We start from the raw sequence: 54708 nt of genomic DNA on the forward strand, positions 1-54708 counted from the left end.
AGAGCCGGGGCGCTCTACGACGCCTTCGACTCGGTGCCGCACGCCTTCGGCCTCGCGGCCACCTCCAGGCTCTACCGCTCGGTCTCGGGCGACCGCGCCTATGACGCCTTCGGCACCTGGCAGCGCGGGTGGGCCCTCGGCGCCAACCCGTGGGGCGTGTCGTTCGTGCAGGGCGTCGGCGACAACTCGATCTCCTGCCCGCACTACCAGATCTCCAATCTGACGGGCCGTCCCGCGACCGGCGCGGTGGTCAACGGGCCGAACGCCGCCTCGCTGTTCGACGACGGCCTCGGCGACCACTTCGAGGAGATGGCCAAGTGCCCGGCCGACGGCGTGGACCGCTACCAGGAGTTCACCGGCAGGGGCAGCAGGTTCGTCGACGACGTGCGCTCGTGGCAGGCCTCCGAGCCCGCCGACGACTTCGCCGCGATCGCGCTCTACGCGCTCACGCTGATGGCCAGGGACTGACGATCCCCCGGTCCGGCGGCTCCCCCGAGGCGCCGGACCGGCTCGTTCCCCGGGAGAGGCTCAGGGCTTCCTGGCGAGCCCGCCGTACTGGTGGACCTCGCGGTCGGTGTACTCGGTGGCCGCGTCCGGGTGCCATCGCGGCAGCGAGACCACGCCCGGCTCGACCGGCTCCATCCCCTCGAACAGCGCCTCCAGCCGCTCGGGGGTGCGCAACCTGATCTCGGTCGCGCCGCTGGCGTTCCACTTGGCCGCGGCGTCGTCCATCGACGGGCTGTGGACGCTGTGCGAGACGACCAGGTAGCTACCTGACGGCATGGCGTCCAGCAGCGTCGTCAGCGCGCCGCGGACCTGCTCGTCGTCGGGCACGAACTCCAGCACGCCGAGCACCATCAACGCGATCGGCCGGGAGAAGTCGAGCGTCTTGGCCGCCCCCAGCAGGATCGTCTCGGGCTCGCGCAGGTCGGCGTCGAGGTAGTCGGTCGCGCCCTCAGGGGTGCTGTAGAGCAGGGCGCGGGCGTGGGCGAGCACGATCGGGTCGTTGTCGACGTAGACGATGCGCGAGTCGGGCGCGGCCCGCTGCGCCACCTGGTGGGTGTTGTCGGCGGTGGGCACGCCGGTGCCGACGTCCAGGAACTGCCTGACACCCGCGTCGACCAGATGCCGTACGGCGCGGCCCAGGAACTGCCTGTCCGCCCTGGCCACGATGACCAGGTCGGGCATGACCTGGAGGATCTCGTCGCCGACGGCCCTGTCGGCCTCGTAGTTGTCCTTGCCGCCCAGCCAGTAGTCCCACACCCTTGCCGGATGCGGCACGTTGGAGTCGATCCTGTCGAGCCTGTCCCGTGCGCTGTCGGTCACCGATCACCTACAGCGTGGAGGCCCCGTCCTTCGGGGTGGGGAAACGCGGCACGGTCGGGCACTGTGTTCTCCTGATTGTGTCGGTGGCGGTCGGTAGGTTGATCGGCGTGTCCCGCTACCGCCCTGCGCGGGGAGGCTCCGGGTTGCCGGTGCCGGTGAACCGCGAACCTCAACGCGACCTCCTCCTGGTGGGGTAGTTGCTGTTGGAATCCCCCGCCTTCAGGCGGGGGAGGATGTCAATGGATGGTCCCCCTGCTTGGTCCAGTCTGGTCATGATCAATCTAATCGATGACTCCTGGCACTCCCCCGCGAACACCGAAATATCATCTCGCCCGACATCGGCGGAGGGAGTGAGCCCGCGAGCTTCGGGCAGGCGGTGGCGGGACAGACCTAGCCTGAAGGTGTGCTGCGACGGACAATCAACGCGATGAACATAGAGTCACCCGAAAAACTGGTCGAACTGCTCGACCAGCACGCGTATCTCGCCGACGAGGGCCTGGCGACGGCCGCCTTCCTGGCGCTGCGCATGGGGCGTCCGCTGTTCCTCGAGGGCGAGGCGGGCGTCGGCAAGACCGAGCTGGCCAAGACGATGGCCGAACTCCTCAGGGCCCCGCTGATCCGTCTGCAGTGCTACGAGGGGCTCGACGCCGCCCAGGCCCTCTACGACTGGGACTTCGCCCGCCAGCTCCTGCACCTGAAGGCGGCCGAGGCCGCGGGGATCACCGACGCGAGCAGGCTCGAGGGCGAGATCTACGACCGCCGCTTCCTCATCGCGCGTCCCCTGCTGAGGGCCATCGAGACCCAGCCCGCCGTCCTGCTGGTCGACGAGATCGACAGGGCGGACGACGAGTTCGAGGCGTTCCTGCTGGAGGTGCTGTCGGACTTCACGATCTCCATCCCCGAACTCGGCACGATCAGGGCCGAGAGCCCTCCGGTGGTGGTCGTCACCTCCAACCGCACCCGCGAGGTGCACGACGCGCTCAAGCGCCGCTGCCTCTACCACTGGCTGGAGCACCCCAGCTTCGAGAGGGAGGTGGCCATCCTGCTGCGCAGGCTGCCGGCGTGCACCGAGGCGCTGGCCCGCCAGGTGGCCCGTACGGCCGAGCGGCTGCGCGGCCAGGACCTGGTCAAGCCGCCCGGCATCGCCGAGACGCTCGACTGGACCGAGGCGCTGCTCACGCTCGGCGCCCGAGACCTCGACCCCGGACTGGCCGCGGCGACGCTTGGCGCGGCGCTGAAGTACAGGGAGGACGTGGAGAGTGTGCTCAAGAGCGGGGTGCTGACCCGTGCGTGACGTGGCCGCCACCATGACGGGCTTCGCCAGAACCCTGCGAGCCGCAGGGGTCGCCGCCGACCACGAGCGCACCGAGAACCTGATCAAGGCGCTCGACCAGCTCGACGTGACCCGGCGCGACGACGTCTACTGGGCGGGCCGTCTCACGCTGTGCGCCACGCCCGACGACCTGCCCAGGTACGACAGGTGCTTCGCCGCCTACTTCGGCGGGCACAGGGCGACGCGGGGCCGTACCGCCACGAGGACGGTCATCAGGCACCTGGCGGGAGGCGAAGGGGAGGCCGGTGAGGGCGAGGAGTCGGTGGCGGCGACGGCCAGCCCGATCGAGGTGCTGCGCCACAGGGACGTGGCGGGGCTGACGGAGGCCGAGCGCGCCGAGGTGCACCGGCTGCTGGCCCTCCTGCGCGATCACAGGGAGCGGCGGCGCTCGCGCAGGCTGGTGGCCGCGCACAGGGGCAGGCTCGACCAGCGCAGGACCATCCGCGACGCGCTGAGGAAGGGCGAGGTGGCGCGGCTGCGCTACCGGCGCCACACCACCAGGCCGCGCAGGGTGGTGCTGCTGGTCGATGTGAGCGGCTCGATGGCGCCCTACGCCGAGACGCTGCTGCGGTTCGCGCACGCGCTGGTCAGGACCGAGCCGCGGGCGACGCAGGTCTACTCGGTCGGCACCAGGCTGACGCCGATCACCGTCGAGCTGCGACACCGCGATCCAGGCACCGCGCTGGCGGAGGTGTCGAAGGCGATCCCCGACTGGAGCGGCGGCACCAGGCTGGGTGAGGAGCTGCGGGAGCTGCTCGGGCGGAGGAGCGTGCGCGGCGCCATCGTGGTCATCGCCTCCGACGGCTGGGAGCGCGGAGATCCCGGGCTGCTCGGCGAGCAGATGGCCAGGCTGGCCCGCCAGGCGCACCGGGTGATCTGGGCCAACCCGCACAAGGGGCACGTGGACTACCAGCCGCTCACAGGGGGGATGCGCGCGGCGCTGCCGTACATCGACGACCTGGTGGCCGGGCACAGCCTGGCCGCCTTCCAGGATCTCTCCGAGAGGCTTTCCCATGCGCGACGTCCTGCCTGAGATCATGCGGTGGTGGGAGTCCGGGCTGCGGTTCGGGCTGGCCACGGTGGTGAGCACCTTCTCCAGCGCGCCCAGGCCGCCGGGGGCGGCCATGGCGGTGCGCGGCGACGAGGTGGTGGGCAGCGTCTCCGGCGGCTGCGTCGAGGGAGCGGTGTTCGAGCTGGCGAGCGAGATCGAGACCCCCGTGCTCCAGCGGTACGGCGTGAGCGACGACGACGCCTTCGCGGTGGGTCTGACCTGCGGCGGCATCATCGACATCCTGGTCGAGCCGGTCTCCATCGAGACCTATCCCGAGCTGGGCGAGATCTTCGCCTCGGTCGCGGCGCACGAACCCGTGGCCGTCGCGACGATCGTCGCGGGACCCGGCGCCATCGGCGCGCGCAGGGTGATCTGGCCGGGCAGGGCCGTCGGCTCGCTCGGCGTCGATCGACTCGACGAGGCCGTCGACGACGACGTGCGCGGCATGCTCGCCCAAGGCGTGACCGGCGTCAGGCACTACGGCGGGCACGGCGAGCGCCGTCTGGACGACCTGTCGGTGTTCGTGCAGTCGTTCGCGCCGCCGCCGCGCATGCTGGTCTTCGGCGCCATCGACTTCGCCGCCGCCGTCGCGCGCATGGGCAAGTTCCTCGGCTACCACGTCACCGTCTGCGACGCCAGGCCGGTCTTCGCCACGGCCAAGCGCTTTCCCGACGCCGACGAGGTCGTGGTCAAGTGGCCGCACGACTACCTGGCCGCCACCCACGTGGACGAGCGGACGGTGATCTGCGTGCTCACCCACGACCCGAAGTTCGACGTGCCGTTGCTGGAGGTGGCGCTGCGCACCAAGGCGGCCTACGTGGGGGCGATGGGCTCGCGCCGTACCCACGACGACCGGCTCGCCCGGCTGCGTGAGGCGGGTATGAACGAGGAGGAGCTGAGCAGGCTGCGCTCCCCCATCGGCCTGGACCTCGGCTCGCGCACGCCGGAGGAGACCGCCGTGTCGGTGATGGCGGAGTTGATCCAGCTGCGCTGGGGTGGGAGCGGGCGGCCGCTCAGCGAGACCGGCGGCCGGATCCATGGGGAGGTTTGATGACTCAGGTGGTGGGCCTGCTGCTGGCCGCTGGGCAGGGGGCGCGGCTCGGCACGCCGAAGGCGCTGGTCGAGTACGAGGGTGAGCGGCTGGTCGACCGAGGTGTACGGCTGCTGCACGAGGGCGGCTGCCATCCGGTGATCGTCGTGCTGGGCGCGGCGACCGTGCAGGTTCGCGGCGCGGTGGTGGTGCGCAACCCCGACTGGTGCAGCGGCATGGGCTCCTCGCTCAGGGTCGGGCTGGACGCGCTGCCCTCGGACGCCTCCGGCGTGGTGATCGCGCTCGTGGACCAGCCGTTCGTGGAGCCCGCGGCGGTGCGGGCGCTGATCGACAGCGGGGCGCGGGTCGCGGTCGCCACGTACGGCGGGCGGCGGCGCAACCCGGTGCTGGTCTCGGTGGAGCACGTGGCGCGGGTGGCGGAGCTGGCGGTGGGGGACGTGGGGGCTCGGGCGTTCATGCGGGCCCACCCCGAGCTGGTGACGGAGGTCGAGGTGCCGGGCGACCCGCGCGACATCGACACCCCCGAGGACCTGGCCGCCCTGACGTCGCGAACCGACTGATCCCGGGGGCGGGCCTTCGGTGCCGCCTGGGTCCTCCGCGAAACGTCCGCGCGGGTCAGAAGCGGAAGGAGGCGGTCGCGGCGCGGTGGTCGCTACCCGTCGCGGGGGCCACGCCCGCGCGGGTCGCCGTCATCCCCTTGTAGAGGATGTGATCGGGCCTGGTGATCGGGAAGTTCGACGGCCAGGTGAACCCGAACCCCTCCCCCGCCTCCTCCTGCGCGTTCAGCAGCGGCGGCGCCAGGTTGGCGAGCCCCCTGTCGTCCGTCGCGGTGTTGAGGTCGCCGAGCAGCAGGATCCGCTCGCTCTTGTCGGCCTCGATCAGCTTGCGCGCCTCCGCCAGCGTCCTGTCGCGCGTCGCGGTGTGCCCTGGACGGGCCGAGGCCAGGTGCATCACGTAGACGGTGACGTCGCCCGCGGGCGTCTTCGCCACCGTCCTGAGCGCGCGCTCCCATCCGAGCCCGACGTCGAAGAAGTCGGGCTCCGACAGCGGGAACCTGCTCCACAGCCCGATCGTGCTGACGTTGCGGTGGTACCGGAAGATCTTGTTGAGCGCCTTGGCCGCCGGCCCGCCGGGCGTCAGCTCCTGCGCGGCGATCATGTCGAGGTCGTCGGCGATGGCGCGCGCCGCCGTGCCGGAGGAGTTGTTGCGCACGCCCACGTTGACCGTCGCGACGGAAAGGTCACTGTCGCCTCCTGGCGAGGAGCGCAGCACGGCGGAGCCGAACATCACCGCCCACACCAGTGCTGGCAGCAGCACCGCGACCGCGGCGCCCGCCGAGCGGGCCATCAGCGCCAGAAGCAGCAACAGTGGTACGGCGAGCCCCAACCATGGGAGCAAACTCTCCAATATTGGGGCAAATCCCCCAAGTGCCGGAATGAGGCGGTGACCCGCCAACATCGCCGCGATCAGAATCGCCCCCGCGATCACCGCACGCTTCAGCACACCGCTCCTCTCGCCCCCCGAGTTGACCAGGGTAGGCGCTCGCCGGGCGACACGCGAAGCGCTAACCTAAAGCCGAACATAGTTCGGTTACTAGGGAGTTCGGCATGCGGATCGGGATGGCGCTCAACTACTCAGGTGGCTTCAAGGAGACGGTCGCCGAGCTGGCCGACTACGAGAAGGCCGGGCTCGACATCGTCTTCGTGGCCGAGGCGTACTCCTTCGACGCCGTGAGCCAGATGGGCTACATCGCCGCCAAGACCGAGCGGCTGGAGATCGCCTCCGGCATCCTGCCGATCTACTCGCGTACGCCGACCCTGCTGGCGATGACCGCGGCCGGCATGGACTACGTCTCCGACGGCCGCTTCACCCTGGGTCTCGGCGCCTCGGGTCCGCAGGTGATCGAGGGCTTCCATGGCGTGCCGTACACCGCTCCGCTGGGCCGTACCCGGGAGGTCATCGAGATCTGCCGCAAGGTGTGGGAGCGCGAGCGGCTCACCTACGAGGGCAAGCACTACACGCTGCCGCTGCCCGCCGACAAGGGCACCGGGCTCGGCAAGCCGCTCAAGCTGATCAACCACCCGGTGCGCTCGCGGATCCCGATCGTCGTGGCCGCGATCGGCCCGAAGAACGTCGAGCTGACCGCCGAGATCGCCGAGGGCTGGGAGCCGATCTTCTACATGCCGGAGAAGGCGGCCGACGTGTGGGGGCCGTCGCTGGCCGCCGGCCGGGCCAAGCGCGACGCCTCGCTGGGCGAGCTGGACGTCATCGCGCAGGCCGCGCTCTACATCGGCGACGACGGCGACGGCCTGCTGGAGCTCGGCAGGTCGATGGCGGCGCTGTACATCGGCGGCATGGGCGCCAAGGGCAAGAACTTCTACAACGAGCTGGCCCGCCGCTACGGCTACGAGAAGGAGGCCGAGCAGATCCAGGAGCTCTACCTGGCGGGCAACAAGAAGGAGGCCGAGGCGCTGGTCCCGCAGGAGCTGCTGGAGCGGATGTCGCTCATCGGTTCCGAGGGCTTCGTCCGCGACCGCGTGCAGGCCATGAGGGAGTCGGGCGTCACCACGTTGAACGTCACTCCGATGGGCCGTACCCACGAGGAGCGCATCGCGCTGCTGGAGAAGGTCAAGGAGCTGGCGGCCTAGCCTCGGCCACCGCGTTGAACCACCACTGCTCGGGCCTTCCCCTGTCGCAGGCCGCCACGCGCAGCCGGGCGTGGCGGGCGAGGAGGTCGTCCTGGTGCAGGCACCCGGCGGCGGTGCCGATGCGGCCGTTCTGGGCGAGGGTCCAGCGCTGCGCCCCGCTTCCGTCACAGGTCTCCATCGTGGGAACCCGCCCCGCCGACAGGCAGCGGCCGTTCAGGTCGCTGCGGAGCGTGGCGCCCCTCACGTGCCAGCCCTGCGCCTGGGTGCCGTCGCAGGCCTGGGTCCGTACGGCGCCGCCCGGCCGGACGTCCAGGCAGCGCGCGGTGGCGGCGTCGTCGTTGGGCGCGTCGGTGGCTCCCATCCACGACACGATCGTGCCGGGGGCCGGTGAAGGGAGCTCCCGCCGGTACTGCCTGGCGACCCAGTCGCGGTCTCCGGCCGCCAGCGTGGCGGGCGCGGGCGGGCAGGCGGCCGGCTCGCAGTCCACGTGCCTGACGTACTCAGCGAAGATCGCGCTCTTGCGCGCCCGCTCGTCGGGGGTGAGATTGGCGGGCAGCGCCGTGATGCCGTACCCCCGGTAGAAGACGATCACGGGCCGCAGGCCCGGCGTGGCGGCCATGGCGCGGCGGGCGGCCAGCACCGTGTAGCGCGCCGTCACCGCGTGGTCGCTGTGATCCACCGGCTCGGTGAGGCTGAAGCCGAGGCGGGTGCTCTGGTGGTCCAGTGTGCGGATGGTGTCGGGCCTGAAGCGCTCGATCAGCCTCCGCAGGGTCGCGACCAGCGCCTGCTCGTCGTAGTCGGCCGTGCCGTCCACCGTGGAGATCCGGCCGATGCCGCCGCGGAACAGCTTGAGCAGGCTCTGCCTCCCCTGGGCCGCGCTTCCCCCTCCCCTGGGGAAGCCGTCGGGCAGGCCGAGGAACAGCAGCTGGAGCTCACCGCGCCCGGCCGGAGGGTGGGCAAGGGAGAAGCCGCGGACCCCTCCGGCGTCGGACCGTTTCCAGGTGTCGGGCGCTCCCGCCATGAGGGCGTAGGCCGCGCGGACACCGTTCTCCCTGCTGCGCACGTAGTCGTCCGTGCGGCCCGCGTCGCCCGCCGTCAGGTAGACCACCCGCAGGCAGGCTCCCGCGCCGTAGTCGCCGGCGAGGGCGGGGTTGATGAACAGCAGGTCGTCGTCCTGGTGTGCGACCGAGACCAAGGTGGTCCGCGCGCACACCGCCGCCCGGACGGGGGCCACGACCAATGCCGCCAGCAGGATCCAGCAGCTCAACAGCGCGGTCACGGCTCTCTTCACGACGCGGCCCCTCCTCCGGCGCGGTGGCCACACGTCACACCGCGGGCACTCTCGGTGACCGTCGGATTGTCCCCCGAACGGCCCGCTCACCGGCGACTTTCCGGTGTGTGGGCGAGTCGTCGCGGGCCGGCGCCGGCAAGGAACGTCAAGCCCTCACCAAGGCGGCGTCACACCTTCACCCGCTGCCGTGCCGCCGCCACCACGGACGGGCACGATGGGCATCGCCGTACCCCTTGATCGGCTCGCAGCAGCTCAGTCGTGATGGAGAACCGATGAAGATCGTCTTTCTGATCCAGAATCTGTACGGCATCGGCGGAACGATCCGGTCGACCGTCAACCTCACCGCGGCACTGGCCGAGCGGCACCAAGTGGAGATCACCAGCCTGTTGCGGACCGCGGACGAGCCCTCCTTCGCCGTCGACCCCCGCGTCGCCGTGCGCGATCTCGTGGACCTGCGCCCCGGCTCCCCGTACTTCGACGGCAAGGACCCGCGCCACTCACAGCCGTCGGTCGACTACGCCAGGGGCGAGATCAAGGGCTACCTCCGGTGCTCCCGCCTGACCGACGAGCGCATGGCGTCCTACCTGACCGCCTGCGACGCCGACGTGGTGGTCGCGACCCGCCCGGGGCTGATCGTCTACCTGGCCAGGTACGGCACGCGGCGCTACCTCAAGGTCGGTCAGGAACACCTGATCCACGATGGGCAGAGCCCCGCGACGCTGTCCGAACTGCGCGAGCACGGCCCCGCGCTCGACATCCTGGTGACCATGTCGGACGGCGACGCGGCCGTGTACCGGGCCAAGATGCCCTTCACCCGGACGACGGTGGTGTCGATCCCCAACGGCGTCCCCGAGCCGACGGTCGAGCCGTCCACGCTCGACACGCAGACGATCGTCGCCGCGGGGCGGCTGACGGCCGTCAAGCGGTACGAGCTGCTGATCGAGGCCTTCGCCAAGGTGGCCGTCCAGCGGCCCGGGTGGAGCCTGCGCCTGTACGGCAGGGGCAAGGAGGCGGCCGGCCTCCAGGACTTGATCAACGATCTCGGGCTCAACGGCCGCGCCCTCCTCATGGGCGCGCACTCGCCCATCGAGACCGAGTGGGCCAAGGGCTCGATCGCGGCGGTGTCGTCGAAGCTGGAGTCGTTCGGCATGACCATCGTGGAGGCCATGCGGTGCGGCGTCCCCGTCGTCAGCGTCGACTGTCCTTTCGGTCCTCGCGAGATCATCGACGACGGCGTCGACGGGCTGCTGGTACGGGAGGCGACGCCGTCGGCGATGGCGGACGGCCTGCTGCGGTTGATCGACGACGAGCCGCTGCGCCGCTCGATGGGCGCGGCGGCGCTGCGCAACGCGAGCCGGTTCGACCCGTCGGAGATCGCGCTGCGCTACGAGCGACTGTTCGCCGACCACCTGAGATCACGCCGCCGCGGCCCGCTCGCCTTCCTGCGCAGGCCGGCCTCCCCGGGCAAGGCGGCTTCCACGGGCAGGGCAGCATCCTCGAGCAGGACGGTTTCCCCGGACCGACTGGGTTTTCTCGAGCGGCTGGGGGCGAGGACGCGCTCCGGCGTGCGGGCGCTGTTGCCGTGGAAGGCGGCGGTGCGGCCGCGCGTGGCGAGGGGGCCGATCACCGCGCACTGCCTCGTGCGCGCCGACGGCGGCCTGACGATCCGGCTCGACCGCGGTCCATGGGCCGCGGGCAAGACCGCCGCGGGATGGTCGGTGAAGCTGCGGCGGCACGGCACGGACACCGCGATCGAAGTGCCGTTCACCCCGTCAGGCGAGGCCTCTCTCGAACGGGGACGGCACCATCTCGTCGAGGGCCGCTGGGACGTGTACGTGGCCAGGCCGGGCCAGCGGCTGCGGCGACTCGCCTCGGGGATGTGCGACACCCGCGCCCTGGTGAACGCCTTTCCCTACCTCGAGCAGCCCCTCGAGACGTGGACGCCCTACGTCACCGAGCAGGGCGACCTGTCGATCGCCGTCCACGTCCGCACGTCGCATGCCGAGGTCACCGACCTGGTGTCCACCCCCACCAGGCTCACCGTCCACGGGCTGCTGGTGAACCTGCCCTACGGTCCGCTGACCCTGTTCGCCCAGCGGCGCGGCACGACGTCCGAGCCCGAGAAGGCGGCCGCAGATCAGGTGATCCTGCCCGCCCAGGCCCACCTCGACGGGCGTTTCAGCTGCGCGGTGCCGTACGACCGGCTGGTGTCGGCGCGCGCGCGGGAACACGAGGTGTGGGACCTGTATCTGTGCCCGGGGGGAGACGACGCTCCCATCAGACTGGGCCGGTTCTGCGACGACATCGCCGACCGGAAGGCAGTCGACCGCTACCCCCGGCACTCCGTTGGCGACTCCCTCGCCTACGCCTCGTACACGTCCTCCAACGAACTGTCCATCCACATCACGACCGTCGAGGCCACCTGAGCGCCACCCCCCATCCACAGGACCCCGACACCCCTCGCCCCCGAAGCCCGGGGACCTCCGGCACCCCGAGACCCCTGCCCGTCGGCACCTCGGTCCGGGACACCCACACGCCGAACCCGGCATCCCGAGACTCCCGCGCCCGGCCGCCCGCCTGGAAATCCGAGCAGCCCCGCGCCCCCGGACCCCCGCACCTCCAGGACCCGCGCCCGAGGACCCGTGCCCGAGGACGCCCTCAGCTCATTGCCCCGGGCCTCCGGAACCACGGATTCCGATGATCGGCGAGGTGCCATGGAAGTCTTGCTTGTGAGGTAGATCACTCTTACAGTCGGAATACTGTCCTATTCACTCCTGTTTACCGATTCTGTGAGGTTTTCCGTCCTGTCTGTGTGGCTCGTTGAGCGGCTGCACATCGATCTCTGTCGTCTGACCGGCTCCCTCTGTCGCTGATCGCGCTCTGACGAGCGCTCGATCGCACGACCCCTCACCCACCCCCCTTCGCATGCCCCTCTTCGGCATGCCGTCTTTCGGAGCCTTTCTCATCGTGAAGAGATTCTCTTTCTCCCTGCAGTTGCTGCTGGGCCTGGCCGTGGGCGTGGCCCTCGGCTTCGCCGCCCGCGTCTGGGACGTGGCCTGGCTCGCCAACACCCTCACCGAAGTCGGAAAGATCTTCGTCCAGCTGCTCAAGCTGGCAGTGCCGCCGCTGGTGTTCACCGCTGTGGTGGTCAGCGTCGCCAACCTCCGCAACGTCAACGGCGCGGCCAGGCTGGCGGGCAAGACGCTGTTCTGGTTCCTGGCCACCGGGCTGATCGCCGTCATCATCGGCATCGGACTCGGCCTGATCATCAACCCCGGCCAGGGCGTCACCCTGAGCACGGCGGGTGCGAAGGCGCCCGAGAGCGTCGGCACCTGGGTCGACTTCCTCACCGGCATCATCCCGACAAACATCGTCACGGCGTTCACCGAGCTCAACGTCCTCCAGATCGTCTTCCTGGGGATCGTCCTCGGCGCGGCGGCCATGGCGATCGGCGAGAAGGCCGAGCCGTTCCTCACCTTCAGCCGCTCGATCCTCGAACTGGTCCAGAAGGCGCTGTGGTGGGTCATCCGCCTGGCCCCCATCGGGACCGCCGGCCTGATCGGCAAGTCGGTCGCCACGTACGGCTGGGACCTGCTCGCGCCGCTGGCCAAGTTCAGCCTCGGCGTCTACATCGGGTGCTTCATCGTCCTGCTGGCCGTCTACCCGACGCTGCTCGCGGTGGTCGGCAAGGTCAACCCGATCACGTTCTTCCGTAACGCGTGGCCCGCGATCGAGCTGGCCTTCGTCTCCCGTTCCTCGGTCGGCACGCTGCCGCTGACGCAGAAGGTCACGATCGAGCGTCTGGGCGTCGACCGCGACTACGCCTCCTTCGCCGTGCCGTTCGGCGCGACGACCAAGATGGACGGCTGCGCCTCGATCTACCCGGCGCTGGCGGCGATCTTCGTGGCACAGGTCTTCAACGTCCCGCTGGGGATCGGCGAGTACCTGCTGATCGCGTTCGTCTCCGTGGTCGGCTCGGCCGCGACGGCCGGTCTGACCGGCGCGACCGTCATGCTCACGCTGACGCTGAGCACGCTGGGCCTGCCGCTCGAGGGCGTCGGCCTGCTGCTCGCCATCGACCCGATCCTGGACATGATCCGCACCGCGACCAACGTCGCGGGACAGATCGTGGTGCCGGTCCTGGTCGCCCGCGGCGAGGGCCGGATCGACGAGGCGGTGCTCCACGCTCCTCCGCAGCCGCTCGACGAGGCTCCGGTGAGCGCGCCGCGCATCTCGGGCGAGCCCGCGATCGCATAACGTCCTCCTCCGAATGAGAAGACGGGGCGGCCCGCGCAGGGGCCGCCCCGTCTTCTCGTGTTCCAGGAGTGTTCCAAGCGTGGTCCACCCAGGCCAAACTGGCCGAATTCCGGTACATTCACACAACCCCTATCTGTGAAATCCGGAGTACGCGTATGGCCCACCTGCTGGACACCTTGGACGACGAGGTCCCCATCACCTATGGGCAGTTCATGCTCCGTGGCGTGAGCGGGCTCCAGGGCGTCGACACCCGGGTCCACCTGGCCGAGCTCGACCGTCAGGTCTACCTGTACGCCAGCGCCGAGCACAGTCGCGTCAGGGTGGAGGTGTGGGACGGCCCGCCGCCGCCGTGGGAGGGGCACGGCAAGCTCGTGGCCGACGCCCGGTGCGTGGCGGAGACCGGGGTCGTGGCCGTCACGCCGTACATGTCCGCGGCGTCGGGGCGCAGCGTGCTGATCGGCCCCGCCTTCTTCGAGTACGGCCTGCACCTGTACGCCCACAACTCCGAGCGGCTGCTGCGCTTCTGGCCGATCAGGGACGTGTTCGACCCGGCCCTGCACCTGCGCCCCGACGGCGTGGACGACGACGCGAAACCGGTGGAGATCGTGGAGGCGCGGTCGTCGCTGGGCGACTGGGTCTCGACCAGGGTGCTCGGCTCGTCCGAGCCGCCCGCGCCGCCCGCCCCGCCGGCGGTGGAGGAGGACTGGCCGCTCGACCACGAGCACGAGGTCAGGCTGGCCCAGCTGCTCGGCGACCTTCGGCCGCGGTTGATGACGCGCCCGCCGACCTGGCTGCTCGACACCGACGAGGGCAACCGCAGCCGCTATCTCAACGAGCTGCGCAGCTCGGTGGCCGCCGCCAGGCGCCTGAACCCTGACGGGCTGCCCACGTTCCAGCTCTCGTTCGGCGAGCTGGTGGAGCGGCCGCATCCGGGGCTGAGCTACCGGCTGTGGCAGTGGCGCCCGATCGCCCCGCCCGCCGATCCGGCGACGCTCGCCGGGACGGAGGCCCGCGACCGCGAGGCTGCCGCCGTAGAGGGAACCGCCCGAGAGGCGACCGCCGGAGAGGCGCCAGGTCGGGAGGCCACCGGCCGGGAGCACGCCGCGACCGTCGGCACGGAGATCTCCGGCACCGGCCGCCCCGACTCTGCGACCTTCGAGACGGGGCACACCACGACCGAGCACACCGAAACGGTGCCGGACGGGATCGACCGCGCCTGGGCCGAGCGCAACGGGACCGCCACCACCGCGACCACGACACGCGGGATCACGACATCCCAGATCACGGCAGCCGAGATCGCGACGCCCCAGTCCGAGCCCGCCGCGACCAGACCTCCTGAGACGCTCACCGCCGAGCGCGAGGTGCGGGCACTGGACGTGCTGCGCAGGCGCCGGCTGGTGACCGGCATCGTGACCGTGCTGCGTGAGGAGAACGGCGTCGTCGAGGTCCGCGACGCCGTCCCCGCCGAGGTCGCCAGGGTCCTGGCCGCGGAGAAGGCCTGGGCTCTGGACTGACCGCCCTGCCTACTCGCTGGCCTCGCCCTTGGCCCTGATGAGCGACTCCAGCTCGGCGGTGGCGCGGCGGGCTCGGGCCTTCTCGCTGCCCTGGATGCCCATCGCGCCCACCGTCATCCCGTCGGAGAAGTCGATCTTCGGCCACGGATCGCCTTCGAGCAGCGTGACGTCGAGCACCTCGGGCCAGGTGTAGCGGTGGGTGCGCAACACGTTGACGACCGTGATGCCCTCGTCGTCCGCCTCGACCCTGACCCTGCCGAGCCGGTGCAGCACCCAGGCGACCGCGCACCCGAAGGCGACGATCATGATCTTGTCGGGAAGCTGGAACGGCTCGGAGATGAGCAGCGCCATCACGATCGCGCCGACGACGATGAGAGCCGCGAAGCCGTAGGCCACATATCTCCCCTTGACCGGCCGCCAGGTGAGGGGCAGGGGCGGAGGATTGACTGGCTCAGGCATCTCGGCTCTCGCTGGGTCGGAAGCGTTCAATTCGACCAAGGAAAACTATCGCAGCCCACGCAGCAGCAGCGCCGTCTCCAGCGCCGCCACCGTGGACTCGTAGCCCTTGTCCTCGACGCTGTCCGGCAGCCCGCTCCTGGCCACCGCCTGGTCGAGTGTGTCGCAGGTGAGCACGCCGTTGCCGACGGGCGTCTCCTCGTCGAGCGAGATCCTGGTGAGCCCCGCGGTGACCGAGTCGCAGACGTAGTCGAAGTGGGCGGTCTCACCGCGGATCACCGCGCCGAGCGCCACCACCGCGTCGTGCCTCCTGGCCATGGCCTGGGCCACGACGGGGATCTCCAGCGACCCCGCGACGCGTACCACCGTGGCGTTCGCGCCGCTGTCCTGGGCCGCCTGTACGGCCCGCGCGACCAGCTGGTCCGTGATCTTCCCGTGCCAGCTGGCCGCCACGATGCCGACGCTCAGCCCCTCCGCGTCGACCGACGTCGCGGCCGGCCTGCCCTCTCCGCTCACAGCTCGTGCCCCAATCGCTCGCGCTTGGCCCTCAGGTAGCCCTCGTTGTAGGGATTCGCCGCCACCGGCATCGGCTCGCGGCCCAGCACCTTGATGCCGTAGCCGTCCATGCCGCGCAGCTTGGCCGGGTTGTTGGTGAGCAGCCTGACCGACTTGACGCCGAGGTCTGCCAGCATCTGCCCGGCGTTGGAGAACTCCCTCGCGTCGATGGGCAGGCCGAGCTCCAGGTTGGCGTCGACGGTGTCGCTGCCGTTGTCCTGCAGGCTGTAGGCCTTGAGCTTGGCCAGCAGGCCGATGCCCCTGCCCTCGTGGCCGCGCAGGTAGACGACCACGCCGCGGCCCTCCTTCGAGATGGCCGCCATCGCGTGGTCGAGCTGCACGCCGCAGTCGCAGCGCAGCGAGCCGAACACGTCGCCGGTCAGGCACTCGGAGTGAGCGCGCACCAGGATGTTCTCGCCGTCGCCCAGCTCGCCGAGCACCAGGGCGACGTGCTCGCCGCCGTCGAGGGCGCTGGCGTAGCCGTACGCGCGCCACATGCCGTACGCGTTGGGCAGCCTGGTCTCGGCGACCCTCGTGACCATGCTCTCGGTGCGCCGCCGATGGTCGACGAGCTGCTCGATGGAGATGAGCGCGAGGTCGTGCCGGTCGGCGAAGACCCGCAGCTCGGGCAGCCTGGCCATGGTGCCGTCGTCGTTGACGATCTCGGCCAGCACGCCTGCGGCGCTGAGCCCCGCCATGCGGGCCAGGTCGACGGCGGCCTCCGTGTGGCCCCTCCTGGCCAGGACGCCGCCCTCGTGGTAGCGCAGCGGGAAGATGTGGCCCGGCCGTACCAGCTCCTGGGGCTCGGTGGCGGAGTCGGCCAGCGTGCGGATGGTCTTGGCCCGGTCGGCGGCCGAGATGCCGGTGGTGACGCCGTCGCGGGCGTCGACGCTGATGGTGTAGGCGGTCCGCATCCGCTCCTTGTTCTGGAACACCATGAGCGGCAGGCCGAGCCGGTCGAGCTCCTTGCCCTCCATAGGCACGCAGATGACGCCGCTGGTGTGCCGGATGGTGAAGGTCAGCAGCTCGGGCGTGGCCTTGGCGGCGGCGAAGATGATGTCGCCCTCGTTCTCGCGGTTCTCGTCGTCGACGACCACGACGGGCCTGCCCTCGCGGATGTCGTGAACGGCCCGCTCGACCGAGTCGAAGGAGACGCTCATGCCGGCACCGCCGCCGCCTGTGCCGTTCTGTACTGCTTCAGCCAGCTGCGGAAGCCGAGCAGGACCAGCACGAGGAAGACCGCGTAGACCGCGCCCGAGACCACCAGGCCCGAGGTGAACGCCAGCGGGACGCCGACCAGGTCGACCAGGACCCAGATCCACCAGAAGTCGATCAGCGCCCTGCCCTGGGCGAAGGTGGCCACCGCCGAGCCGACGAAGATGTAGGCGTCGGGCCACGGCGCCCACGAGATGTTCAGGCCCATCGAGTTGAGCCACATGAACAGCAGCGCGACCACGACCGTGCCGACCACCATGGTGCCGATCAGCGCCGAGCGCTCCTTCAGCGAGGCGGGCCGTACGGCCAGGCCGCCGTCGTCGCGCCTGCCCCTGCTCCACTTGTACCAGCCGTAGACGGCCAGGGCGCCGAACAGCACCTGCTTGAGTGCGTTCCCTGTGATGTGGGCGTTGATGGAGGCGATGAACAGCAGCACCGCGCCGGTGAGCTGCACCGGCCACGTCCACATCGACCTGCGCATCGCCAGCACCACGGTCGCCAGGGCGGCGACGTTGCCGATCAGGTCGGTCCAGTAGACGGGCGTGCCGAAGACGGTGAAGTCGCCGCTCACTTGGTCACCACCAGCTTCTCGACGTACTTCGCGATCACGTCCACCTCGAGGTTGACCACGTCGCCCTCGCTCCTGCCGCCCAGCGTCGTCAGTTCGAGCGTCGTCGGGATGAGGCTGACGCCGAAGCTCTCCTCGTCCACGGCGGTGACGGTGAGGCTGATGCCGTCGACGGCGATCGAGCCCTTCTCTGCCACGTACCTGTTCAGCTCCGCGGGCAGCGAGAACCGCACGTCGTCCCATCGCTCGCCGGGCTCGCGCGACAGCAGGACGCCGGTGCCGTCGACGTGGCCCTGCACGATGTGCCCGCCCATGCGCTGGTCCGCCCGTACGGCCCGCTCCAGGTTGACCCGCGCACCGCTCTCCACACTCTTGAGCGAGCTCCTCTTGAGCGTCTCCCTCATCACGTCGACGGTGAACACCTCGTCCTCGACGTCGACGACCGTCAGGCACACGCCGTTGACCGCGATCGAGTCGCCGTGCTTGGCGTCGGAGGTGACGACCTTGCCGCGTACCGACAGCCTCGCCGCGTCGCCCAGGGGTTCGACGGCGACGATCTCGCCGAGCTCTTCCACAATTCCGGTGAACATCAGTGCTCCTCAGTAGCGGGGCGGGCGATGATCCGCAGGTCCGTCCCGATGGGGGTTACTTCCTCGAAGACCAGCCGGTGGGTGTCGGCGATCGTCCGCACCCCCGCCTGTCCGAGCGCGGCGCTCCCCGAACCGAGCAGCGCGGGCGCCAGGTAGGCGATGACACGGTCGACCAGCCCCTCCCTCATGAAGGAACCAGCGAGGGTCGCGCCGCCTTCCAGGAACACGCTGACGACCTCCAAGCGGGCCAGCTCGGCCAGCAGGGCGTGCAGGTCGAGGCCGCCGTGCGCCGACCTCGGCAGGCGCAGGACGGGGATCCGGAGGTCGGTCTCGGCGTCGTCGGCGACGGCCACGAGCGTGGGGGCCTCGGCTGACAGGACGCCGGCGTGCGCGGGGGTGCGCGCCTCGGTGTCGACGACCACCCGCAGCGGCTGCCGGTACGGCTCCCGCCCCGCGCCACCCGCCGGCCCCAGTCCCCGGGACGCCAACCGGGACGCGCCCGGTCGGGAACCCAGGCCGGTTGCCGCCGAGCCGTCCGAGGCAGGACCGGCCTGCGCCGCACCGGACTGTGCCGGACCAGGGTCAGTCGGACCGGAGGCGGTCAGATGGGGTTGGGTTGGTGAGGATGGGGCCGGGCGGGCGGTGAGGCGGGGGTTGTCGGCCAGGACGGTGCCGATGCCCGCGATGATCGCGTCGGACTCGGCGCGCAGGCGATGGACGTCAGCCCGCGCCTCCGGCGAGGTGATCCACTGGCTCGTGCCGTCCTCCGCCGCGGACCTGCCGTCGAGCGTGGCGGCGAACTTCCATGTGACGTGGGGCCGGCCCTTCCGCATGTACGTGAGCCACTCGGCGTTACCGCGCTCGGCCTCCTCGGCCAGCACCCCGACCTCGACGCCGACCCCGTGGGCGCGCAGTTGGCCGGCCCCGCCCGCCGCCTGCGGGTTGGGGTCGGGAACGGCGATCACCACCCTGGCGATCCCCGCCTTCAGCAACGCCTCCGCGCAGGGACCCGTGCGCCCGGTGTGGGCGCACGGTTCGAGCGTCACGTAGGCGGTGCCGCCCCTGGCGCGCTCGCCCGCCTCGCTCAGCGCCACGACCTCCGCGTGCGGTCCGCCCGCGTAGGCGTGGAAGCCCTCTCCCGCGTGCGCTCCCGACGCGTCGACGATCACGCACCCGACGACCGGGTTGGGGCTGGTGGTGCCGCGACCCAGCGCGGCCAGCCTGACGGCCCTGGCCATGTGCAGGGCGTCGTCGCTCGCGGGGTTTGTGGGTACGGCAATGCCCGGCCTTGACTGGGCGGGTTCGTCCACCCCCGGACCTCCTACTCGCCAGTAGCTCTCAGCTACGGCGGGCCCCGGGGATGACAGGGTGCTGCGACGCATGCACCACAGAGGCGCCCGGCTGGACACCGGACACCCGCGCGCTTCCTCCCATCCGGACTTTCACCGTCGGTCCCGGAATTTCACCGAGTCAACCGGCCGATGGCATCGGCCGGGTCGCGGACTGTCACCGCCGGTTCGGATTTTCACCGACCCCGGAGCACGCTAGCTCTGTTCTCGTCCAGTGTGCCATGCCCGAAAAGCCCGGCGCGACCACCCCCGCCAACAAACCTAAACAAACGCTTGGTCGTACGCATCACCGCAGGCCGGAGGAGTCCCGAGAATCGCAGCTGGTAGGCGCGAGCCCGCGAGGTCGAGGTGTGTGTGAGGGATCGGAGTTGACGGACGCCGTTGGGAGGTCAGCCACCGGCGCCCGAGGAGCGTCCCTTCGGAGGACGGGTCCACGCGCCGGGCGGAGGCGCCCGACCCGGCGTGCCGTACGAGAAACCCGGAAGTCACGCCGCCATGAGGCGGCGGGCGCGGCGGGCGTCAGGGGCGTAGCGGACCTGGGCCGGCACGAACCCGAGCCCCGTGTGCAGCGCCCGCAGCGACGCGGTCGCCCACAGGTCGCCCACCGGCGTCGCGGGCAGCCCGTACAGCCGGCGCGCCCACCGCGGCAGCGTCGCGAACGCCAGCAGCGTGAGCGCGGGCAGCATCGGCTTCAGCGGCGCCAGGTACAGCGGCAGCGGCGCGTTGAGCGACATCCGCAGCGGGTGGGCCGCCTCCGGCACGAAGCGCAGCCCCGGCCGCGCGGCGCCGATGTAGTCGCTCAGTTCGCCCGCCGACCCCGGCACCTCCTCCGGCGACAGCCCTACCACCTCGGCCGCCGACCGCCATTCGGCGACGAACCTGTCAGCCTCCTCGTCGCTCAGCCGCACCCCCGCCCTGCGGGCCACCGACAGGTAGGAGTCGACCTCGCCGACATGCACCCAGCGCAGCGCCTCGGGCTCGTCGAGACGGAACCGCTCGCCGGTGTCGGGGTCGAGCGCCGTCAGCGTGGCATGGATCTTCCTGACCCTGGCGCCCGCGCGCTCGACCTCGGCGCGCGTGCCGTACGTGCGGACCCTGACGAACTCGGTGGTGCGCAGGAAGCGCGACCACGACTCGGCGGGGTCCAGGAGCGCGGAGTTCTGCAGCACTCCGCGCATCGCCCTGGGATGCAGGCCCTGCATGAGCAGGGCGCGGAACCCGCCCACCAGCAGGATGGGCTCGCCCATCACCCGCCAGGTCACCGATTGCGGCCCGAACAGCCCGTGATCCTCCATAAGTGTTCAATTACCCGGAAACCATGATCCTATGTCTGGGATTCGTCGGGTTCGTGTCGCGATTCCGTGACAAGCCGCTCCACACACCGCCGATTGTCACTCCAATTCGCCGGTCTGAGCAATGAGAATCGCGCCTCGAATACGTCCGCGTTGTTCGACAGAATCATTAAAGAAGGCGCGGGCATTGCTTTATCCGGGTCGCTGCTGCGAACGTGCGAACGAGGCACGAATGATCCGGGAGCACCCCCATGACCATCCCGACCCCGGCGCTCGACGCGCCCGCCGTCACCCCGATCCCCCAGGCCGTGGGGCGTTCACCAGGCCAGCTGATGTGGCTGCGTTTCAGACGCGACCGCACCGGCGTCGCCGCCGCGCTGGTCGTCGTCTTCTTCTTCCTGGTCGCCGTTTCGGCGCCGCTCATTTCCCTCGTGTACGGCAGGGACCCGTACACGCTTTACGGCCAGGAAAGCCCCGGCCTGCTGAACGACTTCGGATATCCGGTGCAGCCGAACGGAGGGGTGAGTTCGGCATTCTGGTTCGGGATCGAGCCGGGGCTCGGCCGCGACGTGTTCACCCAGCTCGTCTACGGCATCAGGACCTCGCTGCTGATCGCGGTGGTGGCCACGCTGCTGACCTCGCTGATCGGGGTGGTGCTCGGCATCGTCGCGGGATACGCCGGAGGGCGGGTCGACTCGCTCATCGGCAGGGTGATCGACATCGTGCTGTCCCTTCCCGCCGTGCTGTTCACGATCGCGTTCATGCCGGTCGTGGAGAACCTCTTCGTCAGCCCCGACGAGCAGACCCCCGTGTGGCTGCGCGCGGTCACGCTGGTCGTCGTGCTGACGGCGTTCGGCTGGGCCGGCCTGGCCAGGCTGCTGCGCGGCCAGGTGCTGACACTGAGGGAGCGGGAGTTCGTCGAGGCGGCCAGGGTGACGGGGGCCTCGCCCGCCAGGGTGGTGTTCAGGGAGCTGCTGCCCAACCTGTGGACGCCGATCCTCATCCAGTCGACGCTGCTGCTTCCCGCCTTGGTGACGGCCGAGGCGGCGCTGTCGTTCCTGGGCGTCGGCATGATCGAGCCGATCCCCGACTGGGGCCGCATGTTCCTGCGCGGCACCGAGGTCTACCAGAACGACATCACCTACCTCGTCTTTCCTGGCGTCGCCCTGCTGGTCTTCGTCATCGCCTTCAACCTGCTCGGCGACTCGGTACGCGACGCCTTCGACCCGAAGATCAAACGATAGGAGAGACATGTCCGTCCGCACGGCCTTCGCCGTACTCGCCGCCGCGGCGCTGGCGCTCACCGGCGCCTGCGCGCCGGGCAACCAGGGCGCTCCCCAACAGGGGACGAGCCCGCAGGCGGCGCCCTCCGCCCCCACCTACACCCCGCCGACGATCTCGATCGGCACCGCGGACGACTCCAGGGGCCCGGCCATCGAGCCCGAAGGCGTCGTCAAGGGCGGCACCGTCACCATGATCGACAGGGACGACTTCTCCCATCTGGACCCCGCCCAAATCTACGTCAACACCGAGGCGAACTTCGGGCTGCTCGTCCACCGCGGGCTGACCGGCTACAAGCGGGTGGCCAAGAGCGAGTACAAGCTCGTCGGCGACCTGGCCACCGACGCGGGCACCGCCTCCGACGGCGGCAAAACCTGGACCTTCACGCTGAAGGACGGGGTGAAGTGGCAGGACGGCGCGCCGATCACCTCGGCGGACGTCAAGTGGACGATCGAGCGGATGTTCGCCCCCTTCATCACCCAGGGACCCACCTACGTCCAGCAGTGGCTGACCCAGGAGGACCACCGCGCCGCCTACGAGGGGCCCTACGGCGGCAAGGAGCTCGACGCCATCGAGACGCCGGACGCCAAGACGGTCGTCTTCAAGTTCAAGGCGCCGCACGCCGACGCCAACTACGCCTTCGCGATGGGCGGGTACGGCATCGTGCCCAAGGCCAAGGACACCAAGGAGCAGTACGACAAGCAGCCCGTGGCGAGCGGGCCGTACATCATCAAGTCGCACGTCGTCGACAAGTCCTACGAGCTGGCCCGCAACCCCGAGTGGGATCCGGCCACCGACCCCATCCGTGGCGCCTACCCCGACGTGTGGAAGCTGGAGTTCGGCCAGGAGCCGCTGCAGATCACCGACCGGCTGGTCGCCGACGCGGGGGCCGACCAGCAGGCGTTCACGTTCTACGCGAGCACTCCGCCCGAGCGCCTCCAGCAGGTGCTGAGCGACCAGAACCTGGCGTCGAGGCGGATGATCAGCCCGTCGCCCTACGGCAACTACTACTACTTCAACCTCGACAGGGTGAAGGACGCCAAGATCCGTCAGGCGATCAACCACGCCTGGCCCGCCAAGCAGATCCAGCAGATCGAGGGCGGCCCCCAGGCGGCCGCGCTGCCGACGACGATCCTGAACGAGAACACCACGATCGGCTACCAGTCCTACGACCTGTTCGGCAAGGCCGCCAAACCCGAGGGCGACATCGAGAAGGCCAAGCAGTTGCTGGCCCAGTCGAGCGACCCCACGCCGACCATCGTCTACGCCTACAACCAGACTCCCGTGCAGGAGCGGGTCACGGTCGCGATCAAGAACGCGCTGGAGAAGGCGGGCATCAAGGTCGTCACCAAGCCCATGGACCGCAAGACCTACTACGACTCCATCGGCCTGGTGAAGAACGACTTCGACCTGTACTGGGGCGGCTGGGGCGCCGACTGGGCCTCGGGCTCGACGGTCCTGCCCGTCATCTTCGGCCCCGTCGCCGACGGCGCGCCGAACTACTCCCACCTGAACGACCCGGCGCTCAAGGCCGAGATGAAGAAGATCGCCGGAATGCCCGAGTTCGACGCCCAGAACGCCGCGTGGATGGCGCTGGACAAGAAGATCCAGGAGACGATCACGCCGCTGGTCGTCGCCGAGAACCGCATTGCGACGATGCTGCACGGCTCCAAGGTCGGCGGCGCGGAGATCGACCCGCAGCAGTGGATCGTCTCTCCCAACACCATCTTCGTGAAGCCGTAGCGCCACGCCCCGGGCGCTCCCACGCCCGGGGCCCCCGCCCCGCCGCAGGAGATCCCCGTGCTCCGATTCCTCGTCCGCCGCGCCATCACCACCATGGTCACGCTGGTGATCATCTCCGCGGTGACGTTCTTCCTGTTCTTCGCCCTGCCCTCCGACCCCGCGAGCCTGGCCTGCGGCAAGGTCTGCCCGCCCGAAATGCTGGCGCTGGCCAGGCACAACCTAGGCCTGGACCAGCCGGTGGTGGTGCAGTTCGTCACCTGGCTCGGCGGCGTCTTCGCGGGGCGCGACTTCCCCGGGCTCGGCCACTGCCCGGCGCCGTGCCTCGGCTACTCCTTCGTCAACCGCGCCCCGGTGTTCGAGACGATCATTGATCGCCTGCCCGTCACGATCTCGCTGACGGTCGGCGCGGCGGCGATCTTCCTGACCTTCGGGGTGGCCACCGGCATCCTCGCCGCGCTACGGCAGGGCCGGCCCCTCGACAAGATCGCCAGTATGGCCTCGCTGGTCGGCGCCTCGGTGCAGATCTACTTCGTCGGCACGCTCGCCCTCTACTTCCTGGTCTACCAGGGCAAGCTGCTTCCCGTCCCGAGCTACACCCCGCTCACCCAGAACCCACTGGCGTGGGCCGAGGGACTGCTGCTGCCCTGGGTGGTGCTGGCGATCATCTTCACCGCCAACTACACGCGGATGACCCGCTCGACGATGGTGGAGAACCTGGGCGAGGACTTCGTCCGTACGGCCCGCGCCAAGGGCATGCCCGCCCGCACGGTCGTCCTGCGCTTCGCGCTGCGCGGCACGCTCATCCCGATCGTCACCATCTTCGGCGTCGACCTCGGCACGCTCATCGGCGGCGCGATCATCACCGAGACCACGTTCGGCCTGCAGGGCATCGGCCGGCTGTCGGTCCGCGCCGTCACCTACTCCGACCTGCCGATGCTGATGGCCACGGTGCTGGTCGCCGCGGGCGCGATCGTGGTCATGAACGCCGTGGTCGACGCCCTCTACGCCGTCATCGACCCCAGGGTGAGGCTGACCTAGTGTTCCTTCACGTACGCGATCTCACCGTCGACTTCCACACCGAGGACGGCGTGGTCCACGCCGTCGACGGCCTGTCCTTCGAGGTGGAGCGGGGCACCACGCTGGGCGTCGTCGGCGAGTCCGGCTCGGGCAAGTCGGTGACGAACCTGGCCGTGCTCGGCCTGCACGACCCCCGGACCTCGCGCGTCTCGGGCCGGATCGTCTTCCAGGGCCACGACCTGCTGGGCGCGCCCCGCTCGACGATGGAACGGCTGCGCGGCAACGGGATCGCCATGATCTTCCAGGACCCGCTGACGTCGCTCTCGCCGTACCACACGGTGGGCGCGCAGATCGCGGAGGTCTACCGCAGGCACCGGCGCGCCTCCAGGTCCGCGGCATGGGAGCGGGCGATCGAGATGCTGGACAGGGTCGGCATCCCGCAGCCGAGGACACGGGCGAGGGACTTCCCCCACCAGTTCTCCGGCGGCATGCGGCAGCGGGCGACCATCGCCATGGCGCTGGTCTGCGACCCCGCGCTGCTCATCGCCGACGAGCCGACCACCGCGCTGGACGTGACCGTGCAGGCGCAGATCCTCGACCTGCTGCGCGACCTGCAGGAGCAGACCGGCACCGCCATCATCCTCGTCACCCACGACCTGGGAGTGGTGGCGAGCACCGCGCATCACGTGCTGGTGATGTACGCGGGCAGGGCCATCGAGCGCGGCACCGTCCGCGAGGTGCTGCGCGATCCCCGCCACCCCTACACGTGGGGCCTGCTCGGGTCGATGCCGAGCCTGCGCCGCCCGGTGACCGAGGAGCTCATGCCGGTGCGCGGCACACCGCCCAGCCTGATCAACGTGCCGCGGGGCTGCCCCTTCCACCCGCGCTGCGACTTCGCCGCGCTGGCGGGGCCGCAGGTGTGCTCGGACGAGCGGCCTGAGCTCGCCCCGCCCCGCGGGCACAGCGACGCCTGCTACCTCACCTCGAAGCAGAAGCAGGAGGTCCGCCCATGACGCTGCTGGAACTGTCCGGGCTGCGCAAGCACTTCCCCGTCAGAGGCGGGTTCCTGGTCAGGCGCCAGATCGGCCAGGTGCACGCCGTGGACGGCATCGACCTGTCGATCGAGGAGGGGCAGACGCTCGGCCTGGTCGGCGAGTCCGGGTGCGGCAAGTCGACCGCTGGACGGCTGGCGGCCAGGCTGCTGGAGCCGACGGACGGTCGCGTCGTCTACGACGGCCGCGACATCAGCCACGCGGGACGCCGCGCGCTGAAGCCGATCAGGCCCGAGATCCAGATGATCTTCCAGGATCCCTACTCGTCGCTCAACCCCAGGCACACGGTCGGCTCCATCGTGCGCGGCCCCATGGACATCAACGACCTCCAGCCGCCGGGCGGGCGCGACGCCAGGGTCCGTGAGCTGCTGGAGACCGTGGGGCTCAACCCCGAGCACGTCAACAGGTTCCCGCACGAGTTCTCCGGCGGCCAGCGGCAGCGGATCGGGATCGCGCGGGCGCTGGCGCTGGAGCCGCGGCTGATCGTCGCCGACGAGCCGGTCTCGGCGCTGGACGTCTCCATCCAAGCCCAGGTCGTCAACCTGCTACGGCGGCTGCAGCGGGAGCTGGGGATCGCGTTCCTGTTCATCGCGCACGACCTGGCCGTGGTGCGGCACTTCTCACAGCGGGTGGCGGTGATGTACCTGGGCAAGATCGTGGAGATCGCCGACAGGACGTCGCTCTACGAGAGGCCACGTCATCCCTACACGCACGCGCTGCTGTCGGCGGTGCCCGAGGTCGAGGTGAACGGCGCCCCCAGGGAGCGGATCAGGTTGCGGGGCGACGTCCCCTCGCCGATCGACCCGCCCTCGGGGTGCCGCTTCAGAACCCGCTGCTGGAAGGCCCAGCCGACGTGCGCGGTGGAGGAACCGCCCCTGGTCCGGCTGCCCGGCGACGACGAGGGCCACCTCACCGCCTGCCACTTCCCCGAACCGCCACCTGCCGGGACGGCCTCCTGACCTCAGCCGACGTGCGAGGCGGCCAGCTCCCTGAGCCTGTCGACCGCCAGGGCGGGGTCGGCGGCGCCGTAGACGGCGCTGCCGGCCACGAACACGTCGGCGCCCGCCTCGGCGCAGCGCTCGATCGTGTCGGCCGTGACCCCGCCGTCGACCTGCAGCCAGACCTGGCCGCCGTGCCGTTCGATCAGCGACCGCGCCCTGCGGATCTTCGGCAGGACCATGTCGAGGAACTTCTGCCCGCCGAACCCCGGCTCGACCGTCATCAGCAGCAGCATGTCGATCTCGCCGAGCACGTCCTCGTACGGCTCGATAGCCGTCGCCGGGTTGAGCGCGAACCCGGCCCGGGCTCCGGCGGAGCGGATCTGGCGCAGCGTGCGCACCGGCGCCTTGGCCGCCTCGGCGTGGATGGTGACGCTGCCCGCGCCCACCTCGGCGTACGCCGGGGCCCACCGGTCAGGGTCGGTGATCATCAGGTGGCAGTCGACCGGCGTCGAGGTGGCCTTGAGCAGGGACTCGACGATGGGCAGGCCGAGAGTGAGGTTCGGCACGAAGTGGTTGTCCATGACGTCCACGTGCAGCCAGTCGGCGTTCGGCACGCGGGCGGCCTCGTCGGCGAGACGGGCGAAGTCTGCGGACAGGATGCTGGGAGAGATCTGAACGGCCATGATGGCCCCGAGTGTATTGACTACTCCCCCAGCTGAAGCAGGGGGGGTCCCGGACGCTCTACGAGCGCCTGCCGCTTGCGCGACCCGGATCGCTCCGGAGGCCTTCCTGCTCGTCGCCGACCGCGGAAGGGAAGACCCTTGCCGACTGACACCAGCTCCACAGGCACTGCGCGCTCCGCGCTCGGGGCTGTCCCGGCTGCGCCGGGCCAGCCCTGACGGGACCCGGCTTCCTCCCCTGTCTGAAGGGGCGACCAGTTCGGCGCTCCGGGCCTGGCGAGCTCGGCCGGCAGGTCCGGCGCGGCGCGGTCAGGCCCGCCTGCGCAGCAGGGCCAGGAACATGGCGTCGGTGCCGTGGCGGTGCGGCCAGAACTGCGCGTGCGGGCCCTCCCCCAGCCCGTCGATCCCCGGCAGGAAGGCGCGGGCGTCGAGCTGCTCGATGTCGTCCCGGCGCCTGAGCACGTCGGCGACCACCACCTGGGTCTCGGCCAGATGCGGCGAGCAGGTGACGTAGGCGCCGACTCCACCGGGCCGCAGCGAATCGAGCGCGGTGTCGAGCAGGCGGCGCTGCAGCGCGCCCAGCTCGGCCACGCTCGCGGGGTCGCGCCGCCACCTGGCCTCGGGGCGGCGGCGCAGCGCGCCGAGCCCCGTGCAGGGCGCGTCGAGCATCACGCGGTCGAAGGTGCCAGGCCGCCAGGCGGGCTCGGTGCCGTCGGCGGTGATCACCGCGGCCTGCCTCGTGGTCTGCCAGACCAGGCGGGCCCGGTGGTACTGCACGTCGGCGGCCACCACCCTGGCCCCGCCCGCGAACGCGAAGGCCGCCTCCCCGGTCTTGCCCGCGGCGAGGTCGCCGTACGTGGCGATCGCGTCGAGCAGGCCCGCCTTGCCGCCGGGGCCCGCGCACATGTCCAGCCACCGGTCATCAGGCCCGTCGACGGGCACCCTGGTGAGCGCGAGCGCGACCAGCTGGCTCGCCTCGTCCTGTACGGCGGCGCGGGTCTCGGCCACCGCGAGGATCTGCCCGGGGTCGCCCTCCTGCAGATAGGCCGCGTACGGCGAGTAGCGGCCAGGCTCGGCGCCCGCCTCCTCCAGCTCCTCGACCGAGCTGCGCCCCGGCCTGGCGACGAGCGTCACCACCGGCCTGGCGTTGTCGGCGGCCAGGAGGCCGGCAGTCTCCTCCGCGTCACGGCCGAGCGCGTCGCGGAAGGCGCTGACGACCCAGCGGGGATGGCTGTGGGCGATCGCCAGATGGCCGATGGGGTCGGTGTCGGCGGAAGGGGCGACGATGTCGATCCACTCGTCGAACGTCCTGGAGGCGATCTTGCGAAGGACGGCGTTGGCGAAGCGGGAGGCGCCGGTGCCGATGCGCAGCCGTACCAGGTCGACGGTGGTGCCGACGGCGGCGTGCGGGGGGACGCGCATCTTGAGCAGCTGGTGGGCGCCCAGGCGCAGCGCGTCGAGGACGGCGGGATCGGGCTCGCGGTCGCCGCACATCGCGATGATCGCGTCGTAGCTGCCGAGGCCGCGCAGCGTGCCGTAGGCCAGCTCGGTCGCCAGGGCCGCGTCCCTGCCCTTCAGCCCCCGCTCACGCAGCAGGCGCGGCATGAGCAGGTTGGCGTAGGCGTCGCGCTCGTCGACCGCTCTCAGCAGGTCGTAGGCGGCGTTGCGCGCCTCGTCCCGCGTCGGCCGTCGTCCAGGGCCACCCGCGGGACCCCTGCCGCCCGACGACCCCCTGCCGCCCGAGGAACCGCGCCCGCCCGAGGAGCCACCCGACGGGCCGCCCTGGCCACGGCCGCCCGAAGACCCGCGGCCTCCTGCGGACCCGCGGCCGCCCGAAGAGCCCCCGCGGCGGGTGCCGCCGCCGGAGGACGCGCCCCGCTCAGCCATCAGACCAGCCGATCCGCTGCCGTGGCGCGCACCCCGCGCGCCCACTCGCCCGCCGACATGAGCCGCTTGCCCTGCGGCTGCACCTCGCCCAGCTCCACCGGGTGGGTGCCGGTGCCGACCAGCACGCTGTTCCTGCTTACGACGAGTTCGCCGGGCGCCAGCGGCTCGGCCGAGCCCGCGAGCCGTACGGGACCGAGCTTGATCCGCTGCTCGCGGAAGGTCGTCCACGGGCCGGGGTTGGGTGTGCAGGCGCGTACCAGCCTGTCCACGCGCATCGCGGGCGCCTTCCAGTCGATCCGCGCGTCGTCCACGGTGAGCTTCGGCGCGACGGACACCCCTTCGAGCGGCTGGGGCCGCGCTTCGAGCGTGCCGTCCTCGATCCCGTCGAGGGTCGCGGCCAGCAGCCCGGCTCCCGACTCGGCCAGCCTGGCGAGCAGTTCGCCGCTGCTGTCGGTGGGCCTGATCTCCTCGGTGACCACTCCGTAGAGGGGGCCCGCGTCGAGCTCCTTCACGATCTGGAAGGTGGCCGCGCCGGTGATCTCGTCGCCGTGGAGGACGGCGTGCTGCACGGGGGCCGCTCCCCGCCACGCGGGCAGCAGCGAGAAGTGCAGGTTGACCCAGCCGTGGCGCGGGATGTCGAGCGCGGCCTGCGGCAGCAGCGCCCCGTAGGCCACGACGGGGCAGCAGTCGGGAGCCAGCGCCTTCAGCCGGTCGAGGAAGGCGGGGTCGCTCACCTTGGCGGGCCGCAGCACCTCGATGCCCTCGGCGGCGGCCAGGTCGGCCACGGGGCTGGGGTGCAGCGCGCGGCCGCGGCCCGCGCGGGCGTCCGGGCGGGTGACCACGGCCACCACCTCGTGGCGCGGCGAGTCGATCAGGGCGCGCAGCGAGGGCAGCGCGGTCTCGGGTGTGCCGGCGAAGACCAGGCGCATCGTCAGAGGGCCCTCCCGCCCGTGGCGTGGGGTGAGAACTTGACCGTGGGAGCCGACAGGCCGCTCCACTCGGCCTCGCGGATGGCCTTCATCGCCAGCTTGCGCTGCTTGGGGTCCATCCTGTCGATGAACAGGATGCCGTCGAGGTGGTCGGTCTCGTGCTGGAAGCACCTGGCCATCAGGTCGGTGCCTTCGAGCACGACGGGCTCGCCGTGCATGTCGAAGCCCTTGGCGACCGCGCGGATGGCGCGCGGCGTCGGGTACGACAGCCCGGGGAAGGACAGGCAGCCTTCCTCGCCCTCCTCGTCGAGGTCGGCGGACAGGTCGAGGTCGGGGTTGATCAGGTGTCCCAGCTGGTCGTCGACGTAGTAGGTGAAAACACGCAGGCCGACGCCGATCTGCGGGGCGGCCAGGCCCGCGCCCGGCGCGTCCATCATCGTGTCGGTGAGGTCCTTGACCAGCTTGCGCAGCTCCTTGTCGAAGTCGACGACCGGGGCCGCCGGGGTGCGCAGCACCGGGTCACCGAACAGCCGGATCGACTGAATGGACAAGGGGTACTCCGTTTCGCATAGATGGGATCACCCCAGTTTACTGGTGAGAACCGCCAACCCTCCCCCAGAGAACCAGCCCGCCGGCCACCTGTTGACGATCTCGGACTATCCGGGCGCGTCGCCTGTCGCCATCGCCCTCATCGACCTGGCCTTCATCGCCGCCTTCCTGGCCGCCTTGGCCACCCCCTGGTCGCCGTGGTGATTGGCCAGCAGGTCGAGCACGGCAACCGTGTCGGGGTGGTCGACCGAGGCCATCTCGCCGACCAGGCGCACCAGCTCCTCGCCGGCCTCCAGCACGTCGAAGGAGCCCATCGCGCCGGGCGCGTCGGCGAAGTAGAGCAGCGCGGCCAGGGAGTCGATCGCGATCCAGGTGTGGTCGTCGGGGTTGAGCGGGGGCGCGGCCAGGTCGCGGATGTGCAGCCACGAGGCGGCGTAACGCCACATGAGCGGCTCGTCGAGGGCCTTGCGGACGGGCAGCTCGGCCTCGGGGCCCAGCTCCTCCAGGATGGTGCCGACCGCGCCGCGCTGGCCCGCCGTGCCCGAGGCCGCGACCTGGACCAGCTCGTGGGCGGCCGACTCTGGCGAGCGGCGCTCCAGCCAGTAGGCGACCACGCTCGGCGTGACCGCGCCAGTGATCATCGCCTCGACCAGCTCGGCGGCGGCGTAGTCGGAGTAGACCTCGACCTCGGCGGCCGTCGGCACGTCGTGGCCCTCGCGCAGCAGGTCGCGGCGGATCGCCCACACGCCGAGCGGGGTGAGCCTGAAGTGGCCCGTGGTGGTCTGTTCGACCAGACCGCAGTATTCCAGCAGCGCCAGCGCGTCGTAGAGCTCGGCGGGCAGGACGGAGGCCAGGCGGCGCAGCTCGACGGCGCCGGGCTCGCAGGCCACCTCGTGGGACTGGAGGATGCCCTTGGCCAGCGTGGCGGCGGCCACGCCGGTGCGCACGGAGTAGATGGTGGCCAGCGTCTCAGCCAGGTGCTCGTCAACCACGGCGGACCCGCTGAGCCCCTCCTCGGCGCGGTCGAGGACGTCCATCACCACGCCGTCCCAGAACTCCAGCGTCGCCTCGACGGACAGCTGGGGGGACAGAGGGCCGCGGCTCGCCGTACCCCTCATGATCTGGAGCATCCCCGTGTTGACCGCGACCACCCACAGCAGCCGCAGGCGCTCGGCCACCAGGCCGAGCGCGGTGACGGCCGCCTCGGCGTCGGCGGGACGCAGCAGGCCGTGCTCGGTGACGGGGCGGGTGCCCGTCCACGCCGTCAGGCGCAGGGCGTCGGCGACCAGCGGCACCCCTGGCACGCCCCTGGCCAGGTCGGCGTCGGCCGCCAGGGCGACCGGCGGGAAGACCAGGCCTTCGACGTGCTTGTCCTCGATCGGAGGAGGCTTGCGCAGCTCGGTGAGGTCGAAGACGTTGTTTGCCACTCACGAAACTTACTGCACAGCCGTCACAGGGAGGTACCGATCGCGCGGGAGCGGGCCTTGAAAGCGGCCTTCCTCGCGGCCTTGGCGAGGATGCCGTCGGGGATGGATCGGCCGAGCAGTTCGAGCACCTCGACCACGTCGGGGTGGTCGACCCGCCACATCTCCTCGATCACATGTGCGGGCGGTCCCGAGGCGGCGATGTTCTCGGCGAAGATCTCGGGATCCTCCTCGGCGGCGGGCATGGCGAGGGCGAGCATGTCGACGCTCACCCACAGCAGCTCCTCCTGGGTGAGCGGGGGCGCGGGCAGGCCGCGGGCCGTCAGCCAGTGGATTGCGTGCGGGCGCAGCTCCTGGTCCTCCAGGCAGGCCCTGACCGCTCTCTCGGCGGCGGAGTCGAGCCGGTCGACGATGGTGACGGCGATGCCGCGCGCCACCGCGGGCGCGCCTCCCGCGGCCGACAGCAGCTCGGCCGCGGCCTCCACCGCGCTCCTGCGCTCCAGCCAGCGCTGGATGTCCTCCTCGGCCAGCTCGGTGGGGATGCCGGACAGCAGCCCCTCGATCAGGCCCATCGCGTCGGCCTCCGCGAGGTCCTCCGCCTCGGGCGCGTCGAGGCCGTGGGCCAGGTAGCGCAGGCGCATGCCGTAACACGCGAGCGGGGTGAGCGTGACGGCGTCACCGGCGCGCTCCAGCAGCCCGCAGTGGGCCAGCCGGTCGAGGGCGGTCTCGACGTCGGCCCCGCTGTATTCGGTCAGCTCCTCCAGGTACTCGGCGACCACGGTCACCGGCGCGGGCGTCTGCAGGCGGTAGAGCATGTCGAACAGGTCGTAGAGCTCCTCGTCGAGCTCGGCCGAGCCGGTGACCTGGCCGCCCGTGTCCTTCTCCAGCAGGAACTCCACCGTGCGCGCCCACGACTCCAGCGGGTCGTCGGAGCCGGGCAGGCGCCCCAGGTCCCACAGCAGGCCCGGGTACGGCAGGGGCGCGGCCGCGGCGTCCTTGGCCCGCAGCCGTCCCTTCGCCGTCGGCGTGGAGCCGCGCTCGGCCACCCACGCGCGCAGCCGCCGCGCGTCGGCCAGGATCGGCACCGCCTCGACGGCCGCCACCAGCTCCGTCCTCGGCGCCGGCCGTACGGCGGGCAGCGGCGCGCACGCGGGGCAGTCACACGGCGCCTCCCCCAGCTCGGGCAGATCGCCCGCGGGGATGGCGACCGACTGTTCGAGCGACTCGGGCCCGATCGAGCTGAAAAGGCTCTTGGCCATGCCGAAGTTGGCCGGGTCGGCCAGCGCGGTGGCCATCTCGGGCTCGATCTCCGCCAGCTTGGCGCGCATCTCCCGCGCGCTGTCCGCCGAGATCTCACCGAGGTCGAGCAGGAAGTCGACGAGCGTGCGCGAGGCCGCGACGGTCTCCTGCGCGCTCTCGGGCGGCGCGATGACCTTGCGCGGGTAAATCGACAGCAGCAGCTCTTCGAAGGTGGCGGGAGTGAACTCGCCGAGCTCGGTCACGTTGAGGTAGTCGCTGGCGTAGTCGCAGAGCAGGCGGATCTCGTCCGCGTCCACGTCGACTTCGTGCGCCCGACCCCAGGCGCGCAGATCGTCGATGGCTCGGTTCACCCATTCGATCGACACAGGGTGACGCTAACGGAGTACTTACGCCCGCGCGAATCGGGGAAAGGGGCTATATCAGGTCGAGAGGGTCAACACTTACCCTCACGACATCCTGCGCCTTACGCGCCGCACGCACCCCAGTGGCCCCTTTCAGCGCAATGGCCAACTGCGGACCCAGGGATCGCGGGACCCGGATCATCGCGCGCTCCTGCTCGCCTTCGGCGCGTCGCGTCTCCACCGGCACCGGGCCGAGCACCTGCGCCTCCTGCGGCAGCCGTACCTCGCCGAGCATCTCCCTGACCGCCGAGGGCGCGCCGGTGAGCGTCGCCATGCGCACCGCAGGAGGGAATCCGAGCTCCGTCCTGTCGGCCAGCTCGCGCTCGGCGTGGGTGATCGGGTCCCAGCGCAGCAGCGCCTGTACGGCCGGCATCGCGGCGTCGGCCAGCACCACCAGCTCGGCGGCGGGACGCAGCAGTGCGGCGGCGTTCATCCAGCGCCGCACGGCCTCCTCCCCCGCCCTCAGGTCGGCCCTGCCCAGCATCGCCCAGCCGTCGAGCAGCACCCCCGCCGTGTAGCCACCCTCGGGGACGGGCTCGGCGCCGGGCGTGGCCACCACCAGCGCGCGTCCTGGCCCGACCGTGGCCAGCACCCCGTCGCGCCCCGAGGTCTTCACCGGCACCGAGGGAAAGGCACGGCCCAGCTCCTCCGCGGTGCGCCTGGCGCCCACCACGGAGGCGCGGATCCTGTTGTCACCGCACGAAGGGCACCGCCAGTCGCCCGCGATCCGCCCGCACCACTTGCAGTAAGGCGCCGCGTGCCCGCCGCGCAGCGCCAGCGGCCCGTGGCACCGCTGCTCGCCGGTGATCGTCGCCCGGGTCGGCGGATGCTCGCACCTGGCGGCCGACCTGCACGTACGGCAGGCCAGCGAGGGAAGGTAGCCGCGCCTGGGCACCTGCACGAGCACGGGACCCTCCTCCAGCCCCTGCTGCAGCACCCGCCACGCCAGGCTCGGCAGCCTGGCCGCGCGGGCCGCCTGGTCCTTGGCCAGCTCGCCGTCCTCCCCCGCGGGCTTGACCCGCGGCGCCACCGCCCTGATTGCCTGCCTGCCCGCCACGATGGGCCTGGCCCACTTGGTGGCGATGAGCTGGGTGGCCTCCGTCGTACGGGAGTAGCCGCCGATGAGCATGCCCGCCCCCGCCCTGTGGGCGCGCAGGGCGAGCACCTCCCTGGCGTGCGGGTAGGGGGCGAGGCGTTCGGCGTGCAGGTCGTCGCCGTCGTCCCAGATGACCACGAGCCCCAGCTTCTCCACGGGGGCGAACATCGCCGCCCTCGTCCCGACGACCGCCCTGACCTGCCCGCGCAGCGCGCGCAGCCACCTGCGGTAGCGCTCGGCGGGACCGAGGTCGGCGGTGAGGGAGACGTGCCTGCCGGGGCCGAGCGCTTCGGACAGCGCCTCGTCGGCGAAGGTGACGTCCTTGCCGTCGGGGACGACGACCACGGCGCCCCTGCCGCCTTCCAGCGTCGCCCTGACGGCCTCGGCGACGGGGCGGGCCCAGCTCGTGTTGCCCGGCAGCGCGCTCCACACCGCCCTGGGCGACCTGCCGTTCGTCAGGGCGTCGAGGAAGGAGGCGCCCATCGGGTAGGCGTCCCACGCGCCGTGACCGCCGCCCTCGCCCTCGGCGACCGGGTCGCGCCGCTCCGCCTCGACGCGGGCGTGCCTCGGCGGGACCGCCAGGCGCAGCACGTCGGCCAGCGTCCCCGCGTAGCGGTCGGCGACGGCGCGGGCCAGCCCGGCGATCTCGGGTGTGAGCACCGCCTCGGACGACACGACCCGCTCGAGGGCCATGAGCCGCCCCTCGTGGTCGCTGCCTGCCACGCGCTCCAGCAGGAACCCGTCGACCAGCTTGCCGGCGAAGCGCACCCGCACCCGCACGCCGGGCACGGCGTCGCCGTCCATGGCCTCGGGCACCAGATAGTCGAAGGGCCTGTCGAGATGCGGCAGCGGGCTGTCGACGACGATCCTGGCCACGGGGAGCTCAGCGGCCGCCACAGGGGCTCCCAGGTCACGCCTGGCCGACTCCGCTGGGCGCACGGCCTCAAGGGGCAGAAGGGCGTCGTCGGAGTCGGTCACAGACTACGTCTACCAGATGCGCAGCACCCGCCGGACGGCTCGGGGCGGCACGGCATCGGGCCTGGAGACGACGACGCCGCACCCCTCGCGGAGTGCGGCGTCGTCGTCAGGCGAGCGGTCAGAGACCGGCGGCTTCGCGCAGCGCGCCCGCGCGGTCGGTCGACTCCCACGAGAAGCCCTCACGACCGAAGTGGCCGTAGGCGGCGGTCTCGGAGTAGATCGGGCGCAGCAGGTCGAGGTCGCGGATGATCGCGGCGGGACGCAGGTCGAACACCTGGGTCACAGCCTCCTGGATCTTCTCCACGGCGACCTTCTCGGTGCCGAACGTCTCGACGAAGACGCCCACGGGCTCGGCCTTGCCGATGGCGTAGGCGACCTGGACCTCGGCGCGGTCGGCGAGGCCGGCGGCGACGATGTTCTTGGCGACCCAGCGCATCGCGTAGGCGGCCGAGCGGTCGACCTTGGACGGGTCCTTGCCGGAGAAGGCGCCGCCGCCGTGGCGGGCCATGCCGCCGTAGGTGTCGACGATGATCTTGCGCCCGGTGAGGCCGGCGTCACCCATGGGGCCGCCGATCTCGAACCTGCCGGTCGGGTTGACCAGCAGGCGGTAGCCCTCGATGTCGATGTCGCTGCCGATCCCGGCGAGCACGTGGTCGACCACGTGCTCCTTGATGTCGGGCGTCAGCATCTCCTTGAGGTCGATCTCCGCCGCGTGCTGGGTGGAGACGACGACGGTGTCGAGACGGACCGGCTTGTCGCCGTCGTACTCGATCGTGACCTGGGTCTTGCCGTCGGGACGCAGGTAGGGCACCAGGCCGGACTTGCGCACCTCGGACAGGCGGCGGGCGAGCTTGTGCGCCAGCGTGATCGGCAGCGGCATCAGCTCGGGCGTCTCGCGGCAGGCGTAGCCGAACATCAGGCCCTGGTCGCCCGCGCCCTGGCGGTCGAGCTCGTCGACGTCACCCTCGACGCGGTGCTCGTAGGCGTCGTCGACGCCCTGGGCGATGTCGGGCGACTGCGCGCCGATGGAGGCCGACACACCGCAGGAGGCGCCGTCGAAGCCCTTGTGGGAGGCGTCGTAGCCGATCTCGAGGATCTTCTCGCGGATGACGCCGGCGATGTCGACGTAGGTCTCGGTCGTCACCTCGCCTGCGACATGGACCTGGCCGGTAGTGATCAGCGTCTCGACGGCGACCCTGGACTTGGGGTCGTCCTTGAGCATGGCGTCGAGAATCGCGTCACTGATCTGGTCGGCGATCTTGTCCGGGTGGCCTTCGGTGACCGACTCGGAGGTGAACAGGCGACGTGACAACTCAGTGGCTCCTCATGCAGCGGCTGCTGACGGATGTACGGCTCGGGCGGCAGGGACACGCCAGGGCCATCGCCGAAGTGTAGCCCCACATGCCCGCGCCCCGCGAAACTGCTCCCATTCTGCCCCTTCTCAGAGGTCAGGGAGCGGATCCCGAGGCAGCATGTCGGGCTCGAACACCTCGGCGTCGGCCGCGGCGACCACCGCGGCGTACTCCTCGTCGAACTCGAAGAACATCTCGCCGACCTGGATGACGGGGCTGGGCGCCATCGTGATCGGGCCCAGCCTGGTGGCGCGGGGAAAGGCGGCGTAGAGCGAGACGGGGCGGTCGCTCCTGAGCGTCCTGGTGGCCAGGACGGAGACAGACCTGTCGGTGATGACGACAAGGAAGTTCGCGACGCCGGGCGGCCCTATCGACAGCGCGGGAAAGACATAGCGAATCTCCTCCCCCTGGCGCAGCAGAGCCCTGCAGCGATCCCTGACAGCCGACGTCACCGGCATCCCATCCCCCCTCGCCGACCCTCAGTATCCGCAGGCAGGCGGGGGTGCCGCAACAGTTGATCAGGTAACCGGCCATGCCGGAACCCGGCCTTTCCCGACCGGTCCGAGCCTCCATGTGAGATGACCCACTCGGAGCGCGGCGCGGCGGACGGCGCAGGTCCTCCGGGAGGGGTGGCGGCGCTCAGGCGGTGTTCAGGCGAGGCGGGCGGCGACCAGGTCCCACACGGCGTCGGCGAGGTCCTCCTTGGGCCCGCGCGGCACCTCGACCTGGGACCCGTCCGCGGCCAGGATGGTCGCGGCGTTGTCAGGGGTGCCGAAGGCCAGCCCCTCGCCCACCTGGTTGACCACCAGCAGGTCGCACCCCTTGCGGGCGAGCTTGGCCTTGCCGTTGGCGAGCACGTCGTCGGTCTCGGCCGCGAAACCCGCGATGACCGAAGGACGCGCGGAGCCAGGGCCGCCCGCGCGCCGCCGCTCGCCCAGCTCGGCCAGGATGTCGGGGTTCTTGACCAGCTCGATCGGCTCGGGCTCGCCCGAGGTCTTCTTGATCTTGGAGTCGTGGCGTACGGCGGGCCTGAAGTCGGCCACGGCCGCGGCCATGACGACCGCGTCGGCGTCGGCGGCGGCCGACAGCACGGCGTCGCGCAGCTCGACCGCCGACTCGACCCTGACGACCTTGGCGCCCGCCGGGTCGCCGAGCGACACGTTGGCCGCCACGAGCGTCACCTCGGCGCCGCGCGCCACCGCCGTACGGGCCAGGGCGTAGCCCTGCAGCCCCGAGGAACGGTTGCCGAGGTAGCGGACCGGGTCGAGGGCCTCGCGGGTGCCGCCGGCCGAGATGACGACCTTGCGCCCCGCCAGGTCGCGGGGACGGCCCGCCATGACGCGGAGGCAGATCTCGAAGATCTCCTCGGGATCCGGCAGCCGGCCCGGCCCCGTGTCGGCGCCGGTGAGGCGGCCCACGGCGGGGTCGATGACGATGGATCCCCGCTCGCGCAGGGTGGCCACATTGGCCCTGGTGGCCGCGTGCTCCCACATCTCGGTGTGCATCGCGGGCGCGAACACCACGGGACACCTGGCCGTGAGCAGCGTGTTGGTGAGCAGGTCGCCCGCCAGGCCGTGGGCGGCCCTGGCCAGGACGTCCGCCGTCGCGGGCGCGACCACGACGAGGTCGGCCCGCTGGCCGAGCCGCACGTGGGGCACCTCGTGCACGTCGTCCCACACGTCGGTGGTCACCGGGTGCCCCGACAGCGCCGCCCACGTGGGCTCGCCCACGAACCGCAGCGCGTCGCGGGTCGGAACGACCCGCACCTCATGGCCCGACTCGGTGAACAGGCGCAGGAGCTCGCAGGCCTTGTAGGCGGCGATGCCCGCGCTGACGCCAAGGACGACCCTCATGGAAGGGTCAGACCGCGCCTTCGATGGGCTCGGCGTTGAGGAGACCATCGGCGACCTCGCGCAGCGCGATGGACAGCGGCTTCTCCTGCGCGTGGGTCTCGACCAGGGGGCCGACGTACTCCAGCAGGCCCTCGCCGAGCTGGGAGTAGTAGGCGTTGATCTGGCGGGCGCGCTTGGCGCCCATGATGACCAGGGAGTACTTGCTGTCGACGATGTCGAGCAGCGAGTCGATCGAGGGGTTGGTGATGCCCTCGGTCGTCGGGGCAATGCCTGCCACGTTCAGACCTCTCGTCGGAATACTATGCGGTCATCAAGGCTATCAGCCTGTGGCATACGTCCTGGACGTTCGTGTTCACCAGCGTGGTATCGAACTCCTTCTCGGCCGCCATCTCGATCCGTCCGGCCTCGAGCCGGCGGGCGATGACGTCCTCGGGTTCGGTGCCGCGCCCTCGCAGGCGCTTCTCCAGCTCCTCCCACGTCGGAGGGGCCAGGAAGACCAGCAGCGCCTCCGGCATGCTCTCGCGCACCTGCCTGGCGCCCTGGAGATCGATCTCCAGCACCGTGGGCACGCCCGCGGCAAGCTTGTCGAGCACGGCCCGCCTCGGCGTGCCGTACCTGTTGCCCGCGAACTCGGCCCACTCCAGCAGCTCGCCCGACTCGATGAGCCCGTCGAACTCGGCGTTGTCGGCGAAGAAGTACTCCACCCCGTGCGTCTCACCCGGGCGGGGCTTCCTGGTGGTCACCGAGACCGACAGCCACACCTCAGGGTGTGCCCGCCGGAGCTCGGCGACGACCGTGGACTTACCGACGCCTGACGGCCCTGACAGGACCGTCAACCGTCTGGTGGCATCGTGCTGGTGCGCGTTGCCACCAGGGGGAGCGAAACCACCGCGATCCGTGCCTTCACCATCGGACCAGGACCTGTCGGTCACTTCGTTACCCCCGTCGAACCTGCGTTTCGTGTGGTACCGAGGTTAGCCCTCGTTGCCACCGAACTCGCGCTCGAGGGCAGCCCTCTGGTTCGCGCCGAGGCCCCGCACGCGGCGGGACTCGGCAATAGCGTGCCGCTCCATCAATTGCTTGGCGCGGACCTTGCCCACGCCAGGGAGCGACTCCAACAGAGCCGACACCTTCATCTTGCCGATGACGTCGTCGGTCTGCCCATCCTTGAGCACCTCAGCCAGAGAAACCGCGCCGTGCTTGAGTCGGTTCTTGACCTCGGCACGCTCTTTACGGGCCTTGGCAGCCTTCTCAAGGGCTGCGGCGCGCTGCTCAGGGGTCAGGGGAGGAAGAGCCACGCCGGGTCACCTCGAATTTCTGTCGATGTACTCGGACGGGATGGGAAACTAGCTGGTCAAGGCGTCGTTAGCAACGTCAAGCGCCGTTTCTCTCACCATAAAATCCACTTCTTCGCTCTGCGTGCCCGCACAACTACGCTGTGTGGATCAAAAAGCCCTCACTTCGCGCTTCTCGGCATTCGTCAACCGGGTTCGCAGGAATGCGATCATGATCACAGAAACCGGCCTCGGAGAGGTCGCGCAGGTCCGTGCCGGGAGGGGGTTTCCGGACAGCCGAAGCTCCGATTCGACGACGGCACAGGGGTTTCGGACACCGCACTCCGCTCCCGTGAACGCCTTGGAGGAGGGTCCACGACGGTCGCGCGAGGCCCGGAGCGCCCCGGAACCGGGTGACAGCCGGGTTTCAGGAGACCGCCGTGGCACGTGGGCTCCGCGGGGGGAACGGGGCTGGAGGGGCTTCCGGTGCGACGTCGCCGGGCCCCGCCGGAGTCCCGCTGGAGCACGCGTGGACGACGGGGGGCAACCGGTGATCAACAGTGGGCTTGACCCCGCGTGCCGTATCCAGAGATGATCATGACCGGCGGAGGGACGCGGCGATGGAGGCGGCCGTCGCGCCGGGGTCGGCCGAGCCCGTGATCGGGCGGCCGATGACGAGCAGGTCCGCGCCGTCGGCCAGCGCCTGCTCCGGCGTGGCCACCCGCGCCTGGTCCTGGCTGTCGGCGCCCGCGGGCCGCACCCCCGGGGTGATCAGCGTGATGCCCGGCCCCACGGCCGCCCGCACGCCGGCGACCTCGTGCGGCGAGCACACCAGCGCCTTCGCGCCCGCCTCCACCGACATCACCGACAGCCGCCGCACCGCGTCCTCGGGCGAGCCTTCGATCCCGATGGCGGCCAGATCCGCGGCCGACAGCGAGGTGAGCACGGTGACCGCCGCGATCTCGGTGTGCGGAGCGGCCTCCACGGCCGCCTGGATCATCGCGGGGCCTCCGGTGGCGTGCACGGTCAGGATGGCGGGCCTGAGCCGCGCCACGGCCCTCGTGGCCCCCGCCACGGTGTTCGGGATGTCGTGGAGCTTGAGGTCGAGGAAGACCTTCACGCCGCTGGCCCCCTGCACGGAGGCGATCACGTCGGGTCCGTAGCGCAGGTAGAGCTCCAGGCCCACCTTGAGGGTGCTCACGTGCGGGGTCACCAGCGAAGCCCAGCGGGCCGCGGTCTCCAGGTCAGGTGCGTCCAGGGCGACGGCGATGGGTGCGGGCGTCACAGGGAACTCTCCTCGGAGTCGACGAGCAGGTGCCGGGCGGCGCTGCCCGGTGGCCGGTGTGCCAGGCCGACGGCGTCGGCGAGGCGGTGGAAGCCCCTGGCCTGCAACAGCTCCTCGAGCTCTCGCTCGATGCGCAGGCAGGCGTAGGGGTCGTGGAACAGTGCCGTGCCCACCCCGACCGCGCAGGCCCCTGCGAGGACGAGCTGGAGGGCGTCGTGACCGCTCATCACGCCGCCGACGCCGATGATGGGCACGCCGGGGATGGCGGCGTGGACCTGCCACACGCACCGTACGGCGAGCGGCAGGATCGCAGGTCCCGACAGCCCGCCGGTGCCCGCGGCGAGCGACGGCTTGAGCGTGTCGACGTCGATGGACATGCCGAGCGGATTGTTGATCATGGAGAGCGCGTCGGCCCCCGCGTCGGCGCACGCGCGGGCGACCGCGACGACGTCGGCCACGTCGGGCGACAGCTTGGCGACGACCGGCACGTCGTAGCGCATGACCGAGCGCACCGAGGCGATCACCTCGGCCGCCGCGCCGCCGTCGCGGGCGAAGACACGCCCGCGGTCCTCGATGTTGGGGCAGGCGAGGTTGACCTCGATCGCGGTCACGCCCGGCGCGTCGGTGAGCCTGCGGGCCAGCGCCGCGTACTCGGCCACCGTGCCGCCGCCGATCGAGACGACGGTCCTGATGCCGCGCTGGGCCAGCCACGGCAGCTCGCGTTCGAGGAAGGCGTCGATGCCCGGCCCCTGGAGGCCCACGGCGTTGAGCATGCCCGAGGGCGTCTCCGCCATCCGCGGGGTGGGCCTGCCGGCCCTCGGCGCCATCGTGATCGACCTGGTGACCAGCGCGCCGAGGCGGTGCAGGTCGAAGAACTGGGCCAGCTCGCGCCCCGATCCCGCGCAGCCCGCAGCGGTGGTGACAGGGTTGGCGAGCTCGACGTGGGCCAGGAAGGTCCGCATGTCAACCGACATGTCGGGCTCCACCGCCGGGGGCGCCGAGCGCGTCGAACGGGATCGTTCCCACGTCCTCGAACCGCACGCGTTCCCCCCTGAACACAGGCCCCTCCGCGCAGGCGCGCACCATCCTGGTCACGCCGTCGTCGCCGATGACCGGCAGCACACAGGTCATGCAGATCCCGATGCCGCAGGCCATGGCCTCCTCCACCGCCACCTGGACGGGGATGTCGAACTCGATGGCCACCGCCGTGACCTGGCGCAGCGTCTCCATCGGCCCGCAGGCGTAGATGGCGTCGGCGCGCGTGTCGGCGATGACGGAGGGCAGCACGTCGGTCACCTTGCCGCGCAGCCCGAGCGAGCCGTCCTCGGTGGTGAGCGTGGTGGTCTCCGACATCCTGCGGGCCCGCATCGCGCCGAACACCCGGTCGGCCGAGGCCGCGCCGAGCACGAAGTCGATGCGGCAGCCGCGCTCCATCAGCGCGTCGGCCAGCGGGAAGAGCGGGGCCGCGCCGTACTCGTCGCCGACCAGCACGCAGACTGCCGGGTCGCGGGGCAGCGGGAACGGCCGCCCCAGCGGCCCCACCAGGTCGAGCGTGTCGCGGGCGCGCCGCTCGGCCAGCCACGACGTGCCGGGGCCCGAGGCGGTGAAGACGAGTTCGACCGTGCCGCCGTAGTCGGGCTTGACGTCATGGATGGACAGCGCGCGCCTGGTCACCATCGAGGTGCGTGGCCCCCCGACGGCGACCGAGACGAAGTGGCCTGGACGGAACCGCTCGGCGACGCCGGGCGCCACCACGGTCAGCGCATGGTAGGCGTCGACCCGGCGCGTGGTCAGCACCGTGCCAGTCACCTGCACCGGAGTCCCGGCCAGACCTGATCACCCCCGCAGGGCTCGTGCGTGTTCCTGAAGGGACCGTACGCCCACATCGCCCCTCACGATGGCCTGGATGCCCGCGGCGGCCGCGGCGAGTCCCTGGACCGTCGTGATGCACGGGATGCCGCGCAGGACGGCGGCGGTGCGGATGTCGTAGCCGTCGAGGCGCGGCCCCGACTGGCCCGGGCTGCCGAACGGCGTGTTGACGATCAGGTCCACCTCACCGCCCAGGATGCGCTGCACGATCGTCGGCTCACCGTCGGGTCCCGTTCCCTCGCTCTGCTTTCGCACGATCTTGGCATGGACTCCGTTACGGCGCAGCACCTCAGCGGTGCCCTCCGTGGCGAGAATCTCGAAGCCGAGGTCGGCCAGAGCGCGCACCGGGAAGATCATCGAGCGCTTGTCCCTGTTGGCGACGGAGACGAACGCGCGGCCCTTGGTGGGCAGCTCGCCGTAGGCGCCGGCCTGCGACTTGGCGTAGGCGATGCCGAAGAACTCGTCGATGCCCATGACCTCGCCGGTCGAGCGCATCTCGGGGCCGAGCACCGTGTCGACGCCGCGGAAGCGGTTGAACGGCAGCACCGCCTCCTTGACCGCGATGGAGGCGTCGAGCGGCAGCGTGCCGCCGTCGCCGGACTCGGGCAGCATGCCCTCCGCCCGCAGCTCGGCGACGGTCGCGCCCATCATGACGCGGGCCGCGGCCTTCGCCAGCGGCACCGCCGTCGCCTTGGAGACGAACGGCACGGTACGGCTGGCGCGCGGGTTGGCCTCCAGGACGTAGAGGACGCCCGCGGACATGGCGTACTGCACGTTGAGCAGGCCGCGGACGCCGACGCCCCTGGCGATGCCCTCGGTGGCGGCGCGGATGCGCTTGATGTCGTTGCCGCCGAGCGTGATGGGCGGCAGGGCGCAGGCCGAGTCGCCCGAGTGGATCCCGGCCTCCTCGATGTGCTCCATGACGCCGCCGAGGTAGAGCTCCTCGCCGTCGAACAGCGCGTCGACGTCGATCTCGATGGCCTCGTCGAGGAACTTGTCGATCAGCACGGGGTGGCCGCCCTCCTGGGCCGCCATGTAGGTGGTGAGCGTCTCGTCGTCGTAGACGATGGCCATGCCCGCGCCGCCGAGGACGTAGGAGGGCCGGACGAGGACCGGGTAGCCGATCTCCTCGGCGATGGCCAGCGCCTCGGCGACGGTCAGCGCCGTGCCGTGCTTGGGAGCGGGCAGGCCCGCTTCGGCCAGCACGCGGCCGAACGCGCCGCGCTCCTCGGCCAGGTGGATGGACTCGGGCGAGGTGCCGACCACGGGCACGCCCGCGTCCTTCAGCGCCTGCGCGAGCCCGAGCGGCGTCTGGCCGCCGAGCTGGACGATGACGCCGGCCACGGGGCCCGTCTGCTGCTCGGCGTGGACGACCTCGAGGACGTCCTCCAGCGTGAGCGGCTCGAAGTAGAGCCTGTCGGAGGTGTCGTAGTCGGTCGAGACGGTCTCGGGGTTGCAGTTGACCATGACGGTCTCGAACCCCGCCCTGGACAGCTCGAAGGAGGCGTGCACGCACGCGTAGTCGAACTCGATGCCCTGGCCGATGCGGTTGGGCCCGCTGCCGAGGATGAGGACCTTGGGCCGCTCGCCGTACGGGACCTCGCTCTCCTCGTCGTAGGTCGAGTAGAGGTAGGGCGTCCTGGCGGCGAACTCGGCCGCGCACGTGTCGACGGTGTTGTAGACGGGACGCAGGCCGAGCGCGTGGCGCAGGTCGCGCACCCGCGACTCGCCCATGCCGCGGATCTCGCCGATCTGCGCGTCGGAGAAGCCGTGGTGCTTGGCCCGCTCCAGCGCCTCCTTCGTGAGCTCGGGGGCCTCGCCGAGCGCGCGGGCCTCCTCGTCCAGCAGCATCAGCTGGTCGATGAACCACGGGTCGACGTTGGTGGCCTCGAACAGCTCCTCTGCCGTCGCGCCCGCCCTGATCGCCTGCTGCATGGTGCGCAGCCTGCCGTCGTGGGGGGTGCGGCAGTCGTCGAGCAGCTCCTGCTTCGGCGCCACGTGCCCGGCCCACGAGAAGGACGAGCCCTTCTTCTCCAGCGAGCGCAGCGCCTTCTGCAGCGCCTCGGGGAAGGAGCGGCCGATCGCCATGGCCTCGCCCACCGACTTCATGTGCGTGGTGAGCGTCTGGTCGGCGCCGCGGAACTTCTCGAAGGCGAACCTCGGCACCTTGACCACGATGTAGTCGAGGGTCGGCTCGAAGGAGGCGGGGGTCTCCTTGGTGATGTCGTTCGGGATCTCGTCGAGCGTGTAGCCGATCGCGAGCTTCGCCGCGATCTTGGCGATCGGGAAGCCCGTCGCCTTGGAGGCCAGGGCGGACGACCGCGACACGCGCGGGTTCATCTCGATGACGATCATGCGTCCGGTGCGCGGGTCGACCGCGAACTGGATGTTGCAGCCGCCGGTGTCGACGCCGACCTCGCGGATGACCGCGATCGCGACGTCGCGCATGTTCTGGTACTCGCGGTCGGTCAGGGTCAGCGCGGGGGCCACGGTGACGCTGTCGCCGGTGTGCACGCCCATCGGGTCGATGTTCTCGATGGAGCAGACGATGACGACGTTGTCGGCCCTGTCACGCATGACCTCCAGCTCGTACTCCTTCCAACCGATGATCGACTCCTCAAGGAGCACCTCGGTGGTCGGGCTGGCGTCGAGGCCGGCGCCGGCGATGCGGCGCAGGTCGTTCTCGTCGTAGGCGAAGCCGGAGCCGACGCCGCCCATCGTGAAGGAGGGGCGCACGACCAGCGGGTAGCCCAGCTCGCCCGAGGCGGCCAGGCACTCGTCCATGGTGTGGCAGATGATCGACTTGGCGGACTCGGCGTTGAGGCCGTGCTCGCGGGCGACCTTGGCGACGATCTCCTTGAACCGCTCGCGGTTCTCGCCCGCCTGGATGGCGTCGAAGTCGGCGCCGATCAGCTCGACGTCATAGCGCTCCAGGACGCCCGCCTCGTGCAGGGCGACCGCTGTGTTGAGCGCGGTCTGCCCGCCCAGGGTGGGCAGCAGCGCGTCGGGCCGCTCCTTGGCGATGATCTTCTCGACGAACTCGGGAGTGATCGGCTCGACGTAGGTGGCGTCGGCGAACTCGGGGTCCGTCATGATCGTGGCAGGGTTGCTGTTGACCAGGATCACCCTGAAGCCCTCCGCGCGCAGCACGCGGCAGGCCTGGGTGCCCGAATAGTCGAACTCGCACGCCTGGCCGATGACGATCGGTCCCGAGCCGATGACCAGGATCGACCTGATGTCCTCACGCTTGGGCACGGCTCATGACCTCACAGAATTCGTCGAACAGGTAGGCAGCGTCGTGGGGGCCCGCGGCGGCCTCCGGGTGGTACTGCACGCTGAAGGCGCGCCCGTCGAGCAGGCGCAGGCCCTCCACGCAGCGGTCGTTGAGGTTGACGTGGCTGACCTCGGCGCGGCCGTACGGCGTGTCGAAGGGCCCGTCCAGCGGGGCCTGTACGGCGAAGCCGTGGTTGTGCGCCGAGATCTCCACCTTGCCCGTGCGCACGTCCTGAACCGGCTGGTTCACGCCGCGGTGGCCGTAGCGGAGCTTGTAGGTCGACAGGCCCAGCGCCCTGCCGAACAGCTGGTTGCCGAAGCAGATGCCGAAGAACGGGATCCCCGACTCCAGCACCCGCCTGAGCGTCGTCACGTCGGCCGTGGCGGGGTCGCCCGGGCCGTTGGAGAAGAAGACGCCGTCGGGGCCGACCGCCTGGATGTCCTCGAAGGTGGCGGTGGCGGGCAGGACGTGCACCTCGCAGCCGCGCTCGGCCATGCGGTGCGGGGTCATGCCCTTGATGCCGAGGTCGACGGCCGCGACGGTGAAGCGCTTCGCACCGACGGCCCCGACGACGTACGGCTCGGCCGTGGCCACCTCGGCGGCCAGGTCGGCGCCCTCCATGGGCGGCTGCAGCCGTACGCGCTCGACGAGTGTCTCGACCGGCTCGGAGGGAGCGGTGAAGATGCCCGCGCGCATGGCGCCGCGCTCGCGCAGGTGGCGGGTCAGCGCCCGGGTGCCGGAGATCGCGATGCCGACGACGCCCTGCTCCTTGAGGTAGTCGTCGAGGGAGCGGTTGGCCCGCCAGTTGGAGACCACGCGGGAGGGCTCGCGGACGACGTAGCCCGCGACCCAGACGCGCGAGGACTCGGGGTCCTCGTCGTTGACGCCCGTGTTGCCGATGTGCGGGGCGGTCATCGCGACGATCTGGCGGTGGTAGGACGGGTCGGTGAGGGTCTCCTGGTAGCCGGTCATGCCGGTGTTGAAGACCATCTCGCCGAACGTCTCGCCCTCGGCGCCGTACGGAATTCCGTGGAAGACACGGCCGTCTTCCAAGACAAGGACGGCGTTACTCAAGCGAGCTTCCCTTCGAGAACGGTTGGCCTGCCACGCAGGAACGTCGCCAGCACCCTGCCAGGGAGGGTCATGCCCTCGTAGGGGGTGTTGCGGCTCTTGGAGGCGAAGGAGGAGGGGTCCACCTCGGCGCGCGCGGTGGGGTCGTAGAGCACGATGTTGGCGGGGGCGCCGACCTCCAGCGCCTGGCCGTGGCCGGGCAGGCGGCCGATGCGCGCGGGGGTGCGGGACATGCGCTCGGCCACGCCCGCCCAGTCGAGCAGGCCCGTGTCGACCATGGTCTCTTGGACGACGCTGAGCGCGGTCTCCAGGCCGACCATGCCCATGGCCGCCGCGGCCCACTCGGTCTCCTTGTCCTCGACCGGGTGCGGCGCGTGGTCGGTGGCCACGACATCGATCGTGCCGTCGGCCAGGGCCTCGCGCAGGGCGTGGACGTCGTCCCTGGTGCGCAGCGGCGGGTTGACCTTGTAGATGGGGTTGTAGGAGCCGTTGGGCGACTCCTCGACGAGCTCGTCGGTGAGCAGCAGGTGGTGGGGCGTCACCTCGGCGGTGACGTTCCAGCCCTTGGACTTGGCCCAGCGGATGATCTCCACCGAGCCCGCCGTGGAGACGTGGCAGACGTGCAGGCGCGAGCCGACGTGCGCGGCCAGCAGGCAGTCGCGGGCGATGATCGCCTCCTCGGCCACGGCGGGCCAGCCCGCCAGGCCGAGCCTGCCGGAGATGACGCCCTCGTTCATCTGGGCGTCCTTGGTGAGCTTGGGCTCCTGGGCGTGCTGGGCGACGACGCCGTCGAAGGCCTTGACGTACTCCAGGGCCCTGCGCATCAGCACGGCGTCGTCGACGCACTTGCCGTCGTCGGAGAAGACGCGCACGCGGGCGGCGGAGTCGGCCATCGCCCCGAGCTCGGCCAGCTGCCTGCCCTCCAGACCCACGGTCACGGCGCCGACGGGCTGCACGTCGCAGTGGCCGAACTCCTGACCGAGCCGCCAGACCTGCTCGACGACGCCCGCGGTGTCGGCGACGGGCATGGTGTTGGCCATGGCGTGGACGGCGGTGTAGCCGCCGCGGGCGGCCGACTGGGTGCCCGTCTGCACGGTCTCGGCGTCCTCGCGGCCCGGCTCGCGCAGGTGGGTGTGCAGGTCGACCAGGCCGGGCAGCGCGATCGCCCCCCGCCCGTCGACGACCTCGGGGGCCGCGCCGTCCGTGGAGCCGGCGGGCGCGATCTCCGCGATGAGGCCGTTGACCACCGTGATGTCGACGGGGTCGCCGCCGAGGATGCGAACGTTCTTGATCAGCATCAGATCTCTCCCCCGAGCAGCAGGTACAGAACGGCCATGCGGATGGTCACCCCGTTGGCGACCTGCTCGACGATCGTCGAGCGCGGCGAGTCGGCCACCTCGGCCGCGATCTCCATGCCCCTGTTCATCGGCCCTGGGTGCATGACGATCGCCTCGTCGGACATCTTCGCGAACCTGTCGCGGTCGAGACCGTAGCGGCGGGAGTACTCGCGCTCGCTGGGGAAGTAGGCGGCGTTCATCCGCTCCTTCTGCACGCGGAGCATCATGACGACGTCGGACTTGGGCAGCACGGCGTCGAGGTCGTAGGACACCTCGCACGGCCAGGTGCCGACGGAGACCGGCACCAGCGTCGGCGGCGCGACCAGCGTCACGTCGGCGCCGAGCGTGGCCAGCAGGAGCACGTTGGAGCGGGCGACGCGGCTGTGCAGGACGTCGCCGACGATGGTGACCTTGCGCCCTTCGAGGGAGCCGAGGCGGCGCCGCATCGAGAAGGCGTCGAGCAGCGCCTGCGTGGGGTGCTCGTGGGTGCCGTCGCCCGCGTTGACGACGCTGCCGCGCACCCAGTTGGCCAGGCGGTGCGGAGCGCCGGAGGCGCCGTGGCGGATGACGACGGCGTCGGCGCCCATCGCCTCCAGGGTCAGCGCGGTGTCCTTGAGCGACTCGCCCTTGGAGACGCTGGAGCCCTTGGCGGAGAAGTTGATGACGTCGGCCGACAGGCGCTTGGCCGCGGCCTCGAAGGAGATGCGGGTGCGGGTGGAGTCCTCGAAGAAGAGGTTGACCACCGTACGGCCGCGCAGCGTCGGGAGCTTCTTGATGGAGCGTTCCGAGACGCGGGCCAGTTCCTCGGCGGTGTCGAGGATCAGCAGCGCGTCGTCCTTGGTCAGGTCGGCCGCCGAGATGAGATGCCTGTTCACTTGATCAACTCCACTGCGTCGCGCCCGTCGGTCTCCTCCAGGTAGACCTTGACCTTCTCGCTCTTGGCGGTCGGGAGGTTCTTGCCCACGTAGTCGGCCCTGATGGGCAGCTCGCGGTGGCCCCTGTCGACGAGGATGGCCAGCTGCACGGCCGTGGGCCTGCCGAGGTCGTTGAGCGCGTCGAGCGCGGCGCGGACCGAGCGTCCCGAGAAGAGCACGTCGTCCACCAGGACGACGACCTTGCCGTCGATGCCGTCGGCGGGCAGGTCGGTACGGCCCAGCGGGCGGGCGGGCCGCAGCCTGAGATCGTCGCGGTACATCGTGATGTCGATCGAGCCGACGGGAACCTTCACGTCTTCGAACTGCTCGATGCGCTCGGCGAGCCGGGCGGCGAGAGTGGCGCCGCGTGTCGGGATGCCGAGGAGGACGACGCCGTCGGCGCCCTTGGTGCGCTCGAGGATCTCGTGCGCGATGCGGGTCAGCGCCCGGTGGATGTCCGGGCCTTCGAGAACGGCCCTGGGTTCGGACATGGGTGTAGCTCACCACCTTTCCCGCCTCACAGGACGGGGCTTAAAAGGGTGTTGGGTCGCAGCCACATTACCAGCAGCTACCAGCCACAACCGGCGGGGGTGGTCCAGGCCGCCGATGACGAGTGACAGCCGGGGCCGGGGCGCCCAAGCCCCGTTGAACGATTTGGAAAATTCAGACAAAAGAGATAAAACCTCCTCCAAGTCTTTCTCGGGGAGGTCACGGCATGGCTCTGTCGGCACGCGAGCGCCAGATCCTCGACGCCATCGCGCGTCAGTTCGCCACGGAGGAGCCCGCGTTGGCGCGCGGCTTCTCCGAGCACGGCCGTGGTCGGGTGACCGCCGAGCGCATCAAGGGGCGGTGGGACGCGTGGCCCGTCGCCCTGATCGCGGTCTGCCTCGCCGTCTTCGCCGTCGTCCTGCTTCTGTCGGGCAACCCGCGCAACTGAGCGCCGCCCTCCCCCGCCATCCTTCCGAGCGTCCCACGCGCCTGAGCTGGGCGTTTTAGCGCGCTCCGCAAAGGGGAGGTCCCCCAAGGTCATATGACATCGGGTGATTTCGGCGTCGGGGGGCGCTATGGGAGAACCGCGGGTACCTGCTGACGGCGGCCTCGACACGGTCGAGTCCACGTCGGCCGGTGCCACCGAGGGCCCTGGGCGCAGCCTCGGCCCCGGCGCGGCCATCGCGCTGGTGATCGGGAACGTGGTCGGCACCGGCATCTTCCTGCTGCCCAGCTCCCTTGCCGCCTTCGGCACCGTCAGCCTGGTGGCGATGGGCGCGGTGACCATCGGCGCCATCGCGATGGCCATGGTCTTCGGCAGGCTCGGCGCGCGCATCCCCGCGGGCGGCGGCCCCTACGCCTATGCGCGCGACGCCTTCGGCGAGTTCGTCGGCTTCTGGAACGCCTGGTCGTTCTGGCTGACGGCGTGGATCGGCAACGCCGCGATCGCCGTCGCGTGGGTCGGCTACGTCCAGTACGCGGCCCGGCAGGTCCTCGGACTCGACTGGGGCGGCACCACCTCGGCGATCGTCATCGCGCTGGTCGGGGTGTGGATCCCCGCGGTGGTCAACCTGATGGGCGCCAGGAACATGGCCGCCTTCCAGCTCGTCACCACGATCCTGAAGTTCGCGCCGCTGCTGTTCGTCGCGGTCGTCGGCCTGTTCTTCGTCCAGGGCGCCGACTTCGGCCCCTTCAACGCCACCGGCGGCAACGCCATCGGCGCCATCTCGCTGGCGGGCGCGGTGGCCTTGTTCATCTACTCGGGCGTGGAGAGCGTCTCCATCGCCGCCGAGAAGGTCAAGGACCCGGCCCGCAACATCGGCCGCGCCAGCGTCATCGGCGTGCTCGCCTGCGCCGTGCTGTACATGCTGAGCACCGTGGCGGTCATGGGCACCGTGCCGCACGACAGGCTGGTGGAGTCGTCGGCCCCGTTCGCCGACGCGATCAACAACATGTTCGGCGGCTCCGCGGGCGGGACCCTCATGGCCGCCTGCGCCATCGTCTCCGGCATCGGCGCGCTCAACGGCTGGACCATGCTGGTCGCCGAGATGCCCAAGGCCGCCGCCCAGGACGGCATGTTCCCCGCCTTCTTCGCCAAGGAGTCGCGGCGCGGCGCGCCCGTGCCCGGCATCCTGGTCGGCAGCGTCCTGACCTCGCTCATGCTGCTGGTCGCCTACGCCTCGGAGAACGCCTTCGACACGATCGTGCTGCTGGCCTCCTTCACCACCGTCGTCCCCTACTTCTTCTCCGCGTGCGCCCAGCTGTTCTGGCTGGTGACGGGCGAACGAGAGGTCGACAAGGCACGGCTGGGCCGCGACGCCGTCATCACCGTCATCGCGCTGGTGTTCGCGTTCTGGATGGCCTACGGCTCAGGCGCCGAGGCCGTCCTCGGCGGCACGCTGATGCTCCTGGTGGGTGTGCCCGTCTACATCTGGGTGAAGGCCAAGCGCGGCGAGTACGGCCCCCGGGTCTAGGAAAGGAACACAGGTTATGACCTTTCATGTCGATTCCGAGGTTGGCAGGCTCTCCCAGGTGCTGCTGCACAAGCCCGACCTGGCGCTCAAGCGGCTCACCCCGACGAACAAGGACGACTTCCTCTTCGACGACGTGCTGTGGGTGCAGCGCGCCGTGGACGAGCACGAGGAGTGGCAGCGGACGCTGCGCGACCGGGGCATCAAGGTCCACCTGCTGGCCGACCTCCTGCGCGAGACCCTCGAGATCCCCGAGGCGCGCAAGCACATCCTCGACCACGTCGTCGACGAGCGCTGGCACGGCCCCCTCGCCACCGATTCCGTCCGCAACACGCTCGACTCGATGGCGTCAGGGGACCTGCAGCAGTTCCTGACCGGCGGCATCACCAAGGCCGAGATCATTGAGCGCGGCGCCGATCCGAAGAGCGTCGCCTTCCACGTGCTCGGCGACATGGACTTCGTCCTGCCTCCGCTGCCCAACCACCTGTTCACCCGCGACACCTCCTGCTGGATCTACAACGGGGTGTCGATCAACGCGATGAAGAAGAAGGCCAGGCAGGCCGAGACGATCAACTTCGAGGCGGTCTACACGTACCACCCGATCTTCGCCGCCGAGGCGGGAAAGTTCGAGGTGTGGATGCCGGGCCACAAGGTCGCTCCCGCCACCATCGAGGGCGGCGACGTCCTGGTCCTCGGGCGGGGCGCGGTGCTCGTCGGAATGAGCGAGCGCACCCAGCCCCAGGCCGTCGAGATGCTCGCCCGCAACCTGTTCCACAAGGGCGCCGCGAAGAAGATCGTCGCGCTGAACATGCCGAAGGCACGCGCGTTCATGCACCTCGACACGGTCATGACCAACGTGGACGTGGGCGTGTTCACCAAGTACGCGGGCCTGGGCATGCTGCCCTCCTACACGATCGAGCCCGGCGACAACGAGAAGGAGCTCAAGGTCACCGACCACCCGGCCGAGGACATGCACAAGGCGATCGCCAGGGCGATCGACCTCGACGACATCAAGGTCCTCACCGCGACCCAGGACGTCTACGCCGCCGAGCGCGAGCAATGGGACGACGGGTGCAACGTGCTGGCCATCGAGCCCGGCGTGGTCGTCGCCTACGAGCGCAACACCACCACCAACAACTTCCTGCGCGACAACGGCATCGAGGTCATCACCATCCGCGGCAGCGAGCTGGGCCGCGGCAGGGGCGGACCGCGCTGCATGAGCTGCCCGCTGGAGAGGGAGGGCATCTGACCATGGGCTTCAATCTCCGCAACCGCAGCTTCCTCAAGGAGCTCGACTTCACTCCCGCGGAGTTCGGCTTCCTGCTCACGCTCTCCGCCGAGCTCAAGCGGGCCAAGTACGCGGGCACCGAGCAGCAGCGGCTCAAGGGCAGGAACATCGCGCTGATCTTCGAGAAGACCTCGACCCGCACCCGCTGCGCCTTCGAGGTGGCCGCCCACGACCAGGGCGCCCACGTCACCTACCTCGACCCCGCGGGCTCGCAGATGGGTCACAAGGAGTCGGTCAAGGACACCGCCCGCGTGCTGGGCAGGATGTTCGACGGCATCGAGTACAGGGGCTCCAAGCAGGAGTACGTCGAGGAGCTGGCCGCCTACTCGGGCGTGCCCGTCTGGAACGGCCTGACCGACGAGTGGCACCCCACCCAGATGCTCGCCGACATGCTCACCATGCGGGAGCACAGCGACAAGCCGCTGCACGACATCTCCTTCGCCTACCTCGGCGACGCCCGCAACAACATGGGCAACTCACTGCTGGTCACGGGCGCGATGTTCGGCATGGACGTACGACTCGTGGCGCCCAGGTCGCTGCAGCCCGACCCCAAGATGGTCGTCAAGCCCGCCAAGGACCTGGCCAAGCAGACGGGCGCGACGGTGACGATCACCGATGACGTGGCCAAGGGCGTCAAGGGCGTCGACTACCTCTACACCGACGTGTGGGTGTCGATGGGCGAGCCGAAGGAGGTGTGGGACGAGCGGATCAAGCTGCTCAGGCCGTACCAGATCAACGACAAGGTCGTGAAGGCGACGGGGAACGACGGCGTCAAGGTGATGCACTGCCTGCCCGCCTACCACAACAGGGAGACCAAGGTCGGCGAGGAGATCTACGAGAAGACCGGGCTCGACGCGCTGGAGATCACCGAGAGCGTCTTCGAGTCGCCCCGCTCGATCGTCTTCGACGAGGCCGAGAACCGCCTGCACACCATCAAGGCCGTCATGGTCGCAACCCTGGGGAGCTGACATGCCTTCCATCGGTGCCCTGCGGGCAAA

The 54708-nt window shown here is 70.8% G+C and carries 50 protein-coding genes and 1 riboswitch (1 of these 51 only partly in view); of the genes, 19 read left to right on the forward strand and 31 right to left on the reverse strand.

Translation table 11 applies throughout. The features are described 5' to 3' along the window. Positions 1-468: the 3' end of a glycoside hydrolase family 9 protein gene (locus AB0B45_RS01060; protein ID WP_358123509.1), read on the forward strand. 1305 nt of this gene lie to the left of the window's left edge; the window shows 468 of its 1773 coding nt (coding positions 1306-1773); its start codon lies off the left edge, out of view; its stop codon occupies positions 466-468. Positions 469-528: 60 nt separating this feature from the next. On the opposite strand, the gene AB0B45_RS01065 is transcribed toward AB0B45_RS01060, so the two are convergent. Then, a complete protein-coding gene (locus AB0B45_RS01065) occupies positions 529-1326 on the reverse strand; it encodes an SAM-dependent methyltransferase (protein ID WP_358123511.1) in 798 nt (265 codons plus the stop codon). Between the two features lie 427 nt (positions 1327-1753). Between AB0B45_RS01065 and AB0B45_RS01070 the strand changes: the two genes are divergently transcribed. The 4 genes from AB0B45_RS01070 to AB0B45_RS01085 are packed head-to-tail and all read left to right on the forward strand — an operon-like array spanning position 1754 to position 5321. After that, entirely contained in the window at positions 1754-2620 is an 867-nt protein-coding gene (locus AB0B45_RS01070) for a MoxR family ATPase (protein WP_358123513.1), read from the forward strand. Then, entirely contained in the window at positions 2613-3692 is a 1080-nt protein-coding gene (locus tag AB0B45_RS01075) for a VWA domain-containing protein (RefSeq protein WP_358123515.1), read from the forward strand. Before AB0B45_RS01070 ends, AB0B45_RS01075 begins: the two co-directional genes overlap by 8 nt. Next, positions 3673-4761 (forward strand): XdhC/CoxI family protein, encoded by a 1089-nt coding sequence (locus AB0B45_RS01080; RefSeq protein WP_358123517.1) that lies wholly within the window; start codon positions 3673-3675, stop codon positions 4759-4761. Before AB0B45_RS01075 ends, AB0B45_RS01080 begins: the two co-directional genes overlap by 20 nt. Continuing rightward, the gene (locus tag AB0B45_RS01085; RefSeq protein WP_358123519.1) at positions 4761-5321 is read left to right on the forward strand and encodes a nucleotidyltransferase family protein; all 561 of its coding nucleotides are present in this window, start codon (positions 4761-4763) and stop codon (positions 5319-5321) included. The genes AB0B45_RS01080 and AB0B45_RS01085 overlap by 1 nt, the downstream gene beginning before the upstream one ends. 55 nt (positions 5322-5376) lie before the next feature. On the opposite strand, the gene AB0B45_RS01090 is transcribed toward AB0B45_RS01085, so the two are convergent. After that, positions 5377-6159 (reverse strand): endonuclease/exonuclease/phosphatase family protein, encoded by a 783-nt coding sequence (locus tag AB0B45_RS01090; protein ID WP_358123521.1) that lies wholly within the window; start codon positions 6157-6159, stop codon positions 5377-5379. 209 nt (positions 6160-6368) lie between these two features. On the opposite strand from AB0B45_RS01090, the gene AB0B45_RS01095 reads away from it, so the two are divergent. Next, positions 6369-7409 (forward strand): LLM class F420-dependent oxidoreductase, encoded by a 1041-nt coding sequence (locus tag AB0B45_RS01095; RefSeq protein ID WP_358123523.1) that lies wholly within the window; start codon positions 6369-6371, stop codon positions 7407-7409. On the opposite strand, the gene AB0B45_RS01100 is transcribed toward AB0B45_RS01095, so the two are convergent. Beyond that, entirely contained in the window at positions 7390-8700 is a 1311-nt protein-coding gene (locus AB0B45_RS01100; protein ID WP_358123525.1) for a PIG-L family deacetylase, read from the reverse strand. The two genes, AB0B45_RS01095 and AB0B45_RS01100, sit on opposite strands and share 20 nt — an antisense overlap. A gap of 272 nt (positions 8701-8972) precedes the next feature. Here AB0B45_RS01100 and AB0B45_RS01105 point away from each other — a divergent pair, with 272 nt between their 5' ends. From AB0B45_RS01105 to AB0B45_RS01120, 4 genes are all read left to right on the forward strand, one after another. Continuing rightward, positions 8973-11126 (forward strand): glycosyltransferase family 4 protein, encoded by a 2154-nt coding sequence (locus AB0B45_RS01105; RefSeq protein WP_358123527.1) that lies wholly within the window; start codon positions 8973-8975, stop codon positions 11124-11126. A gap of 384 nt (positions 11127-11510) precedes the next feature. Next, positions 11511-11573, forward strand: coding sequence for a putative leader peptide (locus AB0B45_RS01110; RefSeq protein WP_350655493.1), 63 nt, complete (start codon positions 11511-11513; stop codon positions 11571-11573). Positions 11574-11667: 94 nt separating this feature from the next. Continuing rightward, complete coding sequence (locus AB0B45_RS01115) at positions 11668-12957, forward strand: dicarboxylate/amino acid:cation symporter (RefSeq protein WP_358123529.1); 1290 nt, start codon at positions 11668-11670, stop codon at positions 12955-12957. 155 nt (positions 12958-13112) lie between these two features. Beyond that, positions 13113-14471 (forward strand): hypothetical protein, encoded by a 1359-nt coding sequence (locus AB0B45_RS01120; protein ID WP_358123530.1) that lies wholly within the window; start codon positions 13113-13115, stop codon positions 14469-14471. Positions 14472-14480: 9 nt separating this feature from the next. On the opposite strand, the gene AB0B45_RS01125 is transcribed toward AB0B45_RS01120, so the two are convergent. The 7 genes from AB0B45_RS01125 to AB0B45_RS01155 all read right to left on the reverse strand — a co-directional run bounded on the left by AB0B45_RS01125 (position 14481) and on the right by AB0B45_RS01155 (position 20499). After that, a complete protein-coding gene (locus tag AB0B45_RS01125; protein ID WP_358123532.1) occupies positions 14481-14930 on the reverse strand; it encodes a PH domain-containing protein in 450 nt (149 codons plus the stop codon). Positions 14931-14975: 45 nt separating this feature from the next. Then, positions 14976-15443: a 6,7-dimethyl-8-ribityllumazine synthase gene (ribH, locus tag AB0B45_RS01130; protein WP_358123534.1), complete on the reverse strand. Its 468-nt coding sequence runs from the start codon at positions 15441-15443 to the stop codon at positions 14976-14978. Then, positions 15440-16642: a bifunctional 3,4-dihydroxy-2-butanone-4-phosphate synthase/GTP cyclohydrolase II gene (locus tag AB0B45_RS01135; protein ID WP_358123536.1), complete on the reverse strand. Its 1203-nt coding sequence runs from the start codon at positions 16640-16642 to the stop codon at positions 15440-15442. The genes ribH and AB0B45_RS01135 overlap by 4 nt, the downstream gene beginning before the upstream one ends. After that, a complete protein-coding gene (gene pnuC, locus AB0B45_RS01140; protein WP_358123538.1) occupies positions 16639-17268 on the reverse strand; it encodes a nicotinamide riboside transporter PnuC in 630 nt (209 codons plus the stop codon). Before pnuC ends, AB0B45_RS01135 begins: the two co-directional genes overlap by 4 nt. Next, the gene (locus AB0B45_RS01145) at positions 17265-17855 is read right to left on the reverse strand and encodes a riboflavin synthase (protein WP_358123540.1); all 591 of its coding nucleotides are present in this window, start codon (positions 17853-17855) and stop codon (positions 17265-17267) included. The genes pnuC and AB0B45_RS01145 overlap by 4 nt, the downstream gene beginning before the upstream one ends. Next, positions 17855-19165, reverse strand: a complete 1311-nt coding sequence (ribD, locus tag AB0B45_RS01150) for a bifunctional diaminohydroxyphosphoribosylaminopyrimidine deaminase/5-amino-6-(5-phosphoribosylamino)uracil reductase RibD (protein ID WP_358123542.1) — start codon at positions 19163-19165, stop codon at positions 17855-17857. The genes AB0B45_RS01145 and ribD overlap by 1 nt, the downstream gene beginning before the upstream one ends. A 106-nt stretch (positions 19166-19271) precedes the next feature. Then, a riboswitch (FMN riboswitch) is annotated at positions 19272-19402 on the reverse strand. Positions 19403-19689: 287 nt separating this feature from the next. After that, a complete protein-coding gene (locus tag AB0B45_RS01155; protein WP_358123544.1) occupies positions 19690-20499 on the reverse strand; it encodes an oxygenase MpaB family protein in 810 nt (269 codons plus the stop codon). Positions 20500-20747: 248 nt separating this feature from the next. Between AB0B45_RS01155 and AB0B45_RS01160 the strand changes: the two genes are divergently transcribed. Genes AB0B45_RS01160 through AB0B45_RS01180 form a run of 5 tightly spaced genes read left to right on the forward strand, consistent with a single transcriptional unit; the run spans position 20748 to position 26548 of the window. Further along, a complete protein-coding gene (locus AB0B45_RS01160) occupies positions 20748-21740 on the forward strand; it encodes an ABC transporter permease (RefSeq protein WP_358123546.1) in 993 nt (330 codons plus the stop codon). Between the two features lie 7 nt (positions 21741-21747). Then, positions 21748-23520, forward strand: coding sequence for an ABC transporter substrate-binding protein (locus AB0B45_RS01165; RefSeq protein ID WP_358123548.1), 1773 nt, complete (start codon positions 21748-21750; stop codon positions 23518-23520). A gap of 57 nt (positions 23521-23577) precedes the next feature. Continuing rightward, entirely contained in the window at positions 23578-24558 is a 981-nt protein-coding gene (locus tag AB0B45_RS01170) for an ABC transporter permease (RefSeq protein WP_358123550.1), read from the forward strand. Beyond that, positions 24558-25550 carry an ABC transporter ATP-binding protein gene (locus AB0B45_RS01175; protein WP_358123552.1) on the forward strand — a complete coding sequence of 331 codons (993 nt, stop codon included), beginning with the start codon at positions 24558-24560 and terminating at the stop codon, positions 25548-25550. Before AB0B45_RS01170 ends, AB0B45_RS01175 begins: the two co-directional genes overlap by 1 nt. Further along, positions 25547-26548 (forward strand): oligopeptide/dipeptide ABC transporter ATP-binding protein, encoded by a 1002-nt coding sequence (locus tag AB0B45_RS01180; protein WP_358123554.1) that lies wholly within the window; start codon positions 25547-25549, stop codon positions 26546-26548. Before AB0B45_RS01175 ends, AB0B45_RS01180 begins: the two co-directional genes overlap by 4 nt. 2 nt (positions 26549-26550) lie before the next feature. On the opposite strand, the gene rpe is transcribed toward AB0B45_RS01180, so the two are convergent. From rpe to pyrR, 21 genes are all read right to left on the reverse strand, one after another. Beyond that, positions 26551-27213, reverse strand: coding sequence for a ribulose-phosphate 3-epimerase (gene rpe, locus AB0B45_RS01185; protein ID WP_358123556.1), 663 nt, complete (start codon positions 27211-27213; stop codon positions 26551-26553). Positions 27214-27519: 306 nt separating this feature from the next. Beyond that, on the reverse strand, positions 27520-29097 hold the full coding sequence (locus AB0B45_RS01190) for a transcription antitermination factor NusB (RefSeq protein WP_358123558.1): 1578 nt from the start codon (positions 29095-29097) through the stop codon (positions 27520-27522). Continuing rightward, entirely contained in the window at positions 29097-30026 is a 930-nt protein-coding gene (gene fmt / locus AB0B45_RS01195) for a methionyl-tRNA formyltransferase (RefSeq protein ID WP_358123560.1), read from the reverse strand. Before fmt ends, AB0B45_RS01190 begins: the two co-directional genes overlap by 1 nt. Before the next feature lie 2 nt (positions 30027-30028). Further along, positions 30029-30577: a peptide deformylase gene (gene def, locus AB0B45_RS01200; RefSeq protein WP_358123562.1), complete on the reverse strand. Its 549-nt coding sequence runs from the start codon at positions 30575-30577 to the stop codon at positions 30029-30031. Between the two features lie 105 nt (positions 30578-30682). Then, a complete protein-coding gene (locus AB0B45_RS01205) occupies positions 30683-32002 on the reverse strand; it encodes a hypothetical protein (RefSeq protein ID WP_358123564.1) in 1320 nt (439 codons plus the stop codon). Between the two features lie 23 nt (positions 32003-32025). Further along, positions 32026-33624, reverse strand: coding sequence for a hypothetical protein (locus AB0B45_RS01210; protein ID WP_358123566.1), 1599 nt, complete (start codon positions 33622-33624; stop codon positions 32026-32028). A gap of 49 nt (positions 33625-33673) precedes the next feature. Further along, the gene (locus AB0B45_RS01215) at positions 33674-35695 is read right to left on the reverse strand and encodes a primosomal protein N' (RefSeq protein WP_358124703.1); all 2022 of its coding nucleotides are present in this window, start codon (positions 35693-35695) and stop codon (positions 33674-33676) included. Between the two features lie 157 nt (positions 35696-35852). After that, entirely contained in the window at positions 35853-37046 is a 1194-nt protein-coding gene (gene metK / locus AB0B45_RS01220) for a methionine adenosyltransferase (protein WP_358123568.1), read from the reverse strand. A 129-nt stretch (positions 37047-37175) separates the two neighbouring features. Then, complete coding sequence (locus AB0B45_RS01225) at positions 37176-37544, reverse strand: hypothetical protein (RefSeq protein WP_358123570.1); 369 nt, start codon at positions 37542-37544, stop codon at positions 37176-37178. Between the two features lie 192 nt (positions 37545-37736). Then, the gene (gene coaBC, locus AB0B45_RS01230) at positions 37737-38939 is read right to left on the reverse strand and encodes a bifunctional phosphopantothenoylcysteine decarboxylase/phosphopantothenate--cysteine ligase CoaBC (RefSeq protein WP_358123572.1); all 1203 of its coding nucleotides are present in this window, start codon (positions 38937-38939) and stop codon (positions 37737-37739) included. A gap of 7 nt (positions 38940-38946) precedes the next feature. Continuing rightward, the gene (gene rpoZ / locus AB0B45_RS01235) at positions 38947-39216 is read right to left on the reverse strand and encodes a DNA-directed RNA polymerase subunit omega (RefSeq protein WP_358123574.1); all 270 of its coding nucleotides are present in this window, start codon (positions 39214-39216) and stop codon (positions 38947-38949) included. Positions 39217-39238: 22 nt separating this feature from the next. Next, a complete protein-coding gene (gene gmk / locus AB0B45_RS01240; RefSeq protein WP_358123576.1) occupies positions 39239-39775 on the reverse strand; it encodes a guanylate kinase in 537 nt (178 codons plus the stop codon). Positions 39776-39913: 138 nt separating this feature from the next. Further along, a complete protein-coding gene (mihF, locus tag AB0B45_RS01245; RefSeq protein ID WP_183658973.1) occupies positions 39914-40237 on the reverse strand; it encodes an integration host factor, actinobacterial type in 324 nt (107 codons plus the stop codon). Between the two features lie 571 nt (positions 40238-40808). Next, positions 40809-41498 (reverse strand): orotidine-5'-phosphate decarboxylase, encoded by a 690-nt coding sequence (gene pyrF, locus AB0B45_RS01250; protein ID WP_358123578.1) that lies wholly within the window; start codon positions 41496-41498, stop codon positions 40809-40811. After that, a complete protein-coding gene (locus tag AB0B45_RS01255; RefSeq protein ID WP_358123580.1) occupies positions 41495-42472 on the reverse strand; it encodes a dihydroorotate dehydrogenase in 978 nt (325 codons plus the stop codon). Before AB0B45_RS01255 ends, pyrF begins: the two co-directional genes overlap by 4 nt. After that, positions 42462-43313 (reverse strand): dihydroorotate dehydrogenase electron transfer subunit, encoded by an 852-nt coding sequence (locus AB0B45_RS01260; protein ID WP_358123582.1) that lies wholly within the window; start codon positions 43311-43313, stop codon positions 42462-42464. Before AB0B45_RS01260 ends, AB0B45_RS01255 begins: the two co-directional genes overlap by 11 nt. A 21-nt stretch (positions 43314-43334) precedes the next feature. Next, positions 43335-46622, reverse strand: coding sequence for a carbamoyl-phosphate synthase large subunit (carB, locus tag AB0B45_RS01265; protein WP_358123584.1), 3288 nt, complete (start codon positions 46620-46622; stop codon positions 43335-43337). Beyond that, a complete protein-coding gene (gene carA, locus AB0B45_RS01270; protein ID WP_358123586.1) occupies positions 46609-47715 on the reverse strand; it encodes a glutamine-hydrolyzing carbamoyl-phosphate synthase small subunit in 1107 nt (368 codons plus the stop codon). The genes carB and carA overlap by 14 nt, the downstream gene beginning before the upstream one ends. Continuing rightward, positions 47712-49010 carry a dihydroorotase gene (locus AB0B45_RS01275; protein WP_358123588.1) on the reverse strand — a complete coding sequence of 433 codons (1299 nt, stop codon included), beginning with the start codon at positions 49008-49010 and terminating at the stop codon, positions 47712-47714. The genes carA and AB0B45_RS01275 overlap by 4 nt, the downstream gene beginning before the upstream one ends. Beyond that, positions 49010-49924 (reverse strand): aspartate carbamoyltransferase catalytic subunit, encoded by a 915-nt coding sequence (locus AB0B45_RS01280; RefSeq protein WP_358123590.1) that lies wholly within the window; start codon positions 49922-49924, stop codon positions 49010-49012. The genes AB0B45_RS01275 and AB0B45_RS01280 overlap by 1 nt, the downstream gene beginning before the upstream one ends. Next, entirely contained in the window at positions 49921-50454 is a 534-nt protein-coding gene (gene pyrR / locus AB0B45_RS01285; RefSeq protein ID WP_358123592.1) for a bifunctional pyr operon transcriptional regulator/uracil phosphoribosyltransferase PyrR, read from the reverse strand. Before pyrR ends, AB0B45_RS01280 begins: the two co-directional genes overlap by 4 nt. A 224-nt stretch (positions 50455-50678) precedes the next feature. Here pyrR and AB0B45_RS01290 point away from each other — a divergent pair, with 224 nt between their 5' ends. The 4 genes from AB0B45_RS01290 to argF all read left to right on the forward strand — a co-directional run bounded on the left by AB0B45_RS01290 (position 50679) and on the right by argF (position 54678). Further along, complete coding sequence (locus tag AB0B45_RS01290; RefSeq protein ID WP_358123594.1) at positions 50679-50900, forward strand: DUF3040 domain-containing protein; 222 nt, start codon at positions 50679-50681, stop codon at positions 50898-50900. Positions 50901-51027: 127 nt separating this feature from the next. Further along, positions 51028-52425, forward strand: a complete 1398-nt coding sequence (locus AB0B45_RS01295) for an amino acid permease (protein ID WP_358123596.1) — start codon at positions 51028-51030, stop codon at positions 52423-52425. A 16-nt stretch (positions 52426-52441) separates the two neighbouring features. Beyond that, a complete protein-coding gene (locus tag AB0B45_RS01300) occupies positions 52442-53671 on the forward strand; it encodes an arginine deiminase (RefSeq protein WP_358123598.1) in 1230 nt (409 codons plus the stop codon). Between the two features lie 2 nt (positions 53672-53673). Beyond that, positions 53674-54678 (forward strand): ornithine carbamoyltransferase, encoded by a 1005-nt coding sequence (argF, locus tag AB0B45_RS01305; protein WP_358123600.1) that lies wholly within the window; start codon positions 53674-53676, stop codon positions 54676-54678. The last annotated feature ends 30 nt before the right edge of the window (positions 54679-54708 follow it).

The organism is Nonomuraea sp. NPDC049152, assembly GCF_040648355.1.
GTDB lineage: Bacteria > Actinomycetota > Actinomycetes > Streptosporangiales > Streptosporangiaceae > Nonomuraea.

Coding starts and splice junctions, on each gene's coding strand:
- AB0B45_RS01165 (WP_358123548.1), top strand. CDS start 21,748: ATGTCCGTCCGCACGGCCTTCGCCGTACTCGCCGCCGCGGCGCTGGCG.
- AB0B45_RS01080 (WP_358123517.1), top strand. CDS start 3,673: ATGCGCGACGTCCTGCCTGAGATCATGCGGTGGTGGGAGTCCGGGCTG.
- AB0B45_RS01135 (WP_358123536.1), bottom strand. CDS start 16,642: ATGAGCGTCTCCTTCGACTCGGTCGAGCGGGCCGTTCACGACATCCGC.
- AB0B45_RS01300 (WP_358123598.1), top strand. CDS start 52,442: ATGACCTTTCATGTCGATTCCGAGGTTGGCAGGCTCTCCCAGGTGCTG.
- fmt (WP_358123560.1), bottom strand. CDS start 30,026: ATGCGCCTGGTCTTCGCCGGCACACCCGAGACCGCGCTGCCCTCGCTG.
- AB0B45_RS01085 (WP_358123519.1), top strand. CDS start 4,761: ATGACTCAGGTGGTGGGCCTGCTGCTGGCCGCTGGGCAGGGGGCGCGG.
- AB0B45_RS01160 (WP_358123546.1), top strand. CDS start 20,748: ATGACCATCCCGACCCCGGCGCTCGACGCGCCCGCCGTCACCCCGATC.
- AB0B45_RS01225 (WP_358123570.1), bottom strand. CDS start 37,544: ATGCCGGTGACGTCGGCTGTCAGGGATCGCTGCAGGGCTCTGCTGCGC.
- pyrR (WP_358123592.1), bottom strand. CDS start 50,454: ATGTCCGAACCCAGGGCCGTTCTCGAAGGCCCGGACATCCACCGGGCG.
- AB0B45_RS01095 (WP_358123523.1), top strand. CDS start 6,369: ATGCGGATCGGGATGGCGCTCAACTACTCAGGTGGCTTCAAGGAGACG.
- AB0B45_RS01190 (WP_358123558.1), bottom strand. CDS start 29,097: ATGGCTGAGCGGGGCGCGTCCTCCGGCGGCGGCACCCGCCGCGGGGGC.
- AB0B45_RS01290 (WP_358123594.1), top strand. CDS start 50,679: ATGGCTCTGTCGGCACGCGAGCGCCAGATCCTCGACGCCATCGCGCGT.
- AB0B45_RS01145 (WP_358123540.1), bottom strand. CDS start 17,855: ATGTTCACCGGAATTGTGGAAGAGCTCGGCGAGATCGTCGCCGTCGAA.
- AB0B45_RS01275 (WP_358123588.1), bottom strand. CDS start 49,010: ATGCTGATCAAGAACGTTCGCATCCTCGGCGGCGACCCCGTCGACATC.
- AB0B45_RS01070 (WP_358123513.1), top strand. CDS start 1,754: ATGAACATAGAGTCACCCGAAAAACTGGTCGAACTGCTCGACCAGCAC.
- AB0B45_RS01295 (WP_358123596.1), top strand. CDS start 51,028: ATGGGAGAACCGCGGGTACCTGCTGACGGCGGCCTCGACACGGTCGAG.
- AB0B45_RS01105 (WP_358123527.1), top strand. CDS start 8,973: ATGAAGATCGTCTTTCTGATCCAGAATCTGTACGGCATCGGCGGAACG.
- AB0B45_RS01255 (WP_358123580.1), bottom strand. CDS start 42,472: ATGTCGGTTGACATGCGGACCTTCCTGGCCCACGTCGAGCTCGCCAAC.
- rpe (WP_358123556.1), bottom strand. CDS start 27,213: ATGGCCGTTCAGATCTCTCCCAGCATCCTGTCCGCAGACTTCGCCCGT.
- AB0B45_RS01120 (WP_358123530.1), top strand. CDS start 13,113: ATGGCCCACCTGCTGGACACCTTGGACGACGAGGTCCCCATCACCTAT.
- AB0B45_RS01125 (WP_358123532.1), bottom strand. CDS start 14,930: ATGCCTGAGCCAGTCAATCCTCCGCCCCTGCCCCTCACCTGGCGGCCG.
- argF (WP_358123600.1), top strand. CDS start 53,674: ATGGGCTTCAATCTCCGCAACCGCAGCTTCCTCAAGGAGCTCGACTTC.
- coaBC (WP_358123572.1), bottom strand. CDS start 38,939: ATGAGGGTCGTCCTTGGCGTCAGCGCGGGCATCGCCGCCTACAAGGCC.
- AB0B45_RS01180 (WP_358123554.1), top strand. CDS start 25,547: ATGACGCTGCTGGAACTGTCCGGGCTGCGCAAGCACTTCCCCGTCAGA.
- AB0B45_RS01155 (WP_358123544.1), bottom strand. CDS start 20,499: ATGGAGGATCACGGGCTGTTCGGGCCGCAATCGGTGACCTGGCGGGTG.